This window comes from Quyinboa sediminis, assembly GCF_042219855.1.
GTDB lineage: Bacteria > Bacteroidota > Bacteroidia > Bacteroidales > UBA5342 > JBHJHP01.
Window position 1 is genome coordinate 461,372 of sequence record NZ_JBHJHP010000001.1, and the last position, 57,671, is coordinate 519,042.

At 37.3% G+C, this 57,671-nt stretch carries 50 protein-coding genes and 1 other RNA gene (2 of these 51 running past the window's edge); 32 read left to right on the forward strand and 19 right to left on the reverse strand.

The features are described 5' to 3' along the window. The 11 genes from ACE1EF_RS01925 to ACE1EF_RS01975 all read left to right on the forward strand — a co-directional run. Nucleotides 1-594: the 3' portion of a PGN_0703 family putative restriction endonuclease gene (locus ACE1EF_RS01925; RefSeq protein ID WP_375718917.1), read on the forward strand. Its footprint begins 348 nt before the window's first position; only the last 594 of its 942 coding nucleotides appear in the window; its start codon lies beyond the left edge, outside the window; the stop codon is at nucleotides 592-594. 3 nt (nucleotides 595-597) lie between these two features. Then, nucleotides 598-1,683, forward strand: a complete 1,086-nt coding sequence (locus tag ACE1EF_RS01930) for a restriction endonuclease subunit S (protein WP_375718918.1) — start codon at nucleotides 598-600, stop codon at nucleotides 1,681-1,683. A 5-nt stretch (nucleotides 1,684-1,688) separates the two neighbouring features. After that, the gene (locus tag ACE1EF_RS01935; protein ID WP_375718919.1) at nucleotides 1,689-3,137 is read left to right on the forward strand and encodes an ATP-dependent nuclease; all 1,449 of its coding nucleotides are present in this window, start codon (nucleotides 1,689-1,691) and stop codon (nucleotides 3,135-3,137) included. Nucleotides 3,138-3,168: 31 nt separating this feature from the next. Further along, nucleotides 3,169-5,031: a P-loop NTPase fold protein gene (locus ACE1EF_RS01940; RefSeq protein ID WP_375718920.1), complete on the forward strand. Its 1,863-nt coding sequence runs from the start codon at nucleotides 3,169-3,171 to the stop codon at nucleotides 5,029-5,031. Further along, nucleotides 5,021-5,950, forward strand: coding sequence for a putative phage abortive infection protein (locus ACE1EF_RS01945; protein ID WP_375718921.1), 930 nt, complete (start codon nucleotides 5,021-5,023; stop codon nucleotides 5,948-5,950). The genes ACE1EF_RS01940 and ACE1EF_RS01945 overlap by 11 nt, the downstream gene beginning before the upstream one ends. A gap of 179 nt (nucleotides 5,951-6,129) precedes the next feature. Beyond that, the gene (locus ACE1EF_RS01950; RefSeq protein WP_375718922.1) at nucleotides 6,130-6,855 is read left to right on the forward strand and encodes a type IV toxin-antitoxin system AbiEi family antitoxin domain-containing protein; all 726 of its coding nucleotides are present in this window, start codon (nucleotides 6,130-6,132) and stop codon (nucleotides 6,853-6,855) included. After that, a complete protein-coding gene (locus ACE1EF_RS01955; protein ID WP_375718923.1) occupies nucleotides 6,852-7,829 on the forward strand; it encodes a nucleotidyl transferase AbiEii/AbiGii toxin family protein in 978 nt (325 codons plus the stop codon). Before ACE1EF_RS01950 ends, ACE1EF_RS01955 begins: the two co-directional genes overlap by 4 nt. A gap of 1 nt (nucleotide 7,830) precedes the next feature. Beyond that, the gene (locus tag ACE1EF_RS01960) at nucleotides 7,831-11,031 is read left to right on the forward strand and encodes a type I restriction endonuclease subunit R (RefSeq protein ID WP_375718924.1); all 3,201 of its coding nucleotides are present in this window, start codon (nucleotides 7,831-7,833) and stop codon (nucleotides 11,029-11,031) included. 56 nt (nucleotides 11,032-11,087) lie between these two features. Continuing rightward, complete coding sequence (locus tag ACE1EF_RS01965) at nucleotides 11,088-12,950, forward strand: AAA family ATPase (RefSeq protein WP_375718925.1); 1,863 nt, start codon at nucleotides 11,088-11,090, stop codon at nucleotides 12,948-12,950. Nucleotide 12,951: 1 nt separating this feature from the next. Next, complete coding sequence (locus tag ACE1EF_RS01970) at nucleotides 12,952-14,256, forward strand: 5-methylcytosine restriction system specificity protein McrC (RefSeq protein ID WP_375718926.1); 1,305 nt, start codon at nucleotides 12,952-12,954, stop codon at nucleotides 14,254-14,256. A gap of 42 nt (nucleotides 14,257-14,298) precedes the next feature. Continuing rightward, on the forward strand, nucleotides 14,299-15,378 hold the full coding sequence (locus ACE1EF_RS01975) for an HNH endonuclease (protein WP_375718927.1): 1,080 nt from the start codon (nucleotides 14,299-14,301) through the stop codon (nucleotides 15,376-15,378). A 108-nt stretch (nucleotides 15,379-15,486) separates the two neighbouring features. Here ACE1EF_RS01975 and ACE1EF_RS01980 read toward each other — a convergent pair whose 3' ends face one another. Together ACE1EF_RS01980 and ssrA are read right to left on the reverse strand one after the other, a co-directional pair. Next, the gene (locus ACE1EF_RS01980) at nucleotides 15,487-16,779 is read right to left on the reverse strand and encodes a site-specific integrase (RefSeq protein WP_375718928.1); all 1,293 of its coding nucleotides are present in this window, start codon (nucleotides 16,777-16,779) and stop codon (nucleotides 15,487-15,489) included. A gap of 249 nt (nucleotides 16,780-17,028) precedes the next feature. After that, nucleotides 17,029-17,424, reverse strand: a transfer-messenger RNA (tmRNA) gene (gene ssrA, locus ACE1EF_RS01985). Nucleotides 17,425-18,768: 1,344 nt separating this feature from the next. Between ssrA and ACE1EF_RS01990 the strand changes: the two genes are divergently transcribed. The 3 genes from ACE1EF_RS01990 to ACE1EF_RS02000 all read left to right on the forward strand — a co-directional run bounded on the left by ACE1EF_RS01990 (nucleotide 18,769) and on the right by ACE1EF_RS02000 (nucleotide 21,721). Next, nucleotides 18,769-19,269, forward strand: coding sequence for an RNA polymerase sigma factor (locus ACE1EF_RS01990; protein WP_375719578.1), 501 nt, complete (start codon nucleotides 18,769-18,771; stop codon nucleotides 19,267-19,269). Beyond that, complete coding sequence (locus tag ACE1EF_RS01995; protein ID WP_375718929.1) at nucleotides 19,266-20,078, forward strand: anti-sigma factor; 813 nt, start codon at nucleotides 19,266-19,268, stop codon at nucleotides 20,076-20,078. Before ACE1EF_RS01990 ends, ACE1EF_RS01995 begins: the two co-directional genes overlap by 4 nt. Nucleotides 20,079-20,191: 113 nt before the next feature. Further along, nucleotides 20,192-21,721: a DUF7282 domain-containing protein gene (locus ACE1EF_RS02000; protein WP_375718930.1), complete on the forward strand. Its 1,530-nt coding sequence runs from the start codon at nucleotides 20,192-20,194 to the stop codon at nucleotides 21,719-21,721. Nucleotides 21,722-22,571: 850 nt separating this feature from the next. On the opposite strand, the gene ACE1EF_RS02005 is transcribed toward ACE1EF_RS02000, so the two are convergent. The 7 genes from ACE1EF_RS02005 to ACE1EF_RS02035 all read right to left on the reverse strand — a co-directional run bounded on the left by ACE1EF_RS02005 (nucleotide 22,572) and on the right by ACE1EF_RS02035 (nucleotide 32,547). Next, nucleotides 22,572-23,225, reverse strand: a complete 654-nt coding sequence (locus ACE1EF_RS02005) for an ABC transporter ATP-binding protein (protein ID WP_375718931.1) — start codon at nucleotides 23,223-23,225, stop codon at nucleotides 22,572-22,574. Continuing rightward, nucleotides 23,218-23,547, reverse strand: a complete 330-nt coding sequence (locus ACE1EF_RS02010) for a Sec-independent protein translocase subunit TatA/TatB (protein WP_375718932.1) — start codon at nucleotides 23,545-23,547, stop codon at nucleotides 23,218-23,220. Before ACE1EF_RS02010 ends, ACE1EF_RS02005 begins: the two co-directional genes overlap by 8 nt. A gap of 418 nt (nucleotides 23,548-23,965) precedes the next feature. Continuing rightward, the gene (gene secDF / locus ACE1EF_RS02015) at nucleotides 23,966-26,968 is read right to left on the reverse strand and encodes a protein translocase subunit SecDF (RefSeq protein ID WP_375718933.1); all 3,003 of its coding nucleotides are present in this window, start codon (nucleotides 26,966-26,968) and stop codon (nucleotides 23,966-23,968) included. Between the two features lie 2,407 nt (nucleotides 26,969-29,375). Further along, nucleotides 29,376-30,398, reverse strand: a complete 1,023-nt coding sequence (gene rlmN / locus ACE1EF_RS02020; protein WP_375718934.1) for a dual-specificity RNA methyltransferase RlmN — start codon at nucleotides 30,396-30,398, stop codon at nucleotides 29,376-29,378. 6 nt (nucleotides 30,399-30,404) lie between these two features. Further along, entirely contained in the window at nucleotides 30,405-31,052 is a 648-nt protein-coding gene (locus tag ACE1EF_RS02025; RefSeq protein ID WP_375718935.1) for a ferredoxin--NADP reductase, read from the reverse strand. A gap of 71 nt (nucleotides 31,053-31,123) precedes the next feature. Then, on the reverse strand, nucleotides 31,124-31,582 hold the full coding sequence (locus ACE1EF_RS02030; RefSeq protein WP_375718936.1) for a hypothetical protein: 459 nt from the start codon (nucleotides 31,580-31,582) through the stop codon (nucleotides 31,124-31,126). Between the two features lie 128 nt (nucleotides 31,583-31,710). Further along, nucleotides 31,711-32,547 (reverse strand): CvfB family protein, encoded by an 837-nt coding sequence (locus tag ACE1EF_RS02035; protein ID WP_375718937.1) that lies wholly within the window; start codon nucleotides 32,545-32,547, stop codon nucleotides 31,711-31,713. A gap of 127 nt (nucleotides 32,548-32,674) precedes the next feature. On the opposite strand from ACE1EF_RS02035, the gene ACE1EF_RS02040 reads away from it, so the two are divergent. Then, entirely contained in the window at nucleotides 32,675-32,821 is a 147-nt protein-coding gene (locus tag ACE1EF_RS02040) for a hypothetical protein (RefSeq protein WP_375718938.1), read from the forward strand. Between the two features lie 4 nt (nucleotides 32,822-32,825). Here the strand turns inward: ACE1EF_RS02040 and ACE1EF_RS02045 are convergent, their stop codons facing one another. The 4 genes from ACE1EF_RS02045 to feoB all read right to left on the reverse strand — a co-directional run bounded on the left by ACE1EF_RS02045 (nucleotide 32,826) and on the right by feoB (nucleotide 37,119). Continuing rightward, nucleotides 32,826-33,917: a glycosyltransferase family 4 protein gene (locus ACE1EF_RS02045; RefSeq protein ID WP_375718939.1), complete on the reverse strand. Its 1,092-nt coding sequence runs from the start codon at nucleotides 33,915-33,917 to the stop codon at nucleotides 32,826-32,828. An 86-nt stretch (nucleotides 33,918-34,003) separates the two neighbouring features. Continuing rightward, nucleotides 34,004-34,321 (reverse strand): thioredoxin, encoded by a 318-nt coding sequence (trxA, locus tag ACE1EF_RS02050; RefSeq protein ID WP_375718940.1) that lies wholly within the window; start codon nucleotides 34,319-34,321, stop codon nucleotides 34,004-34,006. A 178-nt stretch (nucleotides 34,322-34,499) separates the two neighbouring features. Beyond that, nucleotides 34,500-34,661, reverse strand: a complete 162-nt coding sequence (locus ACE1EF_RS02055; RefSeq protein WP_375718941.1) for a hypothetical protein — start codon at nucleotides 34,659-34,661, stop codon at nucleotides 34,500-34,502. 1 nt (nucleotide 34,662) lies between these two features. Then, nucleotides 34,663-37,119 carry a ferrous iron transport protein B gene (gene feoB, locus ACE1EF_RS02060; RefSeq protein ID WP_375718942.1) on the reverse strand — a complete coding sequence of 819 codons (2,457 nt, stop codon included), beginning with the start codon at nucleotides 37,117-37,119 and terminating at the stop codon, nucleotides 34,663-34,665. Between the two features lie 248 nt (nucleotides 37,120-37,367). Between feoB and ACE1EF_RS02065 the strand changes: the two genes are divergently transcribed. Further along, nucleotides 37,368-38,108: a hypothetical protein gene (locus tag ACE1EF_RS02065; RefSeq protein WP_375718943.1), complete on the forward strand. Its 741-nt coding sequence runs from the start codon at nucleotides 37,368-37,370 to the stop codon at nucleotides 38,106-38,108. A 55-nt stretch (nucleotides 38,109-38,163) separates the two neighbouring features. Here ACE1EF_RS02065 and ACE1EF_RS02070 read toward each other — a convergent pair whose 3' ends face one another. From ACE1EF_RS02070 to nfo, 3 genes are all read right to left on the reverse strand, one after another. Then, entirely contained in the window at nucleotides 38,164-38,547 is a 384-nt protein-coding gene (locus tag ACE1EF_RS02070) for a DUF3276 family protein (protein ID WP_375718944.1), read from the reverse strand. Nucleotides 38,548-38,661: 114 nt separating this feature from the next. After that, nucleotides 38,662-39,030, reverse strand: a complete 369-nt coding sequence (locus ACE1EF_RS02075; protein WP_375718945.1) for a group III truncated hemoglobin — start codon at nucleotides 39,028-39,030, stop codon at nucleotides 38,662-38,664. A gap of 24 nt (nucleotides 39,031-39,054) precedes the next feature. Further along, nucleotides 39,055-39,894, reverse strand: a complete 840-nt coding sequence (nfo, locus tag ACE1EF_RS02080; RefSeq protein WP_375718946.1) for a deoxyribonuclease IV — start codon at nucleotides 39,892-39,894, stop codon at nucleotides 39,055-39,057. A gap of 235 nt (nucleotides 39,895-40,129) precedes the next feature. Between nfo and ACE1EF_RS02085 the strand changes: the two genes are divergently transcribed. Then, the gene (locus ACE1EF_RS02085) at nucleotides 40,130-40,774 is read left to right on the forward strand and encodes a nucleotide exchange factor GrpE (protein ID WP_375718947.1); all 645 of its coding nucleotides are present in this window, start codon (nucleotides 40,130-40,132) and stop codon (nucleotides 40,772-40,774) included. 17 nt (nucleotides 40,775-40,791) lie between these two features. Continuing rightward, entirely contained in the window at nucleotides 40,792-41,949 is a 1,158-nt protein-coding gene (dnaJ, locus tag ACE1EF_RS02090; protein WP_375718948.1) for a molecular chaperone DnaJ, read from the forward strand. A 61-nt stretch (nucleotides 41,950-42,010) separates the two neighbouring features. Here dnaJ and ACE1EF_RS02095 read toward each other — a convergent pair whose 3' ends face one another. The 3 genes from ACE1EF_RS02095 to ACE1EF_RS02105 form a co-directional block, all read right to left on the reverse strand. Then, nucleotides 42,011-42,949, reverse strand: a complete 939-nt coding sequence (locus ACE1EF_RS02095) for an SPFH domain-containing protein (protein ID WP_375718949.1) — start codon at nucleotides 42,947-42,949, stop codon at nucleotides 42,011-42,013. 30 nt (nucleotides 42,950-42,979) lie between these two features. Beyond that, nucleotides 42,980-43,435, reverse strand: coding sequence for an NfeD family protein (locus tag ACE1EF_RS02100; RefSeq protein WP_375718950.1), 456 nt, complete (start codon nucleotides 43,433-43,435; stop codon nucleotides 42,980-42,982). A gap of 154 nt (nucleotides 43,436-43,589) precedes the next feature. Continuing rightward, a complete protein-coding gene (locus ACE1EF_RS02105) occupies nucleotides 43,590-44,168 on the reverse strand; it encodes a DNA-3-methyladenine glycosylase I (RefSeq protein WP_375718951.1) in 579 nt (192 codons plus the stop codon). Between the two features lie 136 nt (nucleotides 44,169-44,304). Between ACE1EF_RS02105 and ACE1EF_RS02110 the strand changes: the two genes are divergently transcribed. The 14 genes from ACE1EF_RS02110 to speA all read left to right on the forward strand — a co-directional run. Further along, a complete protein-coding gene (locus tag ACE1EF_RS02110) occupies nucleotides 44,305-44,769 on the forward strand; it encodes a superoxide dismutase [Ni] (protein ID WP_375718952.1) in 465 nt (154 codons plus the stop codon). Between the two features lie 48 nt (nucleotides 44,770-44,817). Next, nucleotides 44,818-45,474, forward strand: a complete 657-nt coding sequence (locus tag ACE1EF_RS02115; protein ID WP_375718953.1) for a peroxiredoxin — start codon at nucleotides 44,818-44,820, stop codon at nucleotides 45,472-45,474. A gap of 130 nt (nucleotides 45,475-45,604) precedes the next feature. After that, nucleotides 45,605-46,507 (forward strand): hypothetical protein, encoded by a 903-nt coding sequence (locus ACE1EF_RS02120; RefSeq protein ID WP_375718954.1) that lies wholly within the window; start codon nucleotides 45,605-45,607, stop codon nucleotides 46,505-46,507. A 152-nt stretch (nucleotides 46,508-46,659) separates the two neighbouring features. Continuing rightward, the gene (locus ACE1EF_RS02125; protein ID WP_375718955.1) at nucleotides 46,660-47,412 is read left to right on the forward strand and encodes a YebC/PmpR family DNA-binding transcriptional regulator; all 753 of its coding nucleotides are present in this window, start codon (nucleotides 46,660-46,662) and stop codon (nucleotides 47,410-47,412) included. 41 nt (nucleotides 47,413-47,453) lie between these two features. After that, on the forward strand, nucleotides 47,454-48,485 hold the full coding sequence (locus tag ACE1EF_RS02130; RefSeq protein WP_375718956.1) for a DHH family phosphoesterase: 1,032 nt from the start codon (nucleotides 47,454-47,456) through the stop codon (nucleotides 48,483-48,485). 154 nt (nucleotides 48,486-48,639) lie between these two features. After that, nucleotides 48,640-49,134: an RNA polymerase sigma factor gene (locus ACE1EF_RS02135; RefSeq protein WP_375718957.1), complete on the forward strand. Its 495-nt coding sequence runs from the start codon at nucleotides 48,640-48,642 to the stop codon at nucleotides 49,132-49,134. 16 nt (nucleotides 49,135-49,150) lie between these two features. After that, a complete protein-coding gene (locus tag ACE1EF_RS02140; protein WP_375718958.1) occupies nucleotides 49,151-50,011 on the forward strand; it encodes a FecR family protein in 861 nt (286 codons plus the stop codon). Continuing rightward, the gene (locus tag ACE1EF_RS02145; protein ID WP_375718959.1) at nucleotides 50,001-52,496 is read left to right on the forward strand and encodes a TonB-dependent receptor; all 2,496 of its coding nucleotides are present in this window, start codon (nucleotides 50,001-50,003) and stop codon (nucleotides 52,494-52,496) included. The genes ACE1EF_RS02140 and ACE1EF_RS02145 overlap by 11 nt, the downstream gene beginning before the upstream one ends. Nucleotides 52,497-52,607: 111 nt before the next feature. Further along, a complete protein-coding gene (locus tag ACE1EF_RS02150; RefSeq protein WP_375718960.1) occupies nucleotides 52,608-53,078 on the forward strand; it encodes a hypothetical protein in 471 nt (156 codons plus the stop codon). 89 nt (nucleotides 53,079-53,167) lie between these two features. Then, nucleotides 53,168-54,076: a hypothetical protein gene (locus ACE1EF_RS02155; RefSeq protein ID WP_375718961.1), complete on the forward strand. Its 909-nt coding sequence runs from the start codon at nucleotides 53,168-53,170 to the stop codon at nucleotides 54,074-54,076. 9 nt (nucleotides 54,077-54,085) lie between these two features. Then, nucleotides 54,086-55,522, forward strand: coding sequence for a T9SS type A sorting domain-containing protein (locus ACE1EF_RS02160; protein ID WP_375718962.1), 1,437 nt, complete (start codon nucleotides 54,086-54,088; stop codon nucleotides 55,520-55,522). Nucleotides 55,523-55,555: 33 nt separating this feature from the next. Further along, nucleotides 55,556-56,083 carry an FKBP-type peptidyl-prolyl cis-trans isomerase gene (locus ACE1EF_RS02165; RefSeq protein ID WP_375718963.1) on the forward strand — a complete coding sequence of 176 codons (528 nt, stop codon included), beginning with the start codon at nucleotides 55,556-55,558 and terminating at the stop codon, nucleotides 56,081-56,083. A 97-nt stretch (nucleotides 56,084-56,180) separates the two neighbouring features. Beyond that, nucleotides 56,181-56,699 carry an FKBP-type peptidyl-prolyl cis-trans isomerase gene (locus ACE1EF_RS02170; protein WP_375718964.1) on the forward strand — a complete coding sequence of 173 codons (519 nt, stop codon included), beginning with the start codon at nucleotides 56,181-56,183 and terminating at the stop codon, nucleotides 56,697-56,699. A gap of 158 nt (nucleotides 56,700-56,857) precedes the next feature. Next, a protein-coding gene (gene speA, locus ACE1EF_RS02175) for a biosynthetic arginine decarboxylase (protein WP_375718965.1) crosses the window boundary here: on the forward strand, nucleotides 56,858-57,671 show its beginning. The gene runs 1,082 nt beyond the window's last position; the window shows 814 of its 1,896 coding nt (coding positions 1-814); its start codon is at nucleotides 56,858-56,860; its stop codon lies beyond the right edge, outside the window.

The following is a 57,671-nucleotide window of genomic DNA, read 5'->3' on the forward strand; positions in this document are numbered from 1 at the left end:
ATTGATAAGGAACCAGGTTTTATTTCATTTGAATATACTTATAAAAATGAGAAACTTTTAAATGAAAATGACAAAGGTTCCAAAAGAGGTAAGTTCTGTACTTCAATTGATGCCTTTGTAATTGCTCAACGAATGGATAAAAAAGTGCTTATCCCAATCGAATGGAAATATTCTGAGAGTTATTTGGATGGGGTAAATAAAGCATTGGAATATAGAAAGGGAAAGACGAGACAAAAACGTTACAATCATTTAATTACAGTATCAGATCAATTAAAAACATTTTCAAACCTTGCTGATTCGGTATATTACTATGAACCCTTTTATGAACTAATGCGGCAAACGCTTTTAGTGGAACAGATGATTAGGGAGGGGCTTGCGGATGAATACATGCATGTACTTGTTGTGTACCCGGAAAATGAAGATTTACTTGAAAATGTATATTCTTTCAGTCAGAGTAACCTCGAAACAACCTGGAGATCTTGTTTGGCAGATCAGAACAAATTTAAGGTAGTGGATAAGAATAATATATTGAATTTATTATCCTTATTGCCAGCTTATTCAGAATTATATAATTATTTGAAACTACGTTATTAATATATGAGATCAAACTATAAACAAATAGGTGATTATATAAAGCTTGTAAAAGAAAGGAATTCAGATTTAAAAGCAACTGAGCTTCTTGGTATTAACATAGATAAGTATTTTATGCCTTCGGTTGCAAATGTCGTAGGAACGGATTTATCCCGTTATAAAGTTGTTAAGCAAGGACAGTTTGCCTGTAATCGTATGCATGTTGGTAGGGATTACAGAATTCCAGTTGCCTTATCCGACAATATTAAACCATTTATGGTTTCACCTGCGTATGATGTATTTGAAATTGTAAATACTTCTGTTCTTGCTCCTGAATATCTGATGATGTGGTTTTCCCGTAAGGAATTTGATCGTAATGCATGGTTTTATACGGATGCAGATGTTCGGGGTGGCCTTTCCTGGGATGCATTTTGTAATTTGCAATTACCAATCCCCTCCATCGAAAAACAACGCCAAATAGTTGCAGAATACAATACCGTTAAAAACAGAATTGAACTAAATAACCAGCTTATCCAAAAACTGGAAGAAACGGCACAGGCTATTTATAAGCAGTGGTTTGTGGATGAAATTAATATGGAGAATTTGCCAGTAGATTGGAACATTGGAAAATTACCTGATTTACTAGAAGTAAAATATGGAAAGGCTTATTCACATCTAGAAGAAGGGAATATCCCACTTTATGGTTCAGGTGGTTTAATGGGAAAAGTCAGTAAAGCACTTTACACAAAACCAAGCGTTCTAATACCAAGAAAAGGAACACTAAGTAATGTAATGTTTGTCAATCAACCTTTCTGGTGTGTGGATACAATGTTCTATTCAATTTTTAAAAATGAATCAAATGGATATTATGCATTTTTTATTCTTAAACAACTTGATTTTGACGCATTAAATCAAGGTTCAGCAGTTCCAAGTATGACAACGGCTTTCCTAAAAGACATTGATGTTATTTTGCCAAGGCAGAATATTTTAAACGACTTTAATAATACAATAATGAAATTATTTGAACACAGGGAAAATCTTGAGAAAGAAAACCAAAAGTTATCAGAATTAATAGTATTACTTCTTTCAAAACTTGCAACTATAAAAAATTAAAAGATATGTTCATAAAAGAATTATCTGCCAGATATTTTAAAAGCATTGGAAATAACTTAATGCCGTTAAGATTTGGAATCCCGAATGGGAATCTCGGTAGTGGGCTGAATATTTTAATTGGCGAGAATAATACTGGAAAATCTACTATTTTCGAAGCATTTGATTTCTTAAGGAATAAAACGACAAAGCCAAGAACGAGTATTGTAAATAAATTGTATCCAGATGAAGATGCAAGTGTTGAAATAGTTTTCAGTGGCGATATTGACGGTGTGATAGAACAATTTTCGCCGGATAATAAAAAAGCTGCGTTTAGAAATCGAGTATATCAAATTGATAACATTGAACATTTGAAACTAATGAGATCTACAGCAGATAAAAATCCGATTTATATTTGGAACACAGATGCAGGAATTTATGATAATGTTGCGGGAATAGATGCTCCTATCAAGAGTATGTTTGAAACAAACTTTGTTTGGGCCGACACTAATCCAAACGAAGAAGCAAAATTCGGTTCAAGTACTATTACCGGAAATTTAATAGGTGAAATTTTAAATTCATTTACTGAGCATCCGGAATACCAAACCTTTTTAGAACAGTATGATACAACTTTCAATAATGATACATCTAATTTGAAACAACAACTTCGAGATATTGAACAAAGAACACAGAGTATTTTTCAGGATCAGTTTGGAAATGGAAATATTCGATTCCAATTTGAACCGGTTGCTCCTACAAGTTTCTTTAAGAATGTAAAGGTTTATATTGATGATGGTACAGTAACATCTATGGATGAAAAAGGGAGCGGCATGCAGAGAGCCGTTGCACTGGCAATGTTACAAGTTTATGCAGAAATCCTAAGAAATCAAACAAATACGGGGCTTGAGAAACCTTTGTTTCTTTTTATAGATGAACCGGAAATCTGCCTTCACCCCAAAGCACAAGAAAAATTGTTTAATGCTTTTCTTGAGCTATCAAGAAATAATCAAATATTTCTAGCAACACACTCACCATATTTTTTATCCAGTGAATTTGTTAGAAATATGAATATATTCATTTGTAGGTTGGGCACCAATGGTCCACAAATTTTTAATATTTCAACACCGGGATTTTTCCCATGGAGTCCAACCTGGGGTGAACTAAATTACCTGGCCTATGATATGCCAACAGTGGAACTTCACAATGAGTTGTATGGAAGGCTTCAAGAATTATCTAGTAATTGGAGTATCTCAGATTTTGATGATTATTTGGAAAGTCAAGGTATACTTAAAAATAAAGCATGGACTAGGGAAAATAGAGGTGTCGCAGGTACAACATCGAATGTAACTTTAATGACTTTTATCCGAAATAAAATTCATCATCCGGAGAATACAACAATGTTACCATTAAATTATTCATCCGAAGAGTTGAAAAATTCTATTGATTCGATGATTTCAATTTTAAACAGTTACACATAACAAACTATTGCTGATAAAGTGAAACTAAAATATGGAAAAATCAAAAATAATTGAATCGCTAAAGTCTTATTTTGAGAGTGATTTTACAGATTTTGCTGTTATGGTCACGGGAGAATGGGGAATTGGGAAAACACACTTTCTCACTCAGGAGCTTTTCCCTAAACTTAAGCTACTAAAACTGAGGCCTATTTATATTAGTTTAATTGGCCTTAATAATGATTTACAATTAGAGAAGTTAATATTTCAAAAAATAAATCCTTTCTATAGTTCCTACAATAGGTCAGCAATTGCGAAGGAAGCAGATTATATAGAATCAATAGTTAATAATACGAAAAGGCCTGATATTAATATCCCCGAGAATTTAGTACTTTGTTTTGATGATTTAGAAAGAATTAAGCCAGAATTTTTAGAGTCAGCAATGGGCTTTATAAATGTATTTTTAGAACATTATAAAACAAAATGTCTCTTCATTTGCAATGAGAAAGTTTTAGAAAAAAATGATAATTTTTCTTCTTATAAGATTGTTAAAGAGAAGTATATTAGATTTACTTATTCATTTAGTCCAGTGTTAGGGGAGGTTTTAAAAGATAAATTGCCAGAAATAAATTCAGCACATCTTAGTTATTTTGATGAAACAATTATTGTCGAAATGTTTAAGAGAGGTAATACTTATAATTTGAGAACTTTATTCTTTATAATATCAATTTATGAGCAATGTCTTAACGTTCTAGATAAAGATCCTAGTTTTAATTCATATCAGGACAGAATTATTAGTTTAATACTTACTTATTGTTGTTTTTATACAATTGAAATAAAAAAAGGAACTCCTCATGAATTACTTGATAAAATCACAATTGCCCTAAATAAAGACATATTGTTTAATTGGATGAATGATAAAGAGATTATTGAATCTATTGATGAAGATTTGGAACAAGAGGATAAAAAAGCTTCAGGTGATTTTTCTGATAAGTTGGAAAGCATCCAGCAGAGCTATTTTTATGACGATTACATTCAATTTGAACGTTTTCTAAGTATTGCTGGATTAATTAAAAGTGGTTATCTAGATACCATAATGCTAAAAAATGAAGTTTATAGTTTGATCAAAGCTTTGAAAAAGAAAGAAAAACGTAACAATGAAAGTCGAATAGTGAGTTTACTTGAGAATGTGTTTGATTTGTCTGATTCAGAGCTCAATCAAAAAATAGAAATAATAACTGAAGAAGTAAAAAAAGGAACGTTTAACTTAACTACATATTTAAGACTTTATCAAAGACTAATTTGGCTTGAATCACTCAGAATTAAAGATATAAGAGTTAATGAAGAAGTTACTCTAAAATTTAAAGAAGGGGTAAAGAAAGCATCTAAAAGTGGGGAGTTGGATTATATTGAAAACCTTCATTTTCAAATTCAATGGAGCAAGGAAGATAAAAGTGAATATGCTAAAAGATATAATCAGTTTGCAGATTATGTTAGTAAAATAAATGAGAGTTTAAATGAAGCAAAAGAATTTAAAGATTTATATACTGCAATTGTTCAAAACAATCATGATGAAATATTTAACCTACTCAATAAAGAATCGGATATAAGATTAATAAAAAAAAATGCAAAGGAAATCTATGACATTTTAATTCATGCAAATGCAGCTACAACTAATAATTTTCTTAACGCAATTGAAAAAAGATATGCTGATGATGGTAGTATTATTTCTCAATTGCTAAGCCTGGAAAAAGATTTTATTAATTCTTTATACGAATTATTAATAAGTGATAACAACCTAAATCTTGAAACTGAAAAGCCGTTGAGTAAGGTACCATTAATGTTTTTAAAAAACCATTTGCGCATATTAATGAAATCCCCCTTCCCTGACGATAAAATCAATCAGAATGAAGAATAAGATAAATATTTGGTTAATTATATTGCCTACTATACTTTTTGTATTATTGGTGTCTACGGCTCTCATCATTATTTGGACATGGGAAAATCCTTTAAATATAAATGCACAAATTGAGTATGATGCATTCGGTACATATGGTGCTTTCTTTGGAGGTGTTATTGGTACATTGTTTGCAATTGCAGGGGTTATTTTTGTTTATTTCACATATAAAAATCAAGTTGATTTTCACGAGAAAGAACAAATTGAAAGTAGATTTTTTGAGTTAATAAAACTACACGATAAAAATGTTGAAGAGCTTAAAAATATCGATAAGGACATATTTAATTTTTATATCAAAAACATCAAAAACTTTGTAAAGATCGTTGATGAATACAACATAAGTGAATCTAAAAATTGGGATGGTAAGACAAAAGTTAAGTTAGGTTATTTGTATTTTTTTTATGGTTCATCGGAATATACGGCAGAGAGATTGACAGGAATTTCCGTTGAAGTCGATGAAATTACGCAACTCAATTTATATATAAAAGCTTTAGGAATAGAATTTAACGGGGCATTTGGAAATTTTGGAAAATATTTTAGACAATTATTTCAAATTGTTACATACATTGATAACAAATCAATATTGAAATATAAAGAGAAAGAACAATATATTAAGTCAATAAGAGTCAGATTAAATATTGAAGAGCAATATTTGTTATTTTTAAACTCATTAGTATCAATGGGTTTGGATTGGGAGAAAGGCAAGGATAAACAGAATAAGCAATTAATTACAAAATATAATTTATTAAAAAATATACCTAAAGAATATATTCAAATTGATGGTGCTGATTTCAAAACTGAATATCCAAACATTCATTATGAATTTATGGGTGATAAAAAATCAGAAGAAAGAAAAAGGTTAGAAAGTTTATACTTTTAATTGACATTTAGTGAATAATGAAATTTGACGAAATAAAATTAAAATAATATATTTTGGGGAATATCAGAAGGTGTAACTTCGGTTACGAAGTTACACCTTCTATCGTAAAAATCAAAATGTCCAGTTTTTAGTAGAAAAAACTGGACAAAATCTGTATATTTGAATAAAGGTTAAAATGCATGAAAGTATCTGATTATATACTATTTAAGATTGATCGTTTCCCGAAAGGATATGTGTTCACCTATAATGATTTTATAACAGAGGTGAATAAAAAAGAAGCTATAATTAAAGCACTAAATCGATTGGTTAAAAGCGGAAAAATAGATAAGTTATCAAAAGGGAAGTATTATAAACCGGAGAGTACTCCTTTTGGTGATTTATTGCCGGATAAGAAACAAGTTGTAAAAGATTTACTTGAAGACAATGGTAAAGTAATAGGCTATTTAACAGGTTACAGTATATATAATAATTTTGGATTAACAACACAGGTTAGCAATGCTATCCAGATCGGAAGCAATCAAATAAGGTCAACTTTTAAAAGGGAACGGTATACAATTTCATTTATTAAGCAAAAAAACACAATAACCAAAGAGAATATTACCAAACTTCAGTTATTGGATGTCATAAAACTTATAAAAAAAATACCTGATACAAGCATAGAAAAATCTTGTAAACGTATTCTTAGCTTGTTACGCAAGCATTCTGAAAATGATATCAACTCTCTGGTAAGATTAGCATTAAAGTATCCTCCATCTACGCGCTCACTATTGGGGGCAATGCTGGATGAACTTGATTTGGATAATGTTGCTATGCCATTAAAGAAGTCTCTTAATCCAATAACTAAATATCAGTTTCCTGGTACAGCAAAAGTATTGTCCTCAACAGAAAAATGGAACATACGATGAAATTACATGAAGATAAAAAATTATTCCGGCAGGCCATTCAGGCAACAGCTGATAAAATGGGAATACAGGCGATCTATGTGGAAAAAGATTACTGGGTAACATACGCATTATACACAATTTTTAATAGTGAATTAAGTGATGATGTTGTTTTTAAAGGAGGAACAGCACTATCTAAATGTTATAATCTGATAGAAAGATTTTCTGAAGATATTGATCTGGTTGTACTTCGGAGTGAAGGTGAAAGTGATAGTAAAATGAGAACTAAATTAAAAACTATTAGTAAATCAATTGAATCTGTTTTGCCTGAAGTGGACATACCTGAAGTAACTAATAAAAAGGGGATGAACCGAAAGACAGCTCATGCTTATGAACAAGTATTTAAAGGAGACTTCGGTCAGATTAGAGATGTAATTATTTTAGAATCTTCCTGGTTGGGGTATTATGAGCCTTCAAACACAAAACAAATTATATCTTTTGTAGGAAATATGATGCTAAGTAACGGTCAGGAGGATTTGGCAAAGGAAAATGAATTAATGCCTTTTGAAATAAGAGTACTAGATCCCATAAGGACGATATGTGAAAAAATAATGAGCCTGGTCCGTTTTTCCTACGGTGAACATCCCATTGATGATTTGAAAAGTAAAATCAGACATATTTATGACCTGCACAAACTATTGCAGCAAAAAGAACTTTTAGAATTCTTCAAATCGTCTGAATTTGAAAAAATGCTATTGAAAGTGGCAAATGATGATGTGGCCAGTTACAAGAACAATAATGAATGGTTACAATATCATCCTAATACTTCTTTGTTATTCGAAAAACTGGATGAGATATTGAAAGAGTTAGAGCCGGTTTTTAAAGGCGACTTTAAAATGCTTGTTTATGGGGAGCTACCAGAATTTAGTGACGTAGCTAAAACGTTGCAATTGATTAGAGAACGAATGGGAAAAATTGATTGGACAATTGAAATATAATATGAAATTTACCGAAGCTAAACTTGAAGACACATTTATTGACCTGTTTCAGGAGCAGAAATTTAATTATCAACCTGGAGCAGATTGGGTAGGAAAAGAAAGTAAGGTAAGTTATGGTAAGGTTGAAAGTACTGATGTCCTCATTGAAAAAGATTTGATAGCATATTTAAAGGATCAGTATTCAAAAGAAGGTTTAACGGATAATGAAATAAGTTCAATCATTCTCGGCCTAAAGAAGAAACCATCCTCAGATTTATATCAAAGCAATAAATCCATTCTGAAAATGGTTTCGGATGGTTTTGTTTTAAAGCGGGAAGACCGATCTAAAAAGGATCTGTTCATTCAACTGATTGATTACAGTGCTTCAAACAATAACCTTTATAAAATAGTCAACCAGTTAGAAATTACCGGATACGAAAAACGCATTCCCGATTTAATTGTCTATATCAACGGACTTCCATTGGTTGTGTATGAATTTAAATCGGCTATCAGAGAGGAAGCAACCATTCATGATGCGTTTATACAACTAACCGTTCGCTATAAACGGGATATTCCGGAGTTGTTTAAGTACAATGCATTTTGTGTCATCAGTGATGGTGTGAATAATAAAGTGGGGTCACTTTTTGCACCCTATGAATATTTTTATGCCTGGCGAAAAATTACCGGTGACGAAATTGACGTTGATGGAATAGATTCCATGTTTTCCCTGATTCAGGGTTTGTTTAATCGTGACCGGTTACGTGATGTCATTCAGAATTTTATTTACTTCCCGGATAATTCAGCAAAAGAAGAAAAAATAGTCTGTCGCTACCCACAGTACTATGCTGCCAGAAAACTGTACAACAATATTCTGCTGCACATGCGTAATTCTAATGCAGAATTGTCTACCAAAGATTTAGTGAAGGCTGACGGGAAAGGTGGAACCTATTTCGGCGCAACCGGATGTGGTAAAAGTTTCACCATGCTTTTCCTGTCCCGCTTATTAATGAAAAGTGTTGCATTGGAAAGTCCGACGATTGTTTTAATTACAGATCGAACCGATTTGGATGACCAGCTTTCAACGCAGTTTACAGAGGCCAAAGGATATATTGGAGACAACAATATTATTAGTGTTGAAAGCAGGGAACATTTAAGAGAGCTGGTTCAAAACAGAACCAGTGGTGGTGTATTTCTGACGACCATTCATAAGTTTACCGAAGATACCGAGTTGCTCACGGACAGAACCAATGTAATCTGTATTTCAGATGAAGCCCACAGAAGCCAGGTAAACCTGGAGCAAAAGGTGAGGGTAACAACTTCAGGGGTTAAAAAGACCTACGGCTTTGCCAAATATTTGCACGATTCATTACCCAATGCGACATATGTTGGCTTTACAGGCACGCCTATTGATGCCACTTTGGATGTATTCGGTGAAATTGTTGATTCCTATACCATGACTGAATCTGTAAAGGATGAGATCACCGTTAAAATAGTGTATGAGGGAAGGGCAGCAAAAGTTATACTTGATAATACAAAGCTGGAAGAAATAGAAAATTATTACAACCAGTGCGCAGATGAAGGAACCAATGAGTATCAGATAGAGGAAAGCAAAAAAGCCACAGCAAATATGAATGTCATAATCGGAGATCCGGATCGTTTGCAGGCAGTGGCAGAAGATTTGGTAAAACATTATGAAAATCGCGTAGCAGAAGGTTCTACCGTCAAAGGGAAGGCCATGATCGTTTGCAGCAACAGGCAGATTGCATACAAACTTTACAAGAATATTGTGGATCTTAAACCTGAATGGAAAAAGAAAAGGGTTTGTGAACCGGGAAGTATATTGTCAGAAATTGAGAAAAAGAAGATAAAACCCATGGAGATGATCAAAATGATTATGACCAGGGGAAAGGATGATCCGGAGGATCTTTATAAAATGCTGGGGTCAAAGGATTACCGAAAAGAGCTGGACAGACAGTTTAAAAATGCAAAATCAAACTTCAAGATAGCTATTGTGGTGGATATGTGGCTCACCGGTTTTGATGTACCTTTTCTGGATACGATGTATATTGATAAACCCATTCAACGTCATAATCTGATCCAGACCATTTCAAGGGTGAACCGGAAGTTTGAAGGCAAAGAAAAGGGATTGGTAGTGGATTATATTGGCATTAAACGACAAATGAATCTTGCCCTTGCTCATTATAACAAAGTTGACCATGATAATTTTGAGGATATTCAGCAGTCCATTGTAGTTGTCAGGGATCATTTGGACTTGTTGGATAAAATCTTTCATACATTTGACAGCAAACCATATTTTACCGGAACATCACTGCAACAGTTACATACTTTAAACATGGCCACAGAATTTGTTCAGGTTACCCAGGAGCTTGAACGACGATTTATGCACCTGGTTAAACGACTGAAAGCTGCTTATGATATTTGTTCCGGCAGTGAAGCCTTTGATCAGAATGAAAAAGACAGAATTCATTTTTACCTGGCTGTCAGATCAATTGTCTTTAAGCTCACAAAAGGAAATGCCCCTGATATTGCACAAATGAATGCGAGGGTCAGAGAGATGATCAAAGATGCTTTGTTAAGTGATGGAGTTGAAGAGATTTTCCGTTTAGGAGATGAAGCTACAAAGGAAATTGACATCTTCGATGAACAATATCTTGCCAAAATTGAAAAAATAAAGTTACCAAATACAAAAATAAAACTGCTACAGAAACTTTTAACCAAGGCTATTGATGAATTCAGACGTGTAAACAGGATTCAGGGAATTGACTTCTCGCGGAAAATGCAGGCCCTGGTAGAAAAATATAATGAACGACGTGAAGCCGATGTGTTGCGAGGTGAAGTTTTGGAGGATTTTACAAATGAAATTATAGACCTGTACCATGCACTCAAAAGAGAACGGGAGTCATTCTTTGATATGGGTATTGATTTCGAAGAAAAGGCCTTTTATGATATTCTAAAGTCCCTTGCACATAAATATGATTTTGAATATCCCGAAGACAAATTGATTCACCTTTCGGAGAAAGTCAAAATAGTGGTGAATGATAAAGCCAAATATACAGACTGGGAAAAAAGGGTAGACATTAAAGCTGAACTTAAGGTCGACCTGATCATTCTCCTGGCAGAAAATGATTACCCTCCTGTGGATAGAGATGAAGTCTATAAAGAAATTTTTGAACAGGCAGAGAATTTTAAAAAGTATAATTGAGAAATACACAATTGAATTAGAAGTTTTGTGTTGTCAAAACCTATAATAGCATTTAAATGATTGAATTTATAAATAGAGGGGATATAGATAAAATTAGAAATTATTCTAAACTTGAAATAAATCCAACTAGGTACTTAGAATTAAAAATAATATATGAGAAACTTGAATTTTTGTGTGATAAAATTTCTAATCACGGATTCAAATTTCATATTAGAAAAGATCCCAGGAAACAAGCTGGCCGTGGTAAATTTAAATTTCAGGAATATCACTGGGCTCAAATATACTTTCCTGATTTATATGAATCTTGCAAGAACAAATTTGCCATGATTATTGGAATAGGAGATGGACTTCAGTTTCACATAATGGGAATAAAAAAATATAAAGACTTAAAACCTTCTATTGAAGCAAGTAATGAATCATGGACGGAAATACCATGTGATAATTCTAATTTTGAATTGGTTACTAAAGATTTTATAAGTTTTGCAAATAAATATAGAAGACTGTTTATAAAAAAAGGAGCTGAACTTGGCATTGACCATTGTATATATTTAAATAAATTACACAACATGGATGATATTATTAACTTATTAGAGTTTAAAAAACAAATTATACTTCAGGGACCTCCAGGAACTGGTAAAACATATACAGCGAAGGATATTGCTGAAAAGTTAATTTTTGGAGACATATCCTCAAACAAAGAAATACAGAAAACCAATTTGGAAAGTTCTGAACAATTTAATTTAATTCAGTTTCATCCATCTTACTCATATGAGGATTTTGTAAGAGGAATAGTAGCTAATTCAGAGGATGGTAAATTAAAATATGAAACGAAAAATAATTTTTTTATTGAATTTACTCAAAAGAGTTTAGATCATCTTAATACATTTATAGATGGTGAGAAAGAATATTTTAAAAAAGAAGAAACATACAAAAACGAATTAGAAAGTAACCAACTATTTATTAAAACTAAATCTTGGATTGATAAAAGAGATTGTGACGCGAATACTAAAATACAATTGTCTGAATTTTGGATAAAACGGTTCGTTTCTCATATACTGAATAATACGAAAAATGGATCTTTAAAGATTTCTAATAATATTGAAATAAAGGAAATATATAAAGATTATTCTATTACTCTTAAATATATAAACAATGATAAACACGAAGGTGTAAGTATTAAAAACTTGAAAGATTGTACTGAAAACTGTATTCTGGGTAAATTTCAAGAGGCTGATATAGAAGGTCATGTAACATGGAATCTATTTGAGACTCTACTGGAATATTATTTTGATTTTATTAATAAAGAAACAAAGAATGTAATATCGAGTATTATTAAGCCTTCAAATGAAAGACCTGTACTAAAAAAGTATATTATAATTGTCGATGAAATTAATAGGGCAAACCTTTCTTCAGTTTTGGGTGAACTAATTTATGCATTAGAATATCGAGGCTCAACTGTTGAAAGTATGTATGAATTGGAAGGGCAAGGTAGAACTATTATTATTCCACCAAACCTCTACATAATTGGCACTATGAATACTGCAGATCGAAGTGTTGGACACATTGATTATGCCATAAGAAGACGTTTCGCATTTATCGATATTCTCCCTTCTGAACATGTCATCGAAGAAGTGGTGTCAGAAAAGGATGGCTTACGAACAAAAGCAAAATCTCTGTATGAAAAAGTTGGAGAATTATTTCATGAAAAAATCAATAAAAAAGATAATGCATCAACCTATCTAGCATCTGATTTTTCACCAAAAGAAGTTAAACTTGGTCACAGTTATTTTCTGGCAGAGTCAGAGGACCAACTAAAAATGAAACTTGAATATGAAATCAAACCTATATTATTTGAGTATGTTAAAGACGGTATTTTGTTGGAATCTGCAGTAACAAAGATTAATGAGCTAACCCTTTAATATGTTACAATATAGGGAGCAATATAATAGTACAATTTTAGAATTCGCTGATCTGAATTTTGAGGGAAAAAAGGAGATTTACTTTTCAAAAAGGAGAGAGGATTCACTTTGTTTTTCTTTATCAAAAAGAAGAGGTGTAAATTGCCATCTGATAACTTCTTATTTTGTTGGTATAGATATTATTCCAGATATAAAAGTCCCAATTTACATAGAACCTAAACTAAATGCAACGCGAAAAGAGAATGAAAGTAATACTAATGAAATTGAGACAGATTACCTGAGAATGTTGTTTGATGCACTCAGACATAATGATATTGCAAATAAGTATGTTGAAGATCTGTTTGAAATTAAATGGGATAAAACATTTATTGAAATTGATCAAAAGCAGGATTTACTTACTCCACTACTTGTTGTTCAGTTTTTAAATGTGGTTCAGCAAATTGTAAGAAAGGGATTAAAAAAGTCTTATTACAAGGTAGAACAAAACCTTAATAGTCGGATTAAAGGTAAAGTATTGGTTGGTAAAACGATTAAACAAAATCTAACAAAAAACAGACTACTCAATACATACTGTAGCTATGACGAATTTGGGATTAATACCCTGGAAAACAGGTTGATTAAAAAAGCACTTGATTTTGTAAGGCGCTACCTGCCATCATTACAGATTCCAAACTCTTATGAATACACTGCACAAATTTTTAATTACATTATGCCTGCTTTTGAACAGGTTTCTGAAGAAGTCAACTTAAATGATATCAAACACACCAAAACAAATGTCTTTTACAGAGAATACGAAGAAGGTGTTCGTTTAGCCAGAATAATTTTAAAGCGTTTCGGGTACAATATTTCAAATACAGAAAGAATTAAAATAAAAACACCTCCCTTCTGGATTGATATGAGTAAACTATATGAATTGTATGTTTTGGCAAAATTGAAAGATAAATTTGGTCATGAAGTTGAGTACCAGTTCCATGCAAATTATGGTCAGCCTGACTATATTTTGAATAGTCAAAAGATAATAATTGATGCCAAATACAAACCTTACTATAATAAAGCATTTAATAAGAATGATGATCAAAAAAGGGAAATAATTGTAAGTGATATTCGCCAGGTAAGTGGATATGCACGAGATAAAAAAGTACGGGAAAAATTGAACGCAGAAAATGATGAAGTTTTAGCATGTTTGATAATTTACCCTGATTTGACTAAAGCAGATAATTTTATGGACAGAGAAATCCTCGAAGAAAAAATTGAGCAGTTTGAAAAGTTTTGGAAAATTGGAATAAAACTACCTTTAATTAAATAGTGAGTTTTATATTGTACTTACTAATCAAAATTATATTGAACCATGACCAGTCATCAACAATCCGCAATTAACAAGTATCTCCGAACATTAAAATCTACGGAATGGATTAAAGAAGAATTATACAAATTTGAATTTGCAAATTATATTTATTCAAATATCGATTGGAATACGCAAAATGATGATAATATTTTGAAAATACTGTTGCAGTCGCAGCAAAACAGGTACACAGAATCCCCAATAAAAGGAATTCAGTTTATTGTAAAAAGTGGAAGGATAGATTATAATCATATTATATCATTAGAAGATGTTAAACTATTTAGGCTTTTTAACGAGAAAAGGACATTGGATTCCATTGACTGGTCGAACCGGTCAATGAGTTTTACATCACTTTCTGCATGGTTATCGTCATTATTCCCGGAAATTATTTTCCCCGCTCCATTAAAAGGATATGATAAAACAATCAATTACTTTTTTGGACTGAATGATAAGTTCCCTAAAATAGACTTAAAATATATTATTGCTTGTCAGAAATACATGGATGAATCTTTAGAATTGCTTATGAAGTTTCCTATTGAACAACTTTTTATTGATCAGTGGAATAAACATTCAGTCTTAAATTCTAAATTAAAATTTGAAACAAAAACTGAATTAAACCAAGTTGATAAAGTCTGGATAGCTCAAGACTTCCATTTATTTGTATTAAGAAATATTTTAAAAATCCATTCTTCATCAGGCAAAAAGAATCCAAAACCTAAAACTCAGGAAGATTTTGAGCCAACTGCAATTGAAGGAAACACTGTTCTGGCTAAACATATGCGTTATGAGCGGAATAGTACTTTAATAAAAAAAGTCAAAGAAAGGGCAATTAATAATAATCCAATGCTAAATTGTGAAGTTTGTGGATTTTCTTTCAAAGAACAATATGGAGATATTGGGATAGGCTTTATTGAAGCACATCATAAGAGCCCCCTTCATTTAGCTAAAGGTCCAAAAACAACAAGGATTATAGATATTGCTTTAGTCTGTAGTAATTGCCATAGAATGCTACATAAAGGGGAGCCGTTTTGTCATGATGTTGAATATCTAAAAAGTCTAATTAGTATTAACCATAATGGAAATTAACATATTCCATTTTTAATAATTTAAAGTTGGGACAGAGGTTATTTCAAGAAAAACAATAGAGTTGATTCCAACCAACTCCATTGTTCTAGGTTTAAATAAGGATAGGCTCTATTTCTTTATTTCATATACAAATGAATTTCCAAAGGGATTATTATAGGCGGATGCATTGCTTTGCCCACTTTTTGCTTCATTTGTGCTAAATTTTTCATGTAGTATCTTAGTACTTTCAGAAACCAGGTTTTCAGTCACTTTGGCATATTGCTGCGTTATTTTAATATTGGAATGTCCCAGCATTTTTGAAACAGCCTCTATTGGTACTCCATTGGATAAAGTTACTGTGGTGGCAAATGTATGACGTGCAACATGGGTACTTAATTTTTTATCAATGTTGCATACATCAGCGATTTCCTTTAAATAGGCATTCATTTTTTGATTGCTGATTACTGGTAATACCAGATTATCTTTTTGTCGTAAGGGATGATCAATATATTTATCCATTAATTGCTGGGTAATGGGGAAGACGGGAACATAATATCGTTCATTGGTTTTATGCCGGTTATTTTCTATAAAATGTTTTCCATCCATACCATTTATAATGGCATCCATGGTTAGTCCTTTAACATCAATAAAGGCAAGACCGGTCATGCAGCAAAACACAAACACATCTCTTACTCCGGATAACCGTTCATTCCTGAAATTATAATTCAGCAACATATAAATTTCTTCTTCAGTCAAATGAGGTTTATAAACTTTCTCGTACTTCATTTTAAATCCCAGGAACGGATCTTTTTTTATGAAACCGGAAGCAATTGCGATGCGTATGACCTTTCCCAGGTTATTGACATACTTTTTGGTCGTATTATGGTTGCATTTGTTTGTAACCTTCAGATAATGAACATAATCCTCTAAAAACTGCAGGTTTATCTTATCAATGGGGTAATCACACTTGTTATAATTTGAAAGGATAAATTTAGCTACATGTGATCTTGAAGTATAATGACGGGTCATGGTTGCTTCTGCAATGTCAATGCCAATGCGCTCTTTGAGCTTTTCATTGTGTTTATCATACAGGTTTAAAACTGTAGGTATTTCATCTTTTATGCCCAAATACTGCCTTTTAACATTAATGGCAGTTACCTCTTTCCCCTGGATGTAAACCTCCTTTCTGGCTTCAAATATATCAGCTCTAACCTGCTCAATATAAGATAATAGCGTTTCTGAATTTGGTCCTTTGGGGAGATTGTTTTTCTCATCCCATTCTGAGGGTAATACCTTTTGAGCTAAACCGATATCAGCCCTTTCGTTTTGAATTGTAACTCGTGCAAGTAACGGGCATTTACCCATTCTGTCTTTTTTTGATAACCTGCACCTAATCAGTACATTAAATGTGTTTTTTGCCATGATAAAAATCCTTTAAAATGTGTTAAAAACATTAGTTAAACATAGCAAAAACGTCCTTTTTTGAAAAATGCAAAATGCTGCAAATGAGTGAAATACGCTCTAAATCGGGGCCCAATTTAAAAAATGATTTGGGCCCCGATTTGGCCCCATAAAATATGCATTGTTTTGCATTATTCTGCGTAGGTCTAAAAATACAAAGCCCTGAAAACGTGCGTTTTACAGGGCCTTTCAATTTTCTGCATTTCTAAAAAGTGGAGCTGGAGGGATTCGAACCCTCGTCCAAACAAGGAAGTCATGTGCTTTCTACATGCTTAGTCCCGACTTGATTTTCGTGCAGCAGCTGGATCAGGACCACCGACTACTGCCTTATCTCCTGAATTTCAATTAACGGCCGGAGCTTCCGTTAACCTATCCCTGAATTTACTGCACCGTCTGATGGAACCGCCTCAGGGCAGGGGCTTTTCCGACGATGTCTCGCTCCGGTATCTTATACCGGATAAGCTAACCTACTGTGATTCGGTTACGCGGCAAGAGCGTAATTGTTTTCGCCAATTATAAGTCTGAACGTTGAGATTTGCGGGCCAGCGTACAAAGCCCGGCATGCTTACACAACACCTCATCTTGCTGTCAAAACCAGTCAGCCCCGTGTTGTAATAAGGAATACAAAAGTATGAAAAAGATTTTAGATTTTAGAACCAGGAGCCAAGACATAAGACGAAAGATTTAAGATATAAGACTTAAGACATAAGATATGTCAATAACCGAGGTGTGACAATTATTAACATGCTGGTTACCTTCTTTTAAATGAATCAATGAACTTGTATGGACTACCCCTCTTTATTTCGTAGTAAAGCGAAGAAAAAGAGAGGGGTCAATATGCTGTAAACGGACTATTGCTGTGAGTTGGGGTGAGTCATGTTTAGAATCAGGAACCAAGACTTAAGATTTAAGATTTAAGATATAAGACTTAAGACAGATCAGTAACCCAGATTTGATAATTTCAAATATGCTGATTACCCACTTTTAAACATATCAACCAGCTCGTACGAACTACCCCTCTTTATTTCGTAGTAAAGCGAAGAAAAAGAGAGGGGTCAGAATGATGAAAACGGGCTATTCGTCCTGAGCTGGGGTGAGTCATTTATACAAGAGCCCATAGTTGCGGCCTTGATACAATTTCATTTCATCCAAAGGTTTTAACCCCGGCCTTCAATTACATTTCTACTATAACCCAGGGTGGCACTCGCTTCGCTCACTTACCCTGGGCTATAGTAATATCACCCTTTCAGGGTTTCTAGTCTCTTTTTTAAATGAATCAATGAACTTGTACGGACTTCCCCTTTTTATTTCGTAGAGCAGCGAAGAAAAAGAGAGGGGTCAATTTGATGTAAGCGCGCTATTCGTCCTGAGCTGGGGTAAGTCATTTATACAAGAGCCCATAATTGCGGCCTTGATACGATTTCATTTCATCCAAAGATTTTAACCCCGGCCTTCATTTACATTTCTACTATAACCCAGGGTGGCACTCGCTTCGCTCACTTACCCTGGGCTATAGTAATATCACCCCTTCGGGGTTTCTAGTCTCTTTTAAATGAATAAATGATCTTGTACGAACTACCCCTCTTTATTTCGTAGAGCAGCGAAGAAAAAGAGAGGGGTCAATTTGATGTAAGCGGGCTATTCGTCCAGACCGGGGTGAGTCATTTTTGTATAATCAAGAACCAAGAACCAGGAGCCAGGACATAAGATCTGTCATTAGCTCAGAATCGGGGTGGGTTTGATTACATAACTTCCTTTTTTGTTTAAGACCTGTTAAACAGCTTTATGGCTTATTAACGAACATTTCTGTTTCCATAAGGTTTAACAAACTGTGGACTTTGGTTGATATTGAACACGGATTTACATATAGCTTATTGGCTGTAAAACTAGCCTAAACAAAAAATCATTTCAGATACGAAACACATATCAGAACTTACACTTGTCCGGCAACTGCAGGATAAAGATAAATCAGCATTGGAATATATATACGACCATTACGGTGCGGCTTTGTACGGAACCATACTGTCGGTGGTGCACAGCGAACATCTGGCCAGTGAGGTTTTACACGATGCTTTTCTTAAAATATGGAGTAGCATAGAGATGTATGACCCGAAACGCGGAAAATTATTCACCTGGATGATAAATATAGCGCGAAATCTGGCCATTGATAAAACGCGTTCCAAAGAAATTAAGCAGGAAAAGAAAACCGAAACGGTGCAGGATAACGTACATATTATAGATGGTGCTGCATCGGCCAGGGTACCGGTGGATCATATCGGTGTAAAGGATATCGTGAAGGAATTAAAAGATGATTACAGGTTCATCGTTGAACTGTTATATTTTAAAGGGTACACACAAGCAGAGATTTCTAAGGAATATAATATACCTTTGGGTACTGTAAAGACCCGGACACGGGCAGCATTGCTGGAATTAAGAAGGATTTTGGAGTGAACATTCAGGAATACATAGCAACAGGTATACTTGAAGCTTTCGTCCTGGATCAGTTATCTGAACCGGAACGGGATGAGGTGCTTAAAATGGCACAGGCTTATCCTGAAGTTCGGGCGGAAATTGACCGGATAGAAGAGGGACAGCTGCGTCTGGCAGAACGGATGGCTGTTGTTCCTCCGGCAAGACTGAAAACTGCAATCCTGGATGATATTGTTCCTGAAAGCACATCAAATTTACGTGTTGATCCGGTTATGCCTGGAATCAAACCGTTTCCTCACCGCTACTTTTCCATTTCTTCCGGCGTGGCAGCTGCCATTGCCATTTTGTTCAGCATCTACTTCTATGTGCAGTGGCATCGGGCAGAGGCACAGTACCGGGATTTGCTGGCGCAGAACATGCACATGGCTGAACAGATAGAGTTGACCCGGGAACAGTTGCAGACATCCGGGAAGCAGCTTAAATTCCTTTCTCAGCCCGGTGTGGAAACCATTGAAATGAAAGGGCTGGATATTTCACCACAATCTGTGGCACATGTATACTGGAACCGCAAAACGCACCAGGTCAGGCTGAAGAGTGGAAATCTGCCTGAACCAACTGCCGGGAAACAATACCAGCTTTGGGCTATTGTAGAGGGGCAACCTGTGGATGCCGGAGTTATCGATGGGGCCGAATCACTGAATACATATCAATCCATGAAAAATATTGAAGGGGCTACAGCTTTTGCGGTCACCCTTGAACCCCTTGGTGGCAGTAAAACACCAACCCTTAACCAGATGTATGTGATGGGCAAAACCGCCCCTGAAATATAAAAAATTGCATTTTAAAAATCCAGACATCATTCTGCTTCGTAAGTCTTATAAAGCAGCGGCAATAAGCCGCCTTTTTAAGATGTAGAAATTATTAACCCTTAAAAATAAGTAGGATGAAGACTTTTAAAGTATTAAACCGACGCATATTGAGCATGGCGGTGGTCGCCGTGTTTGCCCTGACTGCCTGTAACAAGGATAAAGATTCGGGTGGTGATATGAATTCAGGTATCCTGAATGTGAGCGATCAGATGATCTCGCAGAATACAGTTAACGTGAGTTCTGTAACCTTTGATCAGGATGGATGGATTGTAATTCATGCCGATGACGGCGGAAGTCCAAAGGTTCCCGGTATTATCTCTGAACCGGTGATGGTAACCAGTGGCACACACAGTAATATTAAAGTTCCTCTGGTTGAAGGAACAGAACTGAATGACGGAGATAAGGTGTGGGTAATGCTGCATAATGATACCGGAACCAGTGGCGACTATGAATTTGACGGTACGGATCAGAGCGATGATCAACCCGTTAAAAACGACATGGGGGATATTGTGATGAAGGCAATAACCGTTTCGTCTCCTTCCGTTTCGGTTAGCAATCAGCCTGTATCGTCCAATATGGTGATGATTGATAATGTGGATGCTGCCGTGGATGGCTGGCTGGTGATCCATAATGACGATGGTGATGGCAATATTACGCTACCCGGCATCATTGGTAAAGCCTGGGTGACAGAAGGGATGAATTCCAATGTGATGGTTCAGCTGGACAGCATGGTACAGATTAGCCCGGGTCAGAAATTGTTCGCGATGTTACATGTGGATGATCCCGCCAACAATGAATACGAATTTCCGGAAAACGGAGATGCACCGGAAGTATTTGGTTATAACGGAACAGAAGCCAATATCATTGTGAAGAGTTTTGAGGTGGAAGATCTGACCGGATCACTCGATGTGAGTAACCAGATGGTTTCACAGAACCTGGTTATGGTCTCATCCATAACCATGAACGCCGATGGTTGGGTGGTGGTGCATAAAAGTACGGCAGACGGCAATGTGCCGATAGTACCGGATATCATTTCTGAACCGGTTCATCTTAATGCCGGAACCACCGATAATGTGCTGATACCGGTTAAAGCAGGTACCGATCTTAAAGATGGTGAGTCCGTGTATGTGATGCTGCATAACGATAATGGTTCAGTTGGAACCTATGAGTTTGACGGTATTTCAGGATTTGACGGACCAATTGCAATGGATGGCAGTATTGTGATGAAAAAGATTAAGCTGATTGCACCTTCCATAACGGTTAGTGATCAGCCGGTAACAAATAATAAGGTGACTATTGATAAGGTCGTTTTGGCAACTGACGGATGGCTTGTTGTGCACAACGATGATGGCACCGGAAACATCACCTTACCTGGTATTCTCGGAAAAATATACCTGACAAAAGGTGAGCACTCAGATGTTACAGTCGATCTGTATGACCAGGAGACCTATATACCCGGACAGAAACTGTTTCCTATGATTCATGTTGACAGTCCGGCCAACCAGATTTATGATTTCCCGGATGACGGTGATAATCCTGAAGTCTTCGGATTTGATGCGAACAACGATCCGGCTGTTGTAGTCACATCGTTTATGGTTCAATAATATAATTCTGATTTGATTTTTAAGATTGAAAAGCGGCTTTATGTGATAGAGTCGCTTTTTTTTATGAAGTATTTAAGTAAACCGTGAGTTGTGAAACGTGAATCGTGAAACGTGAGCCGTTGGTCGTAAGTCGTGAATCGTGAATCGTTAGTCGTTAATCGTGAATCGTAATTCGTCTTTCGTAATTCGTAATTACTGTTGTCCTGTTAATAAATGAGATTGCTTCGCTTCGCTCGCAATGACGCTGGATGCAAATTGTTTTTTCAATTGCAGGGTTAGTTTAGCAAACAAAGTTATATATGGTATTATCAAAATTATAAATCACTAATAATGGCGTTATTGCGATAAATGACGCAGGAATGGAGAAGCAATCTCTCTTGTATTTGAAATTTCCTCCGACAATAATGATTCATAATTAATAATCATTGTTGTACGGTTAAAAAAACCGATATTAATTAAAGATTCTTCGCTTCATTTTATTGCGCTCAGAATGACAGTTTCTTAGGTTCATATGGGGCTGGAGGATGGGTTGGTTTGCGAATCCGTAGCAAACCAACCCATCCTCCAGCCCAACAGCCAGCAACTGCCTGTAATTCCGAGTGAAGCGAGGAATCTCTAAGGCTTTTACCGTACAACAATGAATAATAATTACAATTTCGTATATATTCCACGTCCATCTGCGATCACGGTAGCTATCGGGAAACGCGGAGAAAAAGAGAGGGATCATAATGATGAGATCGGGCTATTATTGTGAGCTGGGGTGAGTCATGTTTAGAACCAAGAGCCAAGGACCAAGACACAAGATTATTGTACGTCCCTTTCCTAATTCGTAATTCTTAATTCGTAATTCCTAATTAAAAATAATTCCGTCCTTGATGGTCAGTACCCTGTCAGATATTTTAGCCATGGCCTGATCGTGGGATACGATGACAAAGGTTTGGTGAAAGTGTTCCCGGAGTTCAAAGATGAGCCTGTGCAGTTCATCGCGGTTTTTTGAATCGAGGTTGCCGGTCGGTTCATCACCAAAAATAATATCCGGATTATTGATCAGTGCCCTGGCCACCGCAACGCGTTGCTTTTCACCTCCGCTAAGTTCAGCCGGTTTATGTGTAGAGCGGTGGGACAGCTTTAAAAAATCCATCAGTTCTTTAGCCCGGTCTTCTGCTTCTTTTCTCGTTTTTTTGGCAATCAGAGCCGGAATAATGATGTTTTCAAGTGCCGTGAATTCAGGCAACAGCTGGTGAAACTGGAAAATAAATCCCACCCTGGTATTTCTGAAGTGGGCCAGCTGATCCGGTTTCAGTTTATGGATATTTACATTATCAAAAAATACCTGTCCCTGTGTTGGTTTATCAAGAGAGCCCAGAATCTGGAGCAAGGTTGTTTTTCCAGCACCGCTTGCACCCACAACAGATACCACTTCACTTTTATTGATGGTGAGATTAATCCCTTTGAGTACGTCAACATTACCAAAACTTTTATGGATATCAATGGCTTTAAGCATCTGGTTTGGGTTCTTTGGTTTTTGGGGATTCCTGATTTATTGTTGTCTTTTTATCGGTATTCAGTTCATCGCGGAATTCCCTGATTTTATCGGTCAGACTCTGCTTTTCAGTTTCTATATCGTCACGTAATTCCCGTGTTTCCTCATTAAATTCCCGCTTTATGTCTTCAGTTGCTTTTCTGAATTCGCGCATCCCTTTACCGAACATACGGGCAAACTCAGGAATCTTATCCGCACCAAAAAGGATAAGAATAGCCAGAATCACAATGATGAGTTCACCACCGGAAGGGAAGGAGAGAAGTATGTATGATATTGATCCCATCGTATTATCATCCACCGTGAATTGACACGGTATTTCATTTTCAGGCTCAAATATACAAAGTTTTAGTCCAAACCAACATTGGCTCTGAACCGAAAATTGTTAATGATTGCGAACAAACGGAGGAATTCAGTGTAAAATAACCCACCCTGACTTCTGGTTAACATATAAACTGCCATGCCTATCCCGACATTACAGTCAGGACATGGAATTTACTATATACAAACAATTCACCTGGATTTATACGTAGAGTCCGTCCCTCTTTGTCACGAAATAAAATGGAGTGAGAGAGGGGAATCCTGAGACGGACGATGCGGAGTTACAATCGGGGGTGAGTCAAAAAATGGCTTTAATTCCGTCGCCAGGCACAAAAAAAGAGGCTCCCGCCGGAAGCCTCTTTTTCATATTTATCTTGAAAAACTTATTTCTTTTTCTTTTTGGTAGCCTGCTGTGTATCGTATGCAATCGGAGTTGCCACATAAAGTGAAGAGTAAGTACCCACAACAACACCAATCATCAGTGCAAATACAAAACCTCTGATCACTTCACCACCGAAAATAAAGATGGTCAACAGTACCACGAATGTACTTAATGATGTACTTAATGTACGGCTCAGTGTAGAGTTTAAGGCCTCGTTGATCACATCCTCACGTTTCCGTTTCGGGAATTCCGTGATGCGTTCCCTGATACGGTCGAATACAACTACCGTGTCGTTAATGGAGTAACCGATCACTGTCAGGATGGCCGCAATAAAGGCCTGGTCTATCTCGAGTGAGAACGGCAGATAGCCATACAGGAGCGAGAACAAACCGAGTGTAATCATCGAGTCATGCGCCAAAGCAGCAACAGCACCAAATGAGAACTGCCAGTTTTTAAACCTGATCAGGATATAGAGGAAGATGATTACCAGCGAGAACAGGATAGCCCACACGGCATCTTTCTTGATATCATCCGCAATAGTCGGACCCACTTTCTGCGATGAACGGATATCGTCTTCCACAAACTGTTCAAATGTGGTTCCTTCGGCTAAGTACGGTTTCAACGCCTTATAGAATTTATCTTCAATGATGTTATCCAGTTCAGGATCGTCATTATCAATCTGGTAGTTTGTACCGATTTTAACCTGGTTTTCTTCACCGTAGGTTTTTACATCCATCAGTTCACCTTCGAATTCGCCTTTAATGGCATCCTGGATTTCCACGGTGCTCACCGGTTTTGCAAATTCAATGACATATGTACGTCCACCTGTAAAATCGATACCCTGATCCAGTCCCCTGGTAATAAGCGAAACTATACTGGCAACGATAAGTGCACCGGAAATGAAGTAGGCAATCTTACGTTTGTTAATGAACTGAATGTGTGCATTAGCAAACAGATTACGTGTGATTTTAGTATCGAATTTCAGTGGTGATTCTTTCTTCAGCAGTTGTTCAAATATCAGACGTGACATGAATACTGCAGTGAAGAAGGAAGTCACAATACCAATCATTAATGTGGTAGCGAAACCTTTGATAGGACCTGTACCGAACGTATAAAGTACAACACCGGTAAGGAATGTGGTTACGTTGGCATCGATGATGGCAGAAATGGCATTTCTGTAACCCTCAGCAACAGCTTTTTTAATCGCTTTACCGGATTTTATCTCCTCTCGAATTCGTTCATAAATCAGTACGTTGGCATCCACCGAAGTACCAATGGTAAGTACAATACCCGCAATACCCGGCAGAGTAAGAACAGCACCAAACGATGCGAGAACACCCATGATAAAGAACAGGTTGGCAATCAACGCAAGGTCAGCAATAAGACCGGCTTTTACACCATAATAGAAGATCATGTACAGCAGTACGATAATAAATGCCACAATAAAGGACATCAGACCATCGGTAATTGCTTCATGTCCCAGAGAAGGACCAACAACGTTTTCGTTAATGATATGTGCCGGAGCAGGCATTCTACCTGACTTCAGAACGTTTGCAAGGTCTTTTGCCTCTTCAAAAGACTCCATTCCTGTAATCTGCGTACGACCACCTTTGATTTCCTCGATCACGTTCGGGAATGAACGGACATAGTTATCCAGAACGATGGCGATGCTTTTACCAACGTTTTCTTTGGTGATACGGGCCCAAACTTTGGCTCCGTCAGTTGTCATGGTCAGATCAACCTCTGCACTGGCTTTATTCTGTCCGAAATCAGCACGGGCATCAGCAATTGCATCACCATCAAGAACGGGTCTGCCATCGCGGTTTGTTACCTTAATTGCAATCAGCTGATAGTACTGTCCGCCTTCATCCATCGGATTGGCAGTCCAGAGCAGTTTAAGGTTGCGCGGAAGAATTTCCTTAACCTTTGCCAGGTTCAGATATCTGTCAACCTGTGCGGTATCTGCATAACGTGCAATACCAACAACCGGACCATTTCTTAACTGACCCTGTTGATTGGTGTTGGGCTGTAATACAGCAAACAAAGGGTAATTCTTACGGATAGAAGCTTCTGTCTGGATTTCTGTAGAATCCTTGGCTTCAGTATCACCCTGGATAAGGTCGCTGAATTCATCAGAAGTCTGATCTTTGGATTCTGTTGCCTCTGTCGTTGTTTCTGTTTCAGCAGAAGTGGCTTCTTTTTCCTGTCGTGCAGCGTTATCTTCGTTAATTTCTTTGATGATATTATTGGCTTCCAGCATATACTGGTAAACCTGCGAGTTGTCGAATGTTTCCCAGAATTCCAGGTTTGCCGTTCCCTGTAAAAGTTTACGAACCCTTTCACGGTCTTTCACACCGGGAAGCTCAATCAGGATACGGCCGGAAGATTCAAGACCTAAGCGCTGTATATTTGGCTGAGCCACACCGAATTTATCGATACGGGTGCGTAATACGTTAAATGAGTTGTCGATGGCGCTACGGGCTTCAGCTCTGATAACATCCAATACCTGCTGATTAGTGGAATTGTAAGATATTTTATCCTTAAGTTCCATGGTATTGAATATAGCAGCCAGACGGGCTCCCGGATCAATCTCTTCGAATGATTCACCAAAAAGAGTAATAAAATCTTTCTGACTGTTGGTTAACTTGTCTTTAGCCATAGCGATGGCTTTGTTAAAGGTCGGATCCTGACTGTAATTTGAAAGTGCTCTTACAATATCAGGAACAGAAACTTCAAGTATGACGTTCATACCACCTTTAAGGTCAAGACCAAGGTTAATCTCCAGCTCTTTACATTCCTTGTAATTATAGTCGACGAGACCGATATTAAAAACAGTTACATTTGACATAGAATCAAGGTAATGTAACTCTTTGAGCGGATCGCCATTTGCATATTCCTTAGCTTTTTTCTCTACATTGGCAGCTATAAATGTGAATGATAACTGATATATACTCACTAAAGCTAAAAGAATTGCGAAAAGTCTTACAAATCCTTTGTTTTGCATTTGGTTAAATTTTACTATTTCTAAGTACTTTGAATTTTGACGTGCAAATATAATTGTTCTTTTTTAAAAACCTATGCTGACAAAAAGATTAATCCCTTTTATTACGGATGCTATACAACATTTGGCCAATTAGAATCAAGAATCAGGATAAAGGAATCAAGACATAAAACATATGACATAAATTGTAAGACGTAAGCACGATTCATGTTTTGCCATCTCACCGTTTACGTTTTACGACTCGCGATTAAGGTCTTGCATTAACGAATGATGCACATTTTTACTTGTACACTGAGCCTGCTAAGGTGTCGTAATTAATTTGCGAAACTCTGCGTTTTTCCTCTGCGCTAATCCGCGGGAAACAGATGAAAAGAATTAGATCTATATTCCGGGAACATTACCTGCAGTCCGCTGAACATAATTCGTAATTCCACATTCGTAATTCGTAATTAATTTAGGTTTCATCGCTGCCCCTCGGTCCCCTAAAGGGGAGGGCCTGCGCTGATTTGATTGTCGCAGTATGGTGGGTGTTCGGTGGTGACTCGTAATTAATCTGTGAAACTCTGCGTTTTTCCACTGCGTTAATCCGCGGGAAACAGATGATAAAACTTAGATTCATATTCCGGGAACATTACCTGCAGTCCGCTGAACATAATTCGTAATTCCACATTCGAAATTCGTAATTAAATATATGGTTACTTCGATACATCCCGATAATCATCGGTACACTCAGTAACCGTGCAGGTTGTGGCAGAGAGAGAATAAATTCGTAATTGAATTAAGTTCCATCGCTGCCCCTCGGTCCCCTAAAGGGGAGGGCCTGCGCTGATTTGATTATCGAAGTATCGTGAGTGATCGGTGGTGACTCTTAATAAATATGCGAAAATCTGCGTTTTTCCACTACGTTAATCCGCGGGAAATAGATGATAAAACTTAGATCTATATTCCGAAAACAGTACCTGCAGTCCGCTGAACATAATTCCAAATTTCACATTCGTAATTCGTAATTGAATATATGGTTACTTCGATACATCCCGATTAGCATCGGTACACTCAGTAACCGTGCAGGTTGTGGCAGAGAGAGAATAAATTCGTAATTCCACATACGTAATTCGTAATTAATTTAAGTTCCATCGCTGCCCCTCGGTCCCCTAAAAGGTGAGGGCCTGCGCTGATTTGATTATCGCAGTATCGTGGGTGTTCGGTGGTGACTCGTAATAAATTTGTGAAAGTCTGCGTTTTTCCTCTGCGCTAATCCGCGGGAAACAGATGATAAGACTTAGATTCATATTCTGAGAACATTACCTGCAGTCCGCTGAACATAATTCCTAATTCCACATTCGTAATTCGTAATTAATTTAAGTTCCATCGCTGCCCCTCGGTCCCCTAAAAGGGGAGGACCTGCGCTGATTTGATTATCGCAGTATCGTGGGTGTTCGGTAATGACTCGTAATTAATCTGCGAAAATCTGCGTTTTTCCTCTACGCTAATCCGCGGGAAACAGATGAAAAGACTTAGATTCATATTCCGGGAACATTACCTGCAGTCCGCTGAACATAATTCGTAATTCCACATTCGTAATTCGTAATTGAATATATGGTTACTTCGATACATCCCGATTAGCATCGGTACACTCAGTAACCGGGCAGGTTGTTGCAGAGAGAGAATAAATTCGTAATTCCAAATTCGTAATTGAATTAAGTTCCATCGCTGCCCCTCGGTCCCCTAAAGGGGAGGACCTGCGCTGATTTGGTTGTCGCAGTATGGTGGGTGTTCGGTGGTGACTCGTAGTTAATTTGCGAAACTCTGCGTTTTTCCTCTGCGTTAATCCGCGGGAAATAGATGATAAGACTTAGATTCATATTCTGAGAACATTACCTGCAGTCCGCTGAACATAATTCGTAATTCCACATTCGTAATTCGTAATTAATTTAGGTTTCATCGCTGCCCCTCGGTCCCCTAAAGGGGAGGGCCTGCGCTGATTTGATTGTCGCAGTATGGTGGGTGTTCGGTGGTGACTCGTAATTAATCTGTGAAACTCTGCGTTTTTCCACTGCGTTAATCCGCGGGAAACAGATGATAAAACTTAGATTCATATTCCGGGAACATTACCTGCAGTCCGTTGAACATAATTCCTAATTCCACATTCGTAATTCGTAATTAATTTAAGTTCCATCGCTGCCCCTCGGTCCCCTAAAGGGGAGGGCCTGCGCTGATTTGATTATCGAAGTATCCTGGGTGTTCGGTGGTGACTCGTAATTAATCTGCAAAACTCTGCGTTTTTCCTCTGCGCTAATCCGCGGGAAACAGATGAAAAGAATTAGATCTATATTCCGAAAACATTACCTGCAGTCCGCTGAACATAATTCGTAATTCCACATTCGTAATTCGTAATTGACTATAGATTTTTCTACTCTTTTCTCATTAATGCTTTTGTGGAAAGCAGGCCACAGGCAGCATAAATGTCCTGTCCCCGGGATGCACGAATTGTCGTCAGAATACCATTTTTATTCAATGCATCCTTAAAAGTCTGTATTTTGTGATCAGGTGACCCCGTAAGCGGAGTACCCGGAATAGGATGGAAGCGGATCAGGTTAATTCTGCAGCGTAATCCACTCAGTAAACGCGTCAGTTCTTTTACATGCGCCGGTGTGTCATTAACACCATTAAACATGATATATTCAAATGAGACACGGCGTTGCCGGCCAAAATCGAAGGACTTAATTTCATTCAGAACCTCTTGCAGCGGATATACGTTCTGTATGGGCATTAATTCCCTGCGTTCTTCATCGAACGGCGTGTGCATACTCACAGCAAGATGGCATTCGCTTTTGTCAAGAAAGGTTTTAAGTCCCGGAACAAGTCCGATGGTAGAGACGGTTATTCGCCTGGGACTCATGGCAAAACCCCAGTCTGAAGTCAGAATTTCAAGGCTTTTCAGTACCTCATCCAGGTTGTCAAGGGGTTCACCCATGCCCATATAGACTATATTACTGATATTCTGCCATTCAGATATGCTTTTCAACTGGTTCAGGATATCACCGGCAGTCAGATTACCCTGAAAACCTTGTTTCCCCGTCATGCAGAAGAGGCATCCCATTTTACATCCAACCTGTGATGACACACAAACCGTCACGCGGTCTTCATCAGGAATCATGGCTGTTTCTATGAATTTTTTGTCTATGGTGGGGAAGAGGTATTTTTTTGTGCCATCAGTACTTTCCTGTACGTTATGGTATGGTGTTAATCCAAATTCAAATTTTGTTTTCAGCTGTTCCCTGGCAGATTTTGAAAGATTTGACATGTCATCCATATCACTGATCTCTTTTTTGTAGAGCCAGTCCGCAATCTGTTTAGCCGTAAATGCTGGTAGTCCCAATCCGGCAACAATGCTTTTCAGTTCATCCAGTGTTTTCCCAAATAGTTTATCCATATCTCCTTAAAAATAAATTTCGGAGGCGATATTCCTGAATTCCACCCCTTTCTCAATCAGAATATCCCGCACATCCACAACCATTTCGGGGCTGCCACAAAGGTAATATTTTATATTCATTGGCAGATTTTGTGCTTCTTTCAACCATTGTGTAATTCTACCCTGGTAAGAACCGCTTACTTCTTCACGGGTTATACAGGGGACGAAGCGATTTCCAAGTTTGTCATGTAAAAATGAGCCGAAATAGGTTTCATCTCCTGTTCCTGCGCCATAAAGAAGTTTAACAGGTTGTGTAATGCCTGATTCCAGCATGGATATAAAAGGTGCTATACCGGTTCCCGAAGCAATCCAGAATCCACTTTCTGTTCCATGAACAAATGAACCAAGTGGCTCTGACATATGCAGTATGTCGTTAGTTTTCAGAGCTGAGAGTCGTGGTGTAAGGGTGCCGTTATTAACTACCTTGTAAAGAATTCCGATGTAATTCCGGTTCAGGCCGGAACATACAGAGTAAAGGCGGGGTGGGATATCATCAGATACAGTTACAGCAACCGACTGTCCGGGTTTGAAATCAAAAATCCGTTCTGTTTTCAGAAGAAAGGCTTGTTGCGATAACTGTATCTGCTCCAGTATTTTTACCTTTTTTAAATCCATTCTAATCTATTATGACCTCAATTTGTATAACAACCGGAATAACAGTAGCTGGAATAACAGGTTTAAGTCAATTAAATTTCGTCGTCCCAAACAGGAGCCCAGATAATTTCAGATAAGAGGTCTTCCTCAAACCAGAAACTTACAGCTACATCATCAAAACTGACCAGTTTTTGTTTCAGACCTTCATCATCGGTGATGTCTTCAGAAACCATATCACCCAGTTCCAGTTTTTTGACTTTCTGCATCACACTATCGTAGGAAAGGCCAATGAGTTTCAGACCTTCAAATGCATAATCCACGGAACTTACAGCTATGGTAACCAGGATCCATCCGGTCATCTCATCAAAAGACAAAGAGAGCTCTTGTTCGTCGTAATGCCATGTTTCGGTCAGGTTATCATCTTCCTCATCGTCGGTATATTTTTCAATTTCATCCGGGTCACCAAGAATATCCCTGACCTCGTCCATTGACATACCAAAGCGTAAATCTCCCAGTCCCTGACCAATAATAATGTTTTGAATGTTTTGCATGATGTTGCGTTTTAAAATTTATATAAATTTCGTTATTCCGGCGAAAACAGGAAATGATATGTACAGGTATTTATAAACAATTCGTCAAACCTTTTTTCTTGTTTTTTGAGATGAATAATGTCCATCTTTTATTTGGTGGTTAATGTAATTCTATCCGGATAAATCGTGATTTTTTTCTCCTTGTAAAGGCGTCCAATGGCCATTTTGAAAGCCTTTTTACTGCAATGAAACAATTGCTGAATTTCTTCGGGTGAACTTTTATCCGATATTTGCAAAGTCCCACCATTTATTTCCAGGGCTTCGATAATTTGCCCGGATAAACCTTCTGTTTTTGCAAACCCAGACTTTGTGAGCATACAGTCTATTTTTTCATCCTCGCGAATTTTCTGAATATATCCTTTCATAATTTCACCCGATTCAAGGTGCTGAAATACCTGGTTCCGGTAGAGCAGCCCGGAATGTTGCTGGTTGATAATAACCTTGTAGCCAAAATCGGTTTCCATCCAAACCATCAGGTCAACTTCCTGTCCTTCCTCATACTCAGCAGGAATGTTGTCAAGGTATTTTTCAATTTTTGTTGAACCGAAAATCCGTTGTGTCGTGAAGTCATATTCTACAGCTATCAGAACGTCCTGCCCTTTTTTAAGCTTTGTTTTCTGTTCTCTGAACGGAATAAGCAGATCTTTCATCAGCCCCCAGTCTGCAAAAGCCCCAATATTGTTGGCATCAACAATTTTCATCCGGGCGATCTGTCCAACCATTGCCAGTGGTTTTTCTGTTGTTGCAATCAGACGGTCCTCTGAATCGTTATATATAAACAGTTCAAGCGAATCGCCCGGATTAAGATTGTCCGGTTCATACCGTTTGGGAAGAAGAATTTCTCCAAAACTTTCGCCATCGAAATAAGCCCCGAAATCCACTTGTTTTACACAGGTCAGATTATTTAATTTCCCTATCTGGATCATACTGTTTTTCTTTCTGTTGCAAAAATAGATGTTATAATTCAGTTGCCCGGTATATTTTTTAATTCATTTAACATAAGGGGGTAAACTTTAAGATTAAACATGGTGTTTAATTTTAAATCTGATGATTATGAATGACAGGAGAGAGAAGTTGAAGAAAATCATCAAAAGATTTGGTGTCGCCGGATTGGTATTTCTCGTCATTAAGGGTGTGGTTCTTATCGTCTTCGGAGGAACAATTACACGCTTTATCATCGAGCTGGTCCATAGAGTATAAGCGTTCAGGATAGTACCTCACGGTACAATCTCAGCAATTCAGTTTCTTCCTTTTCCCAGCATAACTCTTTGGATGCAGATTTAAGGTTCTCTTTCCATTTTTCTAACTGCATAGTATCATTTAACATTCTGTTAATTTGTTGAGCCAGCATTTCCGGTTCGCGGCTTTTAAGCGTTTCCCCGACGTTGTATGTTTTTACGATGTTTTGCATCTCAGGAAAATCGCTTACAAGAACCGGTACTCCCGCCTGGATGTAATCCATGAGTTTATTGGGCAACGCATAAAAGTAGTTCAGCCCGAGGTTTTCTTCTATGGATATTCCAAGATCAGCCAGTTGCGTATAGACGCTTAGTTTTTTCGGGTCCATCTTTCCTTTAAATATTACCTTTTCAGCCACATTGGAATTCTGAACCATAATTCTTAGCTCCCGCATCATATAACCGTCACCTACGATAACAAAAACAGCATTATCAATGAACGGCAAAGCGGCTATCATATCTTCAATGCCTCTGCCCATGTTAACAGATCCCTGGTACAGAATCATTTTTTCTTCACCATGCGGTTTGCTATCCTTCAATTCCAGTCGGTACGGCACGTTCCTTATGACTTTAAAACCTGAGTTATAAAAATCTTTCAGGGAATTGCAAACCGTATATTTATATCTGATTTTTGGGATATAGGTTTTTTCTATCCATTGCCAGACTTTCTGAACACGGGGCCGATGAATAACCTCCGGTACTTCCGACATAATCTCATGACTGTCAAAAACCAACTTGCTGCCTTTTAGTTTTGCCGCATAATAACAGGGGAGAAGTGTATCGGCATCGTTAGATACAATAATGTCAGAACGACAAATCAATAGTCTGAAAAACAGCCTTATATTAAAGGTTGCGTAAAAAGCAACCCCACTTTTTAACAGCATACGGATGCGTCTTACCCTGAATGGATAGTCAGGATTCGATTTCCTTAGTTTTCTGCAGATTACTGTCACATTACCAAGATGCTCATGTAAAGAGCCGGCAATTTTTTGTATTCTCTGATCTGTATTGAGATCCGAAATGACAGCGATGATTATTTGAGGCTGTTTATTTTTCAATGGTATTTGAACTTACTTCTCTTCGTTAAAGATAATAAAACAAAAAACCCCGGCAAGCACCGGGGTTTATTTAATGTTTTTATGTTCTATAAAAGATTGTCAAGTTTCTGTACCAGAATATTTTTAGGTACTGCACCTACCTGTTTGTCGGCAACTTCACCACCTTTAAAGAATAGAACGGTAGGTATGTTTCTGATGCCGTATTTGGAACAAACCTCCGGATTTTCATCAACATTAAGTTTTGCAACTACGGCTTTGCCATCATATTCAGATGACATATCTTCCACAATAGGACCAATCATTCTACAAGGTCCGCACCATTCTGCCCAGAAATCAATAAGGGCCGGTTTGTCTGAATTAAGTATCAGTTCTTCAAAATTACTGTCAGTTACTTCAATAGCCATGATATATTATTTTATAATTTTAATTCTTTTGCAGACAACAAAAATACGTCTACCTGTTTTTTTAATGAGGTAATTACACCTGTGTTTTTAAACAAAATATCAACTTATTTCGATCCTTAAATATAATGTAATTTTTATCCTTTTACTGATTATTATTGTTAAACGTTGTTATAACAGCCTAACACTGTTTTGGTTTACCATTGGCATCCCAATTTTTTTTCAAATCGCAACCCGGACAGGTATCACAGGGCGATGATGGTTTTTGAAGAACCCTGACCAGCCGTCTTGCAATGATCACAACGGTTATCAATCCTATTATGGATACAATTATTTCCTGCATATTAAAACAATAAATTTCCTACCCCGTTAATAATGAACGCAAGGAGATAGGCCAGTACTGACGTGTAACCCAGTGTAAACATAGCCCATTTCCAACTTCCCGTTTCAGCTTTAATGGATGACAATGTGGCCAGACAGGGGAAATATATCAGTACAAATACAACAAGGGCTAAGGCACTGATTTTGTTCAGTCCGGGTGATAATTCACCATTTATCATAATGGGTTTACTCAGCTTTTCCGATAATTTTCCAACTTCCACATCTTCCTGTTGATACAGCACTGATATGGTGCTGACAATGATCTCTTTAGCCGGAATGCCACACAGTAAGCTCACCCCTACTTTCCAGTTGAAACCCAATGGACGAATCGCCGGTTCGATAAAACGGCCTACCTTACCCAGATAGGAATGTGCCTGCAAATCAGCGTTCATCTTAAGTTGGGTGGCCTGTATAGAATCCTGCTTTACAGTTTGTGACAGATTACTTTCAGAAATATGTGCAATTTTTGCTTCATAGGAACTGATCATCTCGTTATTATGAGGAAAATAGCCCAACATCCAGATGGCGATAGACGCAATTAAAACGACGCCGGCGATTTTCTTCACATACTGTTCCCCGCGTTTCCACATATGAATTCCTGTTGTACGAATTGAAGGAAGCCGGTATGGTGGCAGTTCCATCACAAAAGGAGCAGTACTTTTTTTAATAATTGTTTTCTTAAATACACGGGCAAAAATGATGGCCAGAATTATACCCAGCACATAAATACTTAAAAGTAACAATCCCGCATGTTCGGGGAAAAAACTGCCGATGATAAGGATATAAACGGGAAGTCGTGCACTGCATGACATAAGGGGGATCAGCAAAATGGTTAACAGGCGGTTTTTGCTGTCTTCAATGGTTCTGGTAGCCATTACGGCAGGGACATTACATCCGAATCCCATGATAAGGGGAATGAATGATTTGCCGTGCAGACCTATTTTATGCATCAGGCGATCCATTATAAATGCTGCTCTGGCCATGTATCCGCTGTCTTCCATAAAGGATATAAAGAAATAGAGGATGAGTATATTGGGCAGAAAGACCAGCACGGCACCAACACCTCCAAGAATACCATCGATCAGCAGATCATGCAGTGGACCATCATTCATCAGGTGGTCCAGTGTTCCCTGGAGCCATACAATGCCACTGTCAAGCCAGTTCATCGGATACTGCCCCAAAGAGAAGGTTGCTCTGAACATGATGTATAAAAACAGGAAAAATATAGGAAATCCAAATAGCCTGTGTGTTAGAATGGTATCAATAATCCGCGAAGTATTCAGCGTCTCCATTTCGGGATCAACCTTAACTGTTTCCCTTATGGCTCCGGCTATAAAGGCATATTTTGCTTCGGTAAGAATCGTTTCGCTGTCGTTGTTATAGATGCTTTCCAGGAGTTTAATCTCCTTTTTTGTGACATTTTTAATGGCTACATATTCAGGAAACTGCCTGATGAATTCTTCAGCATCAGCATCTCGTTCAAGCAGTTTAAGCGACAAAAATCGGGGTGAAACCTTATTTGTGATCTCTTTATTCGCGGATAACTCACGCCGAATTTTCCGAATGGCAGATTCTGCATTGTCACCATAGTTGATATGAACATGTCGCACCACGGGGTTTACTTCCTCATACACATCAATTATTTCATCCATGAGTTCGGTAATCCCTCTTCCTTTGGAGGCAACGGTCGGAACAAACGGAATTCCAACCATCTCACCAAGGGCTTTATAATCGAATTCGATTCCCTTTGATCCCATTTCATCAAACATGTTCAGTACACCGACAACGCGTATATCCATGTCTATGAGCTGGGTGGTAAGATACAGGTTACGTTCCAGGTTTGAGGCATCAATGACATTAACCACGATATCCGGTTTCTGATCCAGAATATGATGCCTGACATAACGCTCCTCAGGTGAATACGTTGTCATACTGTATGTTCCGGGAAGATCAACCAGGTTAAATTCATAGCCTTTATATTTCCGTACACCCAGTTTGGCATCAACCGTTACACCACTGAAATTGCCAACATGTTCGTATGAACCTGTTATTTTGTTATAAAGCGTGGTTTTCCCTGAATTGGGATTGCCCACAAATGCAATGTTAATGTGTTTGCGTTTTTCCAGTGCCAAATCACGGAGCTTCTTCTCTTCATATACACCTTCATATCCGTTTTGAAGAAGTTGTTCCCCTTCTTTTACCGATACAACTTCTATATTGGCTGCTTCGCTTCGCCGAAGAGAAACCTGGTAATCCATTATCTGGTATTCAATAGGATCTTTTAGTGGTGCGTTTTTTATTACCTTGACCACCTTGCCCCTAATAAATCCCATTTCAATTATTCGTCTGCGGAATGATCCATGCCCTCTGACCTTGACAATAACTGCCTCCTCATTATTCCGCAATTCGGATAGATTCATATCAAACTAATTTCGAATAATTTTATCCCGTTTTAAGAATTGACATTCAGAAAGAACATACTTGCTAAAGTTAATCCTTGTAAACAGGCGCAAAAAATTGATTTCTAATGTCTTATTTAGTTTAAATCAAAACAAGTGCAAATTTCGTTTTTTTTTCGAAAACCCCAATATAAATGTGCATTAAAGGTGTTAATTATATGAAAAAGGAAAATTAGCCATTTTATTTGTGTATTTTTGTAGAACAAGCAATGGAAAAAAAGATAGAAGATATAATCGCAAACTTTAAAGGAAACTTTCATATCCTGGAGAAAAAGATTGACCTTGAAGAGCAGATGGTATATTTCAACAAGTCAAAGCATTTGAAGAAATTTATGCCAGACAATGTCATGGATATGGCCGAGAGTTTGTGGAATGATGAAGTTCCTGATGAGCAACGCAAGAAGATACTGATATGGCTGGCATCCATGCAGGATGTTAAGGCTTACAGGTTAATCGAGGACTTTTTTTATAAAATTGCAGATGAAAACCTTAAGAACTGGAGTTATCTGGCGTTAATTGAAGCCAGAATGGGATTGGAGAGTGCCCTGTCTGATGAAAAACAGATATTTATTTCAACCGGACTTGGTGGAAAAGGGCAGATGTTACGCTACTTTATTGTTCTTTTCCCTCATGATAAGGAGAAGGGATTTTCTGATTTTGAACGGGATTTTGTCCGGAAGGAATTTGAATTTGTTCTGAATCTGGAAGGTTGTGAGTTTGAACTGCGTGAAACAAAAACATCTTATATCAGCTTTATAGCCTTAATTCCGATAGATATACTGATCAAGGATATTGTGGTGAAAATTTTTAATGCCTGCAATCAGTTTGGCAAATTCATTAGTGATAAATTTATTATCACCAATGTAAAGGAGATGAATGAAAATGAAATATTTGAATTTATTGACAATGGCGATGATGTGGAGGATATAGATGAAATAGATATCAGGTAATAATTAAAACGATATAAAAACAAAACCCCGGAATTTCCGGGGTTTTTTGTTTCTTTTATTTTCCTAAATCGTCAAAATCAACATCCGTTAAACCGGAACTTACTGATAATTCAACTTCTTCTTCGTTAACTGATTCTGAGTTATCAGCATAGCCTTCGGTATCAATTTCAATTTTTCCTTCAACGGCCTCATTTACAAATTCAGTAGATTCCATAAATGCCTCTCTGAATTTGTCAAAATCTTCCTTGTAAAGGAAAATCTTATGTTTTTCGTAGCGAAATTCACCATCAGAAACAAAACGTTTCTTACTTTCGGTGATTGTGAGGTAAAAATCGTCTTTTTTGCGGGTTTTTTTCACATCAAAAAAATATGTACGTTTACCGGCCCTTACGATCTTAGAAAACACTTCATCACGGTCTCTCTTTTCTGATCCTTCCATAATACACTTATTTGATAATTTATGAATTCAAATTTGTTAAAAAAGATTTAACAATTCAAATCTTAAGCCCTTTTTTTTTTGATATAGTGGCAATTATATACTATTTCTAAATAATTATGCAGTGCTTTTTTTAATTTTTTTTAGAAAAGCTTCAGACATGGTTCTTCCACGGAGTTTTGCACGTTCAGCCAGCGGACCTTCATACATTGACGTGACCGTGGCGTTCCAGATTTCCATCCAATTGCCAAAATGATTGTCTGCAAGCATCATTTTAAAATGGACTTCAATTGGTTTCCCGTAATAAGCCATTTCTCTAAGTATAATGGTCTGCCAGAACCTGTAAAGCTTTTCAAGATGTTCATCCCAGTGACCGCTTAGGTATTTTTCAAATATGGGACCTATCAGTGCGTCTTTACGGGCATTTGCATAAAATGTATCCACAAGCTTTTTAATATCCTCAAATGTTTCAATGTCTTTTTTCATTATAGCTCTCGTGTTGTAAATATTTTATATCCATTTTCTGAGTTGTGCAATTTCATCAGGCCAGCGTTCGTCGTCGGGAGTTTCCAGTATTAAAGGTATCCCGTTGAACCGGTCATCTTTCATGATCCATTTGAAGGGATCGTAACCAATAAAACCATCCCCCAGACTTTCATGCCTGTCAACCATACTTGCATAATCTTTCTTTGAGTCATTAAGATGCATACCCTTTAAATATGTAAAACCAACAGTCTCACTGAACCGGTTAAATGTTTGGTTAAACTCCTTCTTATCTCTGAGGTTATACCCGGCGGTAAATGCATGACAGGTATCAATACAAACACCGATCCGGTTTTTATCTTCTACATGATCTATAATAAATTTAAGCTGATCGAAGGTATGACCAAGGTTGCTTCCCTGTCCGGCTGTATTTTCTATAACAGCGGTTACGCCGGTTGTTTTGTCAAGTGTTAGGTTGATGGACTCTGCAATTGTCTTTAAACAGGTCTCTTCCGGGATCTTATTTAAATGACTTCCGGGATGAAAGTTCAGACGGTCAAGCCCCAGAAATTCACAACGCTGCATTTCATCTAAAAATGCATTCCGTGATTTTTGTAAAGCTGTTTTTTCCGGATGACCCAGATTGATCAGGTAGCTGTCATGAGGTAAAATATGTTGTGGTTTGTAACCATATTCGTTGCAACGCTGTTTAAATAGTTCAATGCTCTGCTTCGACAGCGGTTTAGCATGCCACTGCCGTTGGTTTTTCGTAAATAATGCAAATGCAGTGGCTCCAATCCGGTTTGCGTTCAGTGGTGCATTTTCTACACCTCCTGCAGCACTAACATGAGCCCCTATATATTTCATATTTGCGATGCTTTAAATTTGGAACACCATTTAGAGTGCCCTGACCGCAAAATTAATCTATCCGCAGCGTTAATAAAACGGTTATGTCAAATATTCGTGTTTTATTGTTGTGTATTGTCATTTTTTCGATTTTTTTTGCAGCCTGAAATACATTAAATGTCATTTTGACTTAATTTTTGTAATGGCAGGATAATTGCATCTTAGCCGCATAAAAGGAGAAAAACAGAAATAAAATATGGCCAAAAAACAGAAAAACACTCATAAAGAGCAGCAGAAGGCTGCTCATGAGGAGGCAGCCAAAAGCAATGTAAACAATGATAAAAAGGAAAATGACAACGTGAAAATAAATGTTGAGGAAGTTGAACTGGAGGCTGCCGGTGAAGTGGATACTGAAAAAGAAGAATTAAAGGCAGAGTGCGAGGAGAAAGCAGATGATCTGACATTGGTAAAAAGAGCTTATGAAGAGCTGAATGATAAGCATCTTCGTTTACAGGCTGAATTTGACAATTACAGAAAGCGTACATTACGTGAAAAAATGGAATTGACAAAATCAGCAGGTGAAAGCATCCTTGTCAGCTTATTGCCGGTGATAGATGATTTTGAACGGGCACAACAGATGTTGCATGATGCAGCTGATATTGAAAGTGTTCGTCAGGGATTTGAACTTATCTACTCTAAATTTGTCAGCTTTTTAAATCAGAATGGTGTAAAACCTATTGAAACAACAGAAAAGGAATTTGATACGGATCTCCATGAGGCTGTGACCAAAATTCCGGCACCTAAAGAAGAGTTGAAGGGAAAGGTAGTGGATTGTATTCAGAAAGGATATCTGTTAAATGATAAGGTTATCCGTTATTCCAAGGTTGTGATAGGTGAGTAAGATTTAAAACGTAAGGTATGTCAAAAAGAGATTACTACGAAGTTTTAGGTGTATCAAAAGGTGCATCAGACGAAGAGATAAAAAAAGCGTATCGCAAAAAAGCTATACAGTTCCATCCGGATAAAAATCCAGGTGATAAGGAAGCCGAGGATAAATTTAAGGAGGCTGCTGAGGCGTACGAGGTTTTGAGGGATCCTCAGAAGAGGAGTCGCTATGACCAGTTCGGACACGCCGGAGTAGGTGGTGCCTCTAATGGCGGTGGTGGATTCGGAGGCTTCAGCGATATTGAAGATATCTTTTCTGCCTTTGGTGACATTTTTGGTGGACACTTCGGTGGTGGATTTGGCGGATTTGGTTCATCCAGGGGACGTTCCTCCAGAAGGGTTAATAAAGGACAGAACTTACGGGTTAAAGTCAAACTGACTCTTCCGGAAATCGCTAACGGTGTTGAAAAGAAACTGAAAGTAAAAAAATATGTGGCCTGTTCCCATTGCGATGGTAATGGTGCTGAAGGCGGACACGCTCATACAACTTGTTCTACCTGTCATGGTTCAGGATACGTGACCAGGGTTCAGAACACCTTACTGGGACAGATGCAGACTCAGACGGTTTGTCCTACATGTAACGGAGAGGGTAAAATGATAACCAATAAATGTGTGCATTGTAACGGAGAGGGTATCGTTCGTGACGAAGAGGTTATCAGCGTGAAGATTCCTGCAGGTGTGGCTGAAGGCATGCAGTTGTCAGTCAGCGGAAAGGGAAATGCAGCCCGCAGGGGAGGTATTAACGGAGATCTTCTCGTTTATATTGAAGAGGAGGAACATCCGGAGCTGATCCGTGATGGTCATGACCTCGTGTATAACCTTCTGCTTAGTTTTCCTGAAGCTGCTCTTGGTGTTCCCATCGAAATTCCGACAGTAGACAGTAAAGTGAAAATTAAAATTGAACCGGGAACCCAGCCAGGCAAAGTGCTTCGGCTCAGGGGCAAAGGACTTCCGGACGTAAACAGTTATGGACGGGGAGATCTTTTGGTAAATATCAATGTGTATATTCCTGAGAATTTGTCGAAGGATGACCGTAAAATGGTTGAAAAACTGGCTGAGTCGGATGCCTTTAAACCGGAAGAGAATGCCGCTAAAAACTTTTTCAGAAAAGTACGTAACTTCTTTGAATAACAGAATTCGAATTATATGAAATAAAAAAGGGCCTCACAGGCCCTTTTTTATTGTGTATGTATTATTTCTTTTTAACCTTTTCCAGGACAGAGGTGGCAGTAGCCACAATGCCGGAAACATCTGTCAGATTATTGGGTAAGATGATTGTGTTGCTTTCTTTTGCGAGTTTCCCAAATTCACCCAGATACTGTTCCGCAACCCTCAGGTTCACGGCATCAATTCCGTTTTCTGCAGAAATGGCATCTGCAATCTGACGAAGTCCCAATGCCGTTGCCACAGCAACTTTTTCAATTTCAGCAGCCCGACCTTCAGCTTCATTTATTCGCTTTTGTTTTTCACCTTCGGAACGTTTGATTAATTCCTGCTTATCGCCTTCTGCCACATTGATTTTAGCTTGTTTCTGTCCCTCAGACTCGGCAATTAAAGCACGTTTTTCACGCTCAGCACGCATCTGTTTCTCCATGGCATCTTTTATGCTTTGCGGCGGAACAATGTTTTTGAGTTCATAACGGGTAACTTTTACACCCCAGGGATCCGATGCTTTATCCACTGCTTCCACGATATTCGTGTTAATCAGATCACGTTCTTCAAATGTTTTATCCAGTTCCATACGACCGATGATACTACGCATCGTTGTCTGGGCAATCTGTATAGAGGCAAACCGGTAATCATCAATGCCATATGATGCTTTTGACGGATCAATGACCTGGAGGTAAAGAATACCATCTACTTCAACAGCAATGTTATCTTTTGTAATACAAATTTGCGAAGCCACATCAATAGCCTGTTCTTTCAGCGTATGTTTATAGGCCACTTTATCAATAAATGGGATCAGAACATTAAATCCGGCCTGTAACGTTGTTCTGAATTTTCCAAGCCGTTCAATAATGAATGCTGAACGTTGGGGAACAATCTTAATCGTGGAAAAGAAAATAATGATGGCAAGAACAACCAACGCAATAAGTATGATAGTTGATCCTGAGATTTGAGCTAAAAACATGATAAATTGAGTTTAAGGTTAATACTTATGTTATTGATTCTGTTTTACAATTAAGGTAATACTTTCTTTATCGATAATAGTGAGTATGTCATCTTTTTTTACATCACTGTCAGCACAACGCGCGCTCCATGAAGTTCCTTTGAAGGTTACTTTACCCGTCTGTCCTTTTTTGAATGCTGTTTCAGCCACTGCTCTTTTACCAATAAATTCATCTTCCAGTGTGTTGTCTTTTTCGCCTGTTTTATCAAAGAATTTACGTTTAAGCCATCGTCGGAGAGCGAACAGTAAAATAACGGAGGAAATGACAAATACAAGGATTTGAACATTGATGTCAATATCAAAAATATAACTGGCAACGGCAGTTATGATGGCTCCGGCACCAAAAAAAATCACAAAAATTCCGGGAATGGCTAATTCCAGAAGTAATAAAACAATACCAACAAGGAACCAGATAATGTGTGGTTGTAATAGTGTTTGTAAGTCCATTTTAGTTACAGGGTTAACATCCTGCTTAATTCATCAGGATTGATTCAGGATTAAAGATAATTCTTTTTTTAACATTTTGTTTTTTTTACTCCTGAATTTTATTCAAAATTGCAAACCAGCTTACAATATGGTAAATATAGAGGAAAAGTGCTGTTTAAATAGTCTGTTTAACCTGGCACTCTTTGTGTCGAAAACAATCCACAATATGGTCATTTACCATACCTGTGGCTTGCATATGTGCATAAACCACAGTTGACCCAACAAATTTAAAACCACGTTTTTTGAGATCTTTACTGATTTTGTCAGAAAGTTCAGAAGTCGCAGGAATTTCCGACAGGGTTCTGAATTGGTTAACAATGGTTTTCCCTTCTGTAAATCCCCAGATATAAGCGCTGAATGATCCGAATTCATCAATAACCCTTAGGTATGCCTGTGCATTACTAATCGCAGCTCTAATTTTAAGTTTGTTGCGTATTATTCCTTCATTTAGTATTAATGTATTGAATTTACTCTCGTTGTAGTTTGCAATAACATTATAATCAAAATTATCGAATGCATGGCGAAAATTATCACGTTTCCGGAGTACCGTTATCCAGCTTAAGCCAGCCTGAAAGGTTTCAAGAATCAGGAACTCAAAGATCTTGCGATCATCATATATTGGTACACCCCATTCTGTATCATGATACTGAACATATAATGGATCTTTACCGGGCCACTCACAACGGGTTATCATCTTGATCATTTTTTGTAATTCAAAAGCAAAGCTAAGGAATTTATCTTAGGCTGATTAGTATTAATAAATCTTAAAATGGCTAAACAAGAACCATTCTAAATTGTTTCTAAAACGAACTTATTAATCAAAATGTATCATGAAAGTAAAACTCTTTTTTTCCTCGCTAATCATACTTGCAGGGTTAGCTGTAACACAAAACACATATGCGCATTGCGAAATACCTTGTGGTATTTATGGTGATTCTTTACGTTTCAAAGAAGTTTACGAGCACATTACCACCATTGAAAAATCAATGCGTGAAATCGATCGTTTGTCAAAAGAAGACGAAATTAACTATAATCAGCTGGTCAGATGGGTAAATAATAAAGATGATCATGCCAATAAGCTGCAGGATATTGTTGAACAATATTTTCTTCATCAACGGATTAAAATTAAAGACCCGTCAGATAATGATGCTTATCAGAAATATACAGCACAGTTGGTATTACTGCACAAAATGCAGGTTTATGCCATGAAGGCCAAACAAACCACTGATCTTGGCTATATCAAACAGCTTAATGATACATGGCATACATTTGAACACTCCTATTTTGAAGATTAATTACTCATGAATATTATTAATAAACTCTCACATTAAATTTTAAAAATCATGGAAGAACAAATTTTAAATCCAACTATGATGCCGAGGATCGGTGATGATGCTCCTGACTTTACAGCAGTAACTACCAAGGGTCAGGTGACATTCAGTGAATTTGCAAAAGACAAGTGGGTCGTGATGTTTTCTCATCCGGCAGATTTTACCCCGGTTTGTACAACCGAAATGAGCGGTTTTGCTACACGAAAGGCAGAGTTTGATGAATTAAATACTGAATTAATCGGTTTAAGCATCGACAGTATTCATGCACACCTTGCCTGGGTGGATAATGTACGAAAAAACACCGGCGTATATTTTGATTTTCCAATTATAGCGGATTTGGATATGAAAGTGTCCAAGTTGTACGGAATGTTACAACCAAACGAAAGCCAAACTGCCGCAGTGCGTGCTGTGTTCTTTATCGATCCCAAAAAGAAAATTCGTCTCATTATGTACTATCCGTTGAATGTAGGCCGAAACATGGATGAAATTATCCGTGTACTGAAAGCACTGCAGACAACAGATAAATTTGGAGTAGCCCTTCCTTTGAACTGGACTCCAGGTGAGAAGGTTATCGTTCCGCCCCCTAAAACACTGGATGAGATGGATGCAAGGATTAAAGATGATTCTCTTGAAAAGGTTGATTTTTACCTGGCAAAGAAAACATTATAAAAGTAACAATACTCAATATTTTAAAAGCAGTCGGTTTCCGGCTGCTTTTTTTATGATTAATAGTTCAGGTTAATAGTTGCTTTTTTGGTAACTTAGCAGGAATATTAGACAGACCCCAAATTTACTTTGAATGAAGAAAAATCAATTACCCCTGCTTTTTCCGTTTATTCTGTTTTTCATTGCTACGAATATTTTTGGTCAAAAAGTAATATTTACTTCCCAGCCGGTTAATGTTCTTATGGAATCTATGGACTCAACACAAAAAATCTTTGTTTATGTTGTCAAAACCGGTGATGAAATATGCAAAGAAATGAATCGGGCTGTACTCAGTGATTCTATAACTGCTTCTTTCTTAAATTATAACTTTTTGAATAAAATAATATATGTTGATGATGACTCATTGGATAAGCATTACCTGGCTGAATATTTAATACAGGATGAGTCAAATGTTGTTCCCGCTTATTATTTTCTTGATAATGATGGTCATGTACTTCTTAAGGATTCTGGATTGAAATCAAAAAAGGAGATTCTCGAGATGTCGTACCGGGCCTGTCAAATGTTACCTGTCAGATTACAGATTGCAGAAAAAAAGAAACTGTACAGTGCAAACAGATCAGATAAAACATTTCTCAGGGATTTGCTTGTTGTTGAAAATGAAATTGGCGATAGTGATACTACTGCTTTATATGATTTACTTGCTCTGTTGTCGAAGGATGAATATTTGGATATATCTGTTATCAGGGCTATCCTGAATAATGAACAGAGCATTTATGGGAAGGGATATCGTTATATTTCGGAGTCAAAAAACCGATCGCTGGCAGCTATCATATGTTGCAGGGAGAATAACAGAAGTATGGATGATATTATGTATGCTAAAGCAATGGAAATTATACAGAATAATATGACCAGTGCTCTGGAAAGTCGGGATGAAATGCTTTTTGAAGATTGTAAGATTGAGCTGCAGCGTGTAATGAATGACAAGGAGAAGGCTCAGAAAATATGTGACAGGGCACACAGACGGTTTTACAGGTAGTTATAAATATCGTTCTGCTCCGCTGTTAATCATGAACCTAAGGTCTAATTTATTTCGCTTTAAACCGTAAATATGTCGATTGACATTAAATAATGAGTATTTTTGAAAATTCATTCGATTTTTTATTTTTGCGGTGCTAAAAAAGTTAATATATGTCAGGTCATAGTAAGTGGTCAACAATTAAAAGGAAGAAGGGCGCATTAGATGCGAAACGTTCCAAGATATTTTCAAGAATTTCAAAAGAGATAACCATTGCAGCCCGAGAGGGAGGTGGGGCAGATCCTGAAATGAATCCTCGGTTAAGGCTTGCCGTACAGAATGCTAAAGCTCAGAATATGCCAAAGGATGTTATTGAACGGGCTATTAATAAAGCATCCAAAGACGGTGATTCACTTGTTGAAATGAATTTTGAAGGGTATGGACCGGGTGGTGTAGCTGTATTTGTGGAGTGTTTGTCAGATAATAACAACAGAACGGTTGGGGCTATCAGAGCTATCTTTACAAAACGTGGCGGAAGTTTGGGCACAAACGGATCGTTGAGTTTTATTTTTGATCGTAAAGGGGTATTTGAATTTCCGAAACCGGAGTCGATTGATATGGATGACCTGGAACTGGAAGTTATTGATGCCGGTGCAGAAGATATCGAAACTGAAGGAGATACGCTGATTATTACCTGTGCCCTGGAGGATTTTGGACAGTTAAATAAAAAGCTGGAGGAACTGGGTATTGCACCTGAAAAAGCAGAATTACAGCGCATTCCTAATAACACAAAAGAGTTGGGACTGGATGATGCGAAAAAGGTATTGAGGATGATAGAGGATTTTGAGGATAATGATGATGTGCAGAATGTCTTCCATAACCTTGAAATGACAGAAGAGTTGGAGAAAGCATTAAATGAAGAATAAATAAAGCCGGGTGTTCCCGGCTTTGTTATAATGTGATGTGTATGTTTGATAAGAACCGGATAAGTTTGTTTAAGCAATTTTTTCAACAGGATGAAAAATGGGTTATTATACCACATCTTAATCCTGACGGTGATGCCATTGGTGCATCTATGGCTTTTGGCTTACTTCTGGCTGACATGGGCATCAGTTATACCGTTATAGTTCCCGATTCAGCACCTGAATTCTTGTCATTTTTACCTGGTATGGAGCAGGTTCTGGTTGGTAAAAAGCAGCAGGATCTGGCAGATAAACTGATTTCAGAAGCCGGCGTTGTTTTATTACTTGATCACAACGATTTCAGGCGAAGTGGAAATCTGAGTGATGCGGTTGTAAAACATCAGGGACAGAAAATAATGATTGATCACCATCCCGATCCTGTAATAAAAGAGGAGGAGGCCTTGATTCTTTCGCGTGTAACAGCCTCTTCAACATGCGAACTATCCTATGAAATAATTTGTCAGCTGGGTTATAAGGATAAAATAACCTCTGATATAGCAACCGTACTGATGGCCGGAATGATAACTGACACAGGTGCATTCAGCTATAATTGTTCCAATAATAACTTTTTTATCAATGTTGCCGGTCTTATTGACAAAGGTGCCGATAAGGATCTCATTATAGATAAAATTTATAATCAGTATTCTGAAGACAGAATGCGCCTGGTTGGCTACCTGATAAACCAGAAAATGGAAGTATTTCCAGACATAAAAACTGCCATTATCTCGTTGAACTGGAGCGAGATGCACAAGTATAATTTTAAAAAAGGTGATAGTGAAGGCGTAGTCAACATGCCGCTATCCATAAAAGGCATTGAACTTTCTGTGTTTATTTCTGTACGGGATGATAAAACAAAATTATCCTTCAGATCCAAAGGAGAATTCCCTGCAAATAAAATTGCTGCCAAATGGTTTTCCGGTGGCGGACATCTTAATGCCGCAGGTGGTAGCACCGATCTATCAGTTGAAGACACAGTGAAATACTTCAAATCACTGTTCCCTGAAATCAAAAAGCTCATCGAATCAACTGTTTTATAGAACAGCCTCTTCATCATTGTACATTATATTCCTAAAAAGTTTTATTTTTAGGTAGGGTAAACTGTATGTGTTACGGTATATAGGTGAAAGCGCTGGAAAAAGTAGGGTTTAAAAGCGATTTCAGCCTTTTAAAGTGTTATAAAATGAGCTGGTTTTGAGCAGAGAAGAGTTTAAATTCATTTTTGATAAGTATTTCGATACCATTAGAAACTACATCTATTACAGATGTGGTGATGCAGAACTGGCGACTGATATAGCACAGGACACGTTCTTAAAAATCTGGGAAAAACAGCTGGAATATATTCCGGGTAAGATTGTAGGGTTGTTGTATAAAATAGCGAGCGATCTTTTTATCAGCCGCTACAGACACGACGCCCTGCAGATTAAATTTAGAAACTCCATTACCATTGAACAGGTTGATAACACGCCTGAAGATGATTTGGCTTACCGGGAATTGCAGCATAAGTACGAAACAGCCCTGGCAAATTTATCAGAAAAGCAACGTGTTGTTTTTCTGATGAGCAGGAACGAAGGACTTAAGTACCACGAAATAGCTGAAAGGCTTGATTTAAGCGTTAAAGCCGTGGAAAAGCGCATGAAAATAGCGCTCGATTATTTACGCGAAAATTTATTAACACATGCAGGATAATTCTACACATAAAGACATGAAAAAAGGACTTAACCATCCTGAACTGGAAGCGTTTTCCGGTTTGAAACCTCCGTATACAAAATCTAAGGATGATGTATGGGCAGAGCTTTCAAAAGCTATTGATAAACAGGACGCCAAAATACATACATTAAGACCTGCTTACCGTAAAAACATATTCCGCTACGCTGTAGCTGCTATTATTGCAATAATGATAGGTTTGCCTGCGTTTATGCGGTTTTACACTGTAAAAATATATTCAGAATACGGTGAACATGCAGAAGTTTTATTCCCTGATGATTCAAAAGTCAATCTCAACGCAGATACCAGGCTGTCGTATCATCCCTATTGGTGGAAGTTCAGCCGTGAAGTGAAGATGGAAGGTGAAGCCTATTTCGAGGTTACAAAAGGTAATTCATTTACTGTTAAATCAAATATGGGAGAGACCACTGTTTTGGGTACCAGTTTTAATATTTATACAAGGGATAATTCTTATGCCGTTAACTGTCTTACGGGTTCTGTTAAAGTGTCTGATTATACCTCTGACGTCGTGATCAAACCAAATCAAAAGGCTGAGCTGGAAAAGCAAAAAGGACTGGTTGTGTATGATAATGTTGCGGCCCAAAATGCAGTATCCTGGATAAATAATGAGTTTGTGTATACCGGTACGAATCTTTCAAAAGTCATTAATGACTTAGAATTGCAGTACAATATTCATATTTCGTACAGCAAAACACTGCGGGTGGATACATTAACGTATACCGGAAGTTTTGATCGCTCTTTATCTGCAGAAAATGTATTATATTTCGTATTCAAACCTTTTGGCCTTAAAACAATTGAAAAAGGACAGGGTGAATATGAAATAACAAATGAAAATTAACTTTAGCATACGTTTTATATTTCTATTTTCTTTTTGTCTTGCAACCCTTAATGCACAGGATAGAATAGCAGTTGATTATGATAATATTCCCTTAAACCAGATCCTGGTTGGTTTAAGGGATTCTTTTCAGGTTAGAGCTTCATTTAATGATGCTGAGCTGTCAACTTACAGAATTACACTGAAAGAAGATTTCAGTTCGGTGGATGAATTAATGAAGGCGTTATTCAGGAATTCACCATGGATGGTTGAGAAAAGGGCGGGCATCTATATTATTATTGAAAAACCTGAAAGCGTATTTAAAATTAACCAGGAAGCCATACTGATTAACGGACTTGTAGCAGATAAATTCACCGGAGAAATATTGCCATACAGCACCGTCTTAATTAATGATGAACTACGCGTCACTGATTTCAGAGGGCGCTTTTCTTATATTGCTTATGCCGGTGATCGGCTTCATATTAAAGCAACACATCTGGGATATTATGTTTATGATACTGTTATCGGACCACAAAAGCAGCTTGTTTGTAGCCTGAAACCGACCAATCTTGAATTGGGCGAAGTAATGGTTGAGGGCCGGCCGGTTGAATATGCAGCTCAAGCCGGGAATGATGTCGGAGAGGTCAGACTGAATCAGAAAATAGCAGGATTTATACCCGGTGGGCTGAATAATTCTGTTTATAATATTCTTAGACTTCAACCCGGAATTAAAGGGAGCGGGGATCACAATCAGAGCCTGTCTATATGGGGAAGTACAGGAGGTCAGAATCAAACAAAATTTGATGGCATGACCATCTATAACCTCAACAGTTTCAGCGATTATTTTAATAGTGTAAATCCTTTGCTGATAAAAGATATTAATATTTTTAAAGGTGGTTATGGTTCAAATCAGGGGAACAGGGTTGGAGGAATAATTGAAATAAATGGTATAGACGGAAATTACAATAAACCGGGAATTCAGGTTTATGCTGATAATATTTCGCTTAACGGTATTGTAAATATACCTTTGTTAAAACGCAGCTCACTTATTGTCGGGCATCGCAGATCGTTATTCCCTGCCTTTAATATGGATCTGAGCCGGAGATTCGGCGATTTTTATGCAGATGATTTTTCAGATATTTATGTCTTGCCTGAAAACACCTTTCAGGATTTGAATGTCAAATTTTCTTCATTTTTAAATAACGGTGATCAGTTATTTGTCTCAGCTTTTAATAGTCGCGCTACCGATCTGTTTGCGTTTGATTACCACGCGGAAGAACCGGAAGGACTGCATTACAATCATGAACAAACCATGAGACAAACCGGACTTGCCGCATTTTACGGTAAACTTTGGAAGAATGGAATAAACAGTAACTTTAAACTGACATATTCCGGTTACAATAGTCATGGACAAAAGGATGTAACCTTAAATCCGGAAAATAATCCATTTCAGAGTATTGAAACGGATGATGATCGTAACCGGATAGATGAATTTGGATTCACCCTGGATAACCGGTTTTCTTTAACCACACAACAGTTTGTTGAAGCAGGTCTGGAGTTAAACCATTATGAAACAGTGTCTGATTATACGAGAGAGGATTATATTTATTTTAAGGAAGCAAACAAACTGGATAAAGCTTCAGTATATGTTCGAAATAACATTCAGGCCAGCAAAAGGCTTAAAATGGATATCGGATTAAGGCTGGATTATGCTTTTGAGCCCAACAAATTGTTATTTCAGCCCCGTTTGAGAAGTTCCATAAAACTGTTTGATGATGTAAAGTTAAATCTTACCTGGGGTGTTTATAACCAGTTTATATCCATTATTTCTTTAATTGATGCGGAAGATAATTACCACTACTTCTGGAATGTGCATGGTAGCAAAGATGCACCATTTTTGCAATCTGATATTCTGGGGGGTGGATTATCATGGTCAGGACATGGTTTTCTGGTAAATGCTGAAGCTTATTTACGAAGAACCGAAGGGCTGGAACGGTTTAAGATTTACCAAATGTATACTGAAGGATCAACCGGACTCAGTAAGTCTCAGGGGATTGATTTGTACATTAAAAAGGATTTCAGAAAACATACCGTATGGTTATCGTATTCATATAATGATAGTAAAGAACATTTCAGCGACATGCCGGAGGATGAATACATTGTGACAAGAAACAGCCTCAGGCATGAACTCAAAGCGGCTTCAATTATGAATTTCAATCCGGTATTCTTTAGCTGTAATTATGTCTTCGGAACCGGATTTAATGAAGAACTGCTTCAGAATATTGCTCGGGAAAGACCGTATTCGAGACTGGATGCATCTGTATATTACCGACAGGAATTCTTAAAAACAAAGCTGCGGTTTGGATTGAATGCTTTAAATTTAATGAACCGAAAAAACTATCCTTATCTCTCACAAACCAGTTTAGCACGTCCCGGTGAGCCTGGTTTAATCGTCAGTAATGCACATCAACCCTTTTTTATGATGTTTTTTATTGATATATCTTACTGATTATCAGTCTGAAAATGGTTTGGTGAAATTTTTTTCAATAAAAAGTAGGGTAAAAGTCGGGGGAGTCGGTATATAAGTGAAAACAATTTAGAAAACTAAAAATTTGTAGTCATGAAAACTTTAGTAAAAAGAATCTCGATTTTTGCATTTATGTTCTTAGCTGTTTTTGCAGTATCCGCACAGAGTGAAGGAGAAGAGCCTGTAACAGAAGAACCTACAACCACCGTTGAAGAACCGGCTCAGATAAGGGAAAGATTGCATGAGAATCTGTCCGAAGAACAGAAAGCCATGTTACAGGAGCGCAAACAGCTTGCAGTAGAAAACAGGGAAGCATTTAAGGCAACTTTAACAGAAGAACAATGTGCCATTCTTGAAAATCAGGAAATGACACGTGAAGAAAAACAGGAAGCTTTGCAGGCAACTTTAACTGAAGAACAGAAAGAATTGCTTGCTAATAACCGCTCAGCCATGAAAGCACAACGTGAAGCATTCAGGGAAACATTAAACGAAGACCAGAAAGCAGCTATGAAAAAACGCATGCTTAGAAAGGGTAACAACAGTTCACAAGGTGGAAGTGAATAGTGATTGTTCATTAGTTAATTGTTGATGGACTCCTCACAGCCTGAAAGGGCTGTGAGTTTCCGGTTTTGTTTAATCCACCAGTGAGCATCATGAAAACATACATTATTATACTAGCCTGCATATTTTCCATCCACTTCGTTAAGGCACAGGAAGTTTCAAAAAGTGATTCACTGCTAAATGCAGCCCTGGATGAAATGCTTTTTGACAACGACATGGACCTGTACGAACTTTTTGATGGTAATACCAACTTTCACTTTCTTTATTTCGGATCCTTATACAACTCAAAAACATTTTATGCAGGCCGTGAAATTATTGATCCGCTAACCGGTGGGGCTATTCATTCCACTTCGGCTCAATTATACTATTTCATTTCAAATGGTCTGTATTTTGGTACATCAGGTGCCTGGTACAGCCAAATGGATCCTTCTTTTCGGACAGCAGTCTTTACCCTGGGTTATACTAAAGGACTTAAAAAACATGACTTTTTAAGATACAGGGCTTCATACAACAGATTTATTTATCTGAACATGGGGGCCGATTATGAACCAAACTTTTATAATAATTTCAATCTCGGCTTTTCTCTTAAGCATAAAAATACAGGGTTACGTTTCGATTATGCCATGATGACCGGAAGTGATACAATCAGTCATCAGTTCTCAATAGATTTGTATACAAGAATAAAACTTCTGGATCTGGGAGGATATGACAGAATTCAGTTTAAACCGGAGATTTCAACATATTTTGGATCGGAGCTGGTTGAAACACTATTGAATCCTGACCAGCACAATTCCATGTTTTTTGAACCTGAATATGGATATAATGAAAAATTCGGATTGCTGAATACGCAATTAATTTTGCCGGTGAGTATCTCATATAAGGATTTCGATTTTGAAATTGCCTATATTCATAATTTTCCCAGAACTTTGGACCCGCTTTATTATTTTGAAAGCGTTGGGTTTGTACAGTTTTCGTTGGGCTATATTCTTAAAATTAAATAGTTAAACCTGATGAGATCCGGTAATTTCATACTGATCTGGTTTACAGTCGTCCTGCTCATTTGCGCTGTTAACCTCCAATCGCTTTTTGGGGCAGTAACTGATGGCCTGATACAACTGGATAAAACGGAATGGAAGGATTATAAATCAAGCTCCGGCTCTTTTATAAGCTCCGAAAAAGAAGAATATACATATGATGAAAATGGAAAGGTTGAAACTATTACCAGTTATGTATGGGACCAGGTAAATGAAAACTGGATCGGTACGGAAAAAACATGGAATGTGTATGATGATACTTTACTGACTGAAGTGCTTAAATCTTACCCAGGTGCTGATGAAATCTGGATTGATACACAAAAAAAAGTTTTTTCCTATACAAATGGTTTAAAAACGGAGGTCATCATTTTTGAACGCTCGGCAAATAATCAACCCTGGGGCGAATCTGAACGAGAATTGCTTACCTACGACGCTAAGGGTAATCTGACAGAAGCACTTTATCAGGAATGGAATATTCTGAAAAAGAGCTGGTCTTCTTATCTCATAGAAAACATGTTATACGATGATGATAACAGAATAACCGGTTATACCAGCAAAGTTTGGGACTTTATTTTCGATGACTGGGTGAACTATGATAAAGAAGAGTATATGTACGGAACGAATCCGGTTAGCGAATCATACTTTTATTATGTATGGAATGAAAGTTCTAATACCTGGGACACCTATTATAAAGATTACTCGGAATATACAGCCGATATGATGAATAAGGGATTCCTTTCCTGGTACTGGGAAAATGGTTTATGGATTGAACTGACAAAAGAAATTCATGAGTTTGATGCACAGAACCATCTTGTATATTACGCGGAATATGACTGGAATGCGATGTCAAAGCGCTGGGACTATTATGATAAGGAAACCTATAGTTATGATGATAATGGTAATCTGACGGTATTTGTGGATTATGACAGGCAGGAAACAAAAAATACATGGATAGAACACAGTCGTGAATTGTATTCCTACAATACGGGTGTTCGGAACGAAATGTTGGTACTCCCTTTTACAGATCAGAGTATAATTGATTTATACTTTAACAGTCAGATTATGAATACCCGTATTTACTACTGGGATGCTGCAAGCAGTACCTGGAAAGATGATCAGCTTGGAGAATTCAGCTATTCTGACTTTACGGTTTCTGATGCATTGCAGAATAATACTTTGTTTCAATCCAGATGCTATCCCAATCCGGTATCAGAAAAGTTTTTTGTGGAAACAGAAGAGGGTATTGCTGTTGATCGGATTGAATTGTACAGTTTAAGTGGTCAGTTGCTTGAAAACTGGAATTTCTATGATGCTGAAGGGTATAATATTAAACATCTTTCTGTAGGTACATATCTTATTATTGTACATTCTGAGGATTCAAAATCATTTGTATCCAAATTGGTAAAGTATTAAAGTTTATTACCTTTACCTGCCATAAAATATAATATGTTCAGGTTAATAAAATATCTGCCGCTGTTTATTCTGGTATTCAGCAGCTGTAAAAATACGCCACGAAAATCCATCAGGGAAAATCAACTGATAGAAGCTTCAAAACAGCAATATATGCTGGAGTGGAACCGTAGAATGACTGAGCAACAGGATTCTCTGTTCAAGATAATTGCCGATTCATCGGTATTTAGCTGGACCAAAGCAGATAATGGATATTACTATACACTTCAGGATTCAGAAAATGGTCAGGTTGTCACGTCAGGTGATGTAGTAACGATAAACCTTATACTGAATACCATTTTGAATGAGCCTGTGGATAGCATTGTATCAACTTTTGTTGTTGGTAAGAGTCAGGATATTCCGCTTGGTATACAACATGCGGTTTTGCAAATGCGGAAAGATCAAACCGGATCATTTTTGTTCCCTTTTAATCTGGCCTATGGTGTAAAAGGAATTCCGGGAAAAGTTGTCCCGTTTCAACCATTACGTGTAAAAATAACAATAGAAAAGGTTGAAAAACGTTAATGGTGTTACATATTACCGTGTAATACGTTATATCTTGGTGATCAATTATTATATTTGCTGAAAATTATTGTAAACTCAATAATCTAATTAAAAACGGATGAAACTTTTATTAAAACTCTCCTTCTTATTGCTTGTTGTAACCCTGATTTCGTGTGGAACTGATTATTCAGCTGAAAAGGCAGATTCAGAAATGCAATTTGATGAATATATTAAAGCCGCTGGCATACCTGAATCAGATAAACTGGAATCCGGACTTTATTTAATTCCACGTGAAGAAGGAGATGGCAAAATGCCGGAATCCGGAGATAAAGTTATCATAGAATACCGCGTATATACCCTCGACAGTATGTATATTCAGGATAATGAACTTTCTGCAAACAAATTTGAGTTTACACTTTACGGTAGTAACGAATTGGCAAGCAGTAACTATTCTATTCCCTATGGAATGGTTGGATTACATGAGGGCTTGACGCATATGAAGGAGGGCGGAAAAGCAACTATGATTATACCTTTTAATCTTGCTTTTAATCAATATGTTGTTGATAATCTTCCCAGATACATGAATTTCAGGGTTGAGGTACAACTCATTAATATAAGTGAAGTTATTTTCGAATAAAAGGCAGCCTTAAGGTACAATCTTTCATATTTCTGATATTCTGCTGTTTAAATCAGCCTTTAATTTTTGAATTTTCTTAAAAAATTTATAAATTTTCTATTTGTAATTATTTAATTTCGTAACCTTGTTTTAAAGGTTAAAAAGAATATTTATAGCATATGAGAAAATGGCGTATTGAAGACTCTGCTGAACTTTATAATATAAATGGTTGGGGAGTCGATCTCTTTTCAATTAACGAGGAAGGTAATGTGTATGTAAATCCTAAAAAGGGAATGGCACAGGTAGATTTGAAGGAGTTAATTGATGAACTTTCATTACGTGATGTGACCACACCGATTCTTGTTCGTTTTCCGGATATACTTGATAATCAGATTGTAACCATTTCTGAATGTTTTCAGAGGGCTTCTGCTGAATACGAATATAAAGCACAGAACCATTTAATATATCCCATTAAGGTCAATCAAATGCGTCCTGTGGTAGAGGAAATCGTCAGCCACGGTAAAAAATATAATATTGGTCTTGAAGCCGGATCAAAGCCGGAATTACACGCTGTATTGGCTATTAATACTGATCCCGAATCGCTGATTATATGTAACGGGTATAAGGATGAGGATTATATTGAGCTGGCACTGCTGGCGCAAAAAATGGGTAAAAGCATTTTTATTGTCATCGAAAAGCTGAATGAGCTTAAGTTGGTGGCAAAAATATCAAAGCGACTCAAAATACAACCCAATATTGGAATTCGCATAAAACTGGCCAGTACGGGAAGTGGTAAATGGGAAGATTCCGGAGGGGATGTCAGTAAATTCGGATTAACATCCAGCGAACTGCTGGAAGCAACAGATTATATCATTAAAAATAATCTGAAGGATTGCTTTCGTTTTATTCATTTTCATATTGGAAGCCAGATTACAAAAATCCGTCGTATTAAAACCGCGCTGAGGGAAGCTTCGCAGTTTTATGTGGAACTCT

Coding starts and splice junctions, on each gene's coding strand:
- ACE1EF_RS01930 (WP_375718918.1), top strand. CDS start 598: ATGAGATCAAACTATAAACAAATAGGTGATTATATAAAGCTTGTAAAA.
- ACE1EF_RS01935 (WP_375718919.1), top strand. CDS start 1,689: ATGTTCATAAAAGAATTATCTGCCAGATATTTTAAAAGCATTGGAAAT.
- ACE1EF_RS01940 (WP_375718920.1), top strand. CDS start 3,169: ATGGAAAAATCAAAAATAATTGAATCGCTAAAGTCTTATTTTGAGAGT.
- ACE1EF_RS01945 (WP_375718921.1), top strand. CDS start 5,021: ATGAAGAATAAGATAAATATTTGGTTAATTATATTGCCTACTATACTT.
- ACE1EF_RS01950 (WP_375718922.1), top strand. CDS start 6,130: ATGAAAGTATCTGATTATATACTATTTAAGATTGATCGTTTCCCGAAA.
- ACE1EF_RS01955 (WP_375718923.1), top strand. CDS start 6,852: ATGAAATTACATGAAGATAAAAAATTATTCCGGCAGGCCATTCAGGCA.
- ACE1EF_RS01960 (WP_375718924.1), top strand. CDS start 7,831: ATGAAATTTACCGAAGCTAAACTTGAAGACACATTTATTGACCTGTTT.
- ACE1EF_RS01965 (WP_375718925.1), top strand. CDS start 11,088: ATGATTGAATTTATAAATAGAGGGGATATAGATAAAATTAGAAATTAT.
- ACE1EF_RS01970 (WP_375718926.1), top strand. CDS start 12,952: ATGTTACAATATAGGGAGCAATATAATAGTACAATTTTAGAATTCGCT.
- ACE1EF_RS01975 (WP_375718927.1), top strand. CDS start 14,299: ATGACCAGTCATCAACAATCCGCAATTAACAAGTATCTCCGAACATTA.
- ACE1EF_RS01980 (WP_375718928.1), bottom strand. CDS start 16,779: ATGGCAAAAAACACATTTAATGTACTGATTAGGTGCAGGTTATCAAAA.
- ACE1EF_RS02000 (WP_375718930.1), top strand. CDS start 20,192: ATGAAGACTTTTAAAGTATTAAACCGACGCATATTGAGCATGGCGGTG.
- ACE1EF_RS02005 (WP_375718931.1), bottom strand. CDS start 23,225: ATGCTTAAAGCCATTGATATCCATAAAAGTTTTGGTAATGTTGACGTA.
- ACE1EF_RS02010 (WP_375718932.1), bottom strand. CDS start 23,547: ATGGGATCAATATCATACATACTTCTCTCCTTCCCTTCCGGTGGTGAA.
- secDF (WP_375718933.1), bottom strand. CDS start 26,968: ATGCAAAACAAAGGATTTGTAAGACTTTTCGCAATTCTTTTAGCTTTA.
- rlmN (WP_375718934.1), bottom strand. CDS start 30,398: ATGGATAAACTATTTGGGAAAACACTGGATGAACTGAAAAGCATTGTT.
- ACE1EF_RS02025 (WP_375718935.1), bottom strand. CDS start 31,052: ATGGATTTAAAAAAGGTAAAAATACTGGAGCAGATACAGTTATCGCAA.
- ACE1EF_RS02030 (WP_375718936.1), bottom strand. CDS start 31,582: ATGCAAAACATTCAAAACATTATTATTGGTCAGGGACTGGGAGATTTA.
- ACE1EF_RS02035 (WP_375718937.1), bottom strand. CDS start 32,547: ATGATCCAGATAGGGAAATTAAATAATCTGACCTGTGTAAAACAAGTG.
- ACE1EF_RS02040 (WP_375718938.1), top strand. CDS start 32,675: ATGAATGACAGGAGAGAGAAGTTGAAGAAAATCATCAAAAGATTTGGT.
- trxA (WP_375718940.1), bottom strand. CDS start 34,321: ATGGCTATTGAAGTAACTGACAGTAATTTTGAAGAACTGATACTTAAT.
- ACE1EF_RS02055 (WP_375718941.1), bottom strand. CDS start 34,661: ATGCAGGAAATAATTGTATCCATAATAGGATTGATAACCGTTGTGATC.
- feoB (WP_375718942.1), bottom strand. CDS start 37,119: ATGAATCTATCCGAATTGCGGAATAATGAGGAGGCAGTTATTGTCAAG.
- ACE1EF_RS02065 (WP_375718943.1), top strand. CDS start 37,368: ATGGAAAAAAAGATAGAAGATATAATCGCAAACTTTAAAGGAAACTTT.
- ACE1EF_RS02070 (WP_375718944.1), bottom strand. CDS start 38,547: ATGGAAGGATCAGAAAAGAGAGACCGTGATGAAGTGTTTTCTAAGATC.
- ACE1EF_RS02075 (WP_375718945.1), bottom strand. CDS start 39,030: ATGAAAAAAGACATTGAAACATTTGAGGATATTAAAAAGCTTGTGGAT.
- nfo (WP_375718946.1), bottom strand. CDS start 39,894: ATGAAATATATAGGGGCTCATGTTAGTGCTGCAGGAGGTGTAGAAAAT.
- ACE1EF_RS02085 (WP_375718947.1), top strand. CDS start 40,130: ATGGCCAAAAAACAGAAAAACACTCATAAAGAGCAGCAGAAGGCTGCT.
- dnaJ (WP_375718948.1), top strand. CDS start 40,792: ATGTCAAAAAGAGATTACTACGAAGTTTTAGGTGTATCAAAAGGTGCA.
- ACE1EF_RS02095 (WP_375718949.1), bottom strand. CDS start 42,949: ATGTTTTTAGCTCAAATCTCAGGATCAACTATCATACTTATTGCGTTG.
- ACE1EF_RS02100 (WP_375718950.1), bottom strand. CDS start 43,435: ATGGACTTACAAACACTATTACAACCACACATTATCTGGTTCCTTGTT.
- ACE1EF_RS02105 (WP_375718951.1), bottom strand. CDS start 44,168: ATGATAACCCGTTGTGAGTGGCCCGGTAAAGATCCATTATATGTTCAG.
- ACE1EF_RS02110 (WP_375718952.1), top strand. CDS start 44,305: ATGAAAGTAAAACTCTTTTTTTCCTCGCTAATCATACTTGCAGGGTTA.
- ACE1EF_RS02115 (WP_375718953.1), top strand. CDS start 44,818: ATGGAAGAACAAATTTTAAATCCAACTATGATGCCGAGGATCGGTGAT.
- ACE1EF_RS02120 (WP_375718954.1), top strand. CDS start 45,605: ATGAAGAAAAATCAATTACCCCTGCTTTTTCCGTTTATTCTGTTTTTC.
- ACE1EF_RS02125 (WP_375718955.1), top strand. CDS start 46,660: ATGTCAGGTCATAGTAAGTGGTCAACAATTAAAAGGAAGAAGGGCGCA.
- ACE1EF_RS02130 (WP_375718956.1), top strand. CDS start 47,454: ATGTTTGATAAGAACCGGATAAGTTTGTTTAAGCAATTTTTTCAACAG.
- ACE1EF_RS02140 (WP_375718958.1), top strand. CDS start 49,151: ATGAAAAAAGGACTTAACCATCCTGAACTGGAAGCGTTTTCCGGTTTG.
- ACE1EF_RS02145 (WP_375718959.1), top strand. CDS start 50,001: ATGAAAATTAACTTTAGCATACGTTTTATATTTCTATTTTCTTTTTGT.
- ACE1EF_RS02150 (WP_375718960.1), top strand. CDS start 52,608: ATGAAAACTTTAGTAAAAAGAATCTCGATTTTTGCATTTATGTTCTTA.
- ACE1EF_RS02155 (WP_375718961.1), top strand. CDS start 53,168: ATGAAAACATACATTATTATACTAGCCTGCATATTTTCCATCCACTTC.
- ACE1EF_RS02160 (WP_375718962.1), top strand. CDS start 54,086: ATGAGATCCGGTAATTTCATACTGATCTGGTTTACAGTCGTCCTGCTC.
- ACE1EF_RS02165 (WP_375718963.1), top strand. CDS start 55,556: ATGTTCAGGTTAATAAAATATCTGCCGCTGTTTATTCTGGTATTCAGC.
- ACE1EF_RS02170 (WP_375718964.1), top strand. CDS start 56,181: ATGAAACTTTTATTAAAACTCTCCTTCTTATTGCTTGTTGTAACCCTG.